This window comes from [Clostridium] polysaccharolyticum (assembly GCF_900111595.1).
Lineage (GTDB): Bacteria > Bacillota > Clostridia > Lachnospirales > Lachnospiraceae > Clostridium_AI > Clostridium_AI polysaccharolyticum.
In genome coordinates, this window is the sequence record NZ_FOHN01000011.1 from 1 (window position 1) to 57,671 (window position 57,671).

General features: G+C 35.6%; 45 protein-coding genes, 1 pseudogene and 1 other annotated feature (1 of these 47 running past the window's edge). Of the genes and pseudogenes, 42 read left to right on the plus strand and 4 right to left on the minus strand.

The features are described 5' to 3' along the window. On the plus strand, positions 1-270 hold a 270-nt coding region (locus tag BMY85_RS08340; protein ID WP_143066351.1), incomplete at its 5' end, for an AMP-binding enzyme. 134 nt (positions 271-404) lie between these two features. Here BMY85_RS08340 and BMY85_RS08345 read toward each other — a convergent pair. Next, positions 405-1,325: a S66 peptidase family protein gene (locus BMY85_RS08345; protein WP_092477822.1), complete on the minus strand. Its 921-nt coding sequence runs from the start codon at positions 1,323-1,325 to the stop codon at positions 405-407. Between the two features lie 149 nt (positions 1,326-1,474). Here BMY85_RS08345 and BMY85_RS08350 point away from each other — a divergent pair, with 149 nt between their 5' ends. The 14 genes from BMY85_RS08350 (at position 1,475) to glyA (ending at position 17,986) form a co-directional block, all read left to right on the plus strand. Further along, on the plus strand, positions 1,475-2,242 hold the full coding sequence (locus tag BMY85_RS08350; protein ID WP_092477823.1) for a class I SAM-dependent DNA methyltransferase: 768 nt from the start codon (positions 1,475-1,477) through the stop codon (positions 2,240-2,242). Between the two features lie 14 nt (positions 2,243-2,256). Next, positions 2,257-3,135 (plus strand): Hsp33 family molecular chaperone HslO, encoded by an 879-nt coding sequence (gene hslO / locus BMY85_RS08355; protein ID WP_092477824.1) that lies wholly within the window; start codon positions 2,257-2,259, stop codon positions 3,133-3,135. A 320-nt stretch (positions 3,136-3,455) separates the two neighbouring features. After that, on the plus strand, positions 3,456-4,349 hold the full coding sequence (locus BMY85_RS08360) for an NAD-dependent epimerase/dehydratase family protein (protein ID WP_092477825.1): 894 nt from the start codon (positions 3,456-3,458) through the stop codon (positions 4,347-4,349). Between the two features lie 33 nt (positions 4,350-4,382). Next, positions 4,383-5,693 carry a B12-binding domain-containing radical SAM protein gene (locus tag BMY85_RS08365; protein WP_177180704.1) on the plus strand — a complete coding sequence of 437 codons (1,311 nt, stop codon included), beginning with the start codon at positions 4,383-4,385 and terminating at the stop codon, positions 5,691-5,693. Next, a complete protein-coding gene (locus tag BMY85_RS08370) occupies positions 5,693-6,871 on the plus strand; it encodes a radical SAM protein (RefSeq protein WP_092477827.1) in 1,179 nt (392 codons plus the stop codon). The genes BMY85_RS08365 and BMY85_RS08370 overlap by 1 nt, the downstream gene beginning before the upstream one ends. Before the next feature lie 29 nt (positions 6,872-6,900). Continuing rightward, complete coding sequence (locus BMY85_RS08375) at positions 6,901-8,262, plus strand: hypothetical protein (protein WP_092477828.1); 1,362 nt, start codon at positions 6,901-6,903, stop codon at positions 8,260-8,262. Between the two features lie 34 nt (positions 8,263-8,296). Further along, the gene (locus BMY85_RS08380) at positions 8,297-9,256 is read left to right on the plus strand and encodes a radical SAM protein (RefSeq protein ID WP_092477829.1); all 960 of its coding nucleotides are present in this window, start codon (positions 8,297-8,299) and stop codon (positions 9,254-9,256) included. Between the two features lie 29 nt (positions 9,257-9,285). Then, positions 9,286-10,227 carry an NADH:flavin oxidoreductase gene (locus tag BMY85_RS08385; RefSeq protein WP_242939709.1) on the plus strand — a complete coding sequence of 314 codons (942 nt, stop codon included), beginning with the start codon at positions 9,286-9,288 and terminating at the stop codon, positions 10,225-10,227. 130 nt (positions 10,228-10,357) lie between these two features. Continuing rightward, positions 10,358-12,754 (plus strand): GH36-type glycosyl hydrolase domain-containing protein, encoded by a 2,397-nt coding sequence (locus BMY85_RS08390; RefSeq protein ID WP_092477831.1) that lies wholly within the window; start codon positions 10,358-10,360, stop codon positions 12,752-12,754. A 122-nt stretch (positions 12,755-12,876) separates the two neighbouring features. Further along, the gene (locus tag BMY85_RS08395; RefSeq protein WP_177180705.1) at positions 12,877-13,923 is read left to right on the plus strand and encodes a DegT/DnrJ/EryC1/StrS family aminotransferase; all 1,047 of its coding nucleotides are present in this window, start codon (positions 12,877-12,879) and stop codon (positions 13,921-13,923) included. Positions 13,924-13,979: 56 nt separating this feature from the next. Beyond that, positions 13,980-15,023: an ABC transporter ATP-binding protein gene (locus BMY85_RS08400; RefSeq protein ID WP_092477833.1), complete on the plus strand. Its 1,044-nt coding sequence runs from the start codon at positions 13,980-13,982 to the stop codon at positions 15,021-15,023. Further along, positions 15,020-15,814, plus strand: coding sequence for an ABC transporter permease (locus BMY85_RS08405; RefSeq protein ID WP_092477834.1), 795 nt, complete (start codon positions 15,020-15,022; stop codon positions 15,812-15,814). The genes BMY85_RS08400 and BMY85_RS08405 overlap by 4 nt, the downstream gene beginning before the upstream one ends. Positions 15,815-15,827: 13 nt before the next feature. Then, positions 15,828-16,637, plus strand: a complete 810-nt coding sequence (locus BMY85_RS08410; RefSeq protein WP_177180706.1) for an ABC transporter permease — start codon at positions 15,828-15,830, stop codon at positions 16,635-16,637. Between the two features lie 110 nt (positions 16,638-16,747). Continuing rightward, complete coding sequence (gene glyA, locus BMY85_RS08415) at positions 16,748-17,986, plus strand: serine hydroxymethyltransferase (RefSeq protein ID WP_092477836.1); 1,239 nt, start codon at positions 16,748-16,750, stop codon at positions 17,984-17,986. A gap of 234 nt (positions 17,987-18,220) precedes the next feature. Here the strand turns inward: glyA and BMY85_RS08420 are convergent, their stop codons facing one another. Then, the gene (locus BMY85_RS08420) at positions 18,221-18,748 is read right to left on the minus strand and encodes a diacylglycerol/lipid kinase family protein (RefSeq protein ID WP_092477837.1); all 528 of its coding nucleotides are present in this window, start codon (positions 18,746-18,748) and stop codon (positions 18,221-18,223) included. A 100-nt stretch (positions 18,749-18,848) separates the two neighbouring features. Between BMY85_RS08420 and BMY85_RS08425 the strand changes: the two genes are divergently transcribed. Continuing rightward, positions 18,849-19,910 carry an acyltransferase family protein gene (locus BMY85_RS08425; RefSeq protein WP_177180707.1) on the plus strand — a complete coding sequence of 354 codons (1,062 nt, stop codon included), beginning with the start codon at positions 18,849-18,851 and terminating at the stop codon, positions 19,908-19,910. 57 nt (positions 19,911-19,967) lie between these two features. On the opposite strand, the gene BMY85_RS08430 is transcribed toward BMY85_RS08425, so the two are convergent. After that, complete coding sequence (locus BMY85_RS08430) at positions 19,968-20,960, minus strand: cysteine peptidase family C39 domain-containing protein (RefSeq protein WP_143066354.1); 993 nt, start codon at positions 20,958-20,960, stop codon at positions 19,968-19,970. A 170-nt stretch (positions 20,961-21,130) separates the two neighbouring features. Here BMY85_RS08430 and BMY85_RS08435 point away from each other — a divergent pair, with 170 nt between their 5' ends. From BMY85_RS08435 to BMY85_RS08465, 7 genes are all read left to right on the plus strand, one after another. Next, entirely contained in the window at positions 21,131-22,015 is an 885-nt protein-coding gene (locus tag BMY85_RS08435) for a DegV family protein (protein ID WP_092477840.1), read from the plus strand. A 20-nt stretch (positions 22,016-22,035) separates the two neighbouring features. Beyond that, entirely contained in the window at positions 22,036-22,671 is a 636-nt protein-coding gene (locus BMY85_RS08440; protein WP_092477841.1) for a lactate utilization protein, read from the plus strand. Positions 22,672-22,734: 63 nt separating this feature from the next. Then, on the plus strand, positions 22,735-23,220 hold the full coding sequence (locus tag BMY85_RS08445) for a TspO/MBR family protein (RefSeq protein WP_207646540.1): 486 nt from the start codon (positions 22,735-22,737) through the stop codon (positions 23,218-23,220). A 54-nt stretch (positions 23,221-23,274) separates the two neighbouring features. After that, complete coding sequence (locus BMY85_RS08450) at positions 23,275-25,446, plus strand: type IA DNA topoisomerase (RefSeq protein WP_092477842.1); 2,172 nt, start codon at positions 23,275-23,277, stop codon at positions 25,444-25,446. A gap of 129 nt (positions 25,447-25,575) precedes the next feature. Then, the gene (locus tag BMY85_RS08455; protein ID WP_330387243.1) at positions 25,576-26,247 is read left to right on the plus strand and encodes an acyltransferase; all 672 of its coding nucleotides are present in this window, start codon (positions 25,576-25,578) and stop codon (positions 26,245-26,247) included. A gap of 315 nt (positions 26,248-26,562) precedes the next feature. Further along, positions 26,563-27,255, plus strand: a complete 693-nt coding sequence (locus BMY85_RS08460; protein WP_092477843.1) for an iron-sulfur cluster assembly scaffold protein — start codon at positions 26,563-26,565, stop codon at positions 27,253-27,255. A 51-nt stretch (positions 27,256-27,306) separates the two neighbouring features. Then, positions 27,307-28,317 carry a GGGtGRT protein gene (locus BMY85_RS08465; protein WP_092477844.1) on the plus strand — a complete coding sequence of 337 codons (1,011 nt, stop codon included), beginning with the start codon at positions 27,307-27,309 and terminating at the stop codon, positions 28,315-28,317. A gap of 414 nt (positions 28,318-28,731) precedes the next feature. Here BMY85_RS08465 and BMY85_RS08470 read toward each other — a convergent pair whose 3' ends face one another. Further along, entirely contained in the window at positions 28,732-29,601 is an 870-nt protein-coding gene (locus BMY85_RS08470) for an AraC family transcriptional regulator (RefSeq protein WP_092477845.1), read from the minus strand. Positions 29,602-29,840: 239 nt separating this feature from the next. On the opposite strand from BMY85_RS08470, the gene BMY85_RS08475 reads away from it, so the two are divergent. The 19 genes and pseudogenes from BMY85_RS08475 to BMY85_RS08565 all read left to right on the plus strand — a co-directional run. Continuing rightward, complete coding sequence (locus BMY85_RS08475) at positions 29,841-31,190, plus strand: MATE family efflux transporter (RefSeq protein ID WP_092477846.1); 1,350 nt, start codon at positions 29,841-29,843, stop codon at positions 31,188-31,190. 626 nt (positions 31,191-31,816) lie between these two features. Then, positions 31,817-32,497 carry a LytR/AlgR family response regulator transcription factor gene (locus tag BMY85_RS08480; RefSeq protein WP_177180708.1) on the plus strand — a complete coding sequence of 227 codons (681 nt, stop codon included), beginning with the start codon at positions 31,817-31,819 and terminating at the stop codon, positions 32,495-32,497. A gap of 444 nt (positions 32,498-32,941) precedes the next feature. Next, the gene (locus tag BMY85_RS08485) at positions 32,942-33,103 is read left to right on the plus strand and encodes a pyruvate kinase (protein WP_092477848.1); all 162 of its coding nucleotides are present in this window, start codon (positions 32,942-32,944) and stop codon (positions 33,101-33,103) included. A 371-nt stretch (positions 33,104-33,474) separates the two neighbouring features. Further along, positions 33,475-34,479, plus strand: a complete 1,005-nt coding sequence (locus tag BMY85_RS08490; protein WP_092477849.1) for a 3-oxoacyl-[acyl-carrier-protein] synthase III C-terminal domain-containing protein — start codon at positions 33,475-33,477, stop codon at positions 34,477-34,479. A 14-nt stretch (positions 34,480-34,493) separates the two neighbouring features. Then, positions 34,494-35,369, plus strand: a complete 876-nt coding sequence (locus tag BMY85_RS08495) for an AAA family ATPase (RefSeq protein ID WP_177180709.1) — start codon at positions 34,494-34,496, stop codon at positions 35,367-35,369. A 199-nt stretch (positions 35,370-35,568) separates the two neighbouring features. Then, a complete protein-coding gene (locus tag BMY85_RS08500) occupies positions 35,569-36,912 on the plus strand; it encodes a hypothetical protein (protein WP_092477851.1) in 1,344 nt (447 codons plus the stop codon). Between the two features lie 169 nt (positions 36,913-37,081). Then, positions 37,082-38,548 (plus strand): alpha-L-fucosidase, encoded by a 1,467-nt coding sequence (locus tag BMY85_RS08505; RefSeq protein ID WP_092477852.1) that lies wholly within the window; start codon positions 37,082-37,084, stop codon positions 38,546-38,548. 11 nt (positions 38,549-38,559) lie between these two features. After that, entirely contained in the window at positions 38,560-40,575 is a 2,016-nt protein-coding gene (locus BMY85_RS08510) for a beta-galactosidase (RefSeq protein ID WP_092477853.1), read from the plus strand. A 99-nt stretch (positions 40,576-40,674) separates the two neighbouring features. Then, entirely contained in the window at positions 40,675-42,369 is a 1,695-nt protein-coding gene (locus BMY85_RS08515) for a sensor histidine kinase (RefSeq protein WP_242939706.1), read from the plus strand. A 131-nt stretch (positions 42,370-42,500) separates the two neighbouring features. Continuing rightward, on the plus strand, positions 42,501-43,946 hold the full coding sequence (locus BMY85_RS08520) for an ABC transporter permease subunit (RefSeq protein ID WP_092477855.1): 1,446 nt from the start codon (positions 42,501-42,503) through the stop codon (positions 43,944-43,946). A 13-nt stretch (positions 43,947-43,959) separates the two neighbouring features. Continuing rightward, entirely contained in the window at positions 43,960-44,910 is a 951-nt protein-coding gene (locus BMY85_RS08525; RefSeq protein WP_092477856.1) for a carbohydrate ABC transporter permease, read from the plus strand. Positions 44,911-44,978: 68 nt separating this feature from the next. After that, positions 44,979-46,724 (plus strand): type 2 periplasmic-binding domain-containing protein, encoded by a 1,746-nt coding sequence (locus tag BMY85_RS08530; RefSeq protein WP_092477857.1) that lies wholly within the window; start codon positions 44,979-44,981, stop codon positions 46,722-46,724. Between the two features lie 251 nt (positions 46,725-46,975). Next, positions 46,976-47,818, plus strand: a pseudogene (locus BMY85_RS08535) (Abi family protein). Between the two features lie 229 nt (positions 47,819-48,047). Further along, positions 48,048-48,285 (plus strand) — a binding site (T-box leader). Positions 48,286-48,478: 193 nt separating this feature from the next. Further along, on the plus strand, positions 48,479-49,702 hold the full coding sequence (gene tyrS, locus BMY85_RS08540) for a tyrosine--tRNA ligase (RefSeq protein WP_092477858.1): 1,224 nt from the start codon (positions 48,479-48,481) through the stop codon (positions 49,700-49,702). A gap of 200 nt (positions 49,703-49,902) precedes the next feature. After that, the gene (locus BMY85_RS08545; protein ID WP_092477859.1) at positions 49,903-51,804 is read left to right on the plus strand and encodes a GGDEF domain-containing protein; all 1,902 of its coding nucleotides are present in this window, start codon (positions 49,903-49,905) and stop codon (positions 51,802-51,804) included. 45 nt (positions 51,805-51,849) lie between these two features. Next, complete coding sequence (locus tag BMY85_RS08550) at positions 51,850-53,763, plus strand: GGDEF domain-containing protein (RefSeq protein ID WP_177180710.1); 1,914 nt, start codon at positions 51,850-51,852, stop codon at positions 53,761-53,763. A gap of 61 nt (positions 53,764-53,824) precedes the next feature. Continuing rightward, positions 53,825-54,370 (plus strand): DUF4253 domain-containing protein, encoded by a 546-nt coding sequence (locus tag BMY85_RS08555; RefSeq protein WP_092477861.1) that lies wholly within the window; start codon positions 53,825-53,827, stop codon positions 54,368-54,370. Between the two features lie 865 nt (positions 54,371-55,235). Next, complete coding sequence (locus BMY85_RS08560; RefSeq protein ID WP_177180711.1) at positions 55,236-56,768, plus strand: methyl-accepting chemotaxis protein; 1,533 nt, start codon at positions 55,236-55,238, stop codon at positions 56,766-56,768. Positions 56,769-56,800: 32 nt separating this feature from the next. Continuing rightward, a protein-coding gene (locus BMY85_RS08565; protein ID WP_092477863.1) for a 3-oxoacyl-[acyl-carrier-protein] synthase III C-terminal domain-containing protein crosses the window boundary here: on the plus strand, positions 56,801-57,671 show its 5' portion. It continues 125 nt past the right edge of the window; the window shows 871 of its 996 coding nt (coding positions 1-871); it begins with the start codon at positions 56,801-56,803; its stop codon lies off the right edge, out of view.

Genomic DNA, 57,671 nt, shown 5'->3' on the forward strand with positions numbered 1-57,671 from the left:
ACCTATGCAATGGTTCATGACGTAGCAGTAGTTGGCGCACCTGATAAAGTGTTAGGTGAGGAAATTGCAGCATTTATCCAAATGAAGCCGGGAGCAAACTATATCAAAGAAGAAGTTATGGAATACATCAGCCAGTGCCTGCCAAAATTCAAAATGCCAAAATACGTATACATGGTAGAAGAATTCCCAATGACAAGCACAGGAAAGATCCTAAAGAGAAAATTAGTAGAAATGCTTAGCGATCAGGAAGCTATGAGCCGCATGGCATAATAGAGATAGAATGTATTAGAAGTTCGTTGATTTGATAAACACATACCAAGTAATAAGATTGAAATGTAAAGTGTGAAAGAAGAGGAAGATACCATGGAGTGGACTTCCTCTTTCTTTTGCCTTATAGCTCCAAATTAATTATGTCGTTCAAAAACTACTCGGTTCGTATAGGTGTTCATGATACAGATTTCTCCAAGAGGAATGGTTCCCATAGGTTTTTCATGGCCAGACTGAAGTCCCCAAAGCACTGGCTTTTCAAAATCTTTAAAAAAGTCGCAGAAGAAATCATATATGGTATAGTCTGGATCGGCTGGATTGGTGCAATTTAAAAAGCTGCCAAGAATTACACCGTTTACTTTTGAGAAGATACCAGCATTTTTTAAGTGATACATCAGCTTATCGCATCGAGGAATGGATTCATCTATGTCCTCTAAGAATAGAATGGAATCAGAAAAATCTGGCTGGTAGAAGGTTCCGATGGAAGGGCTCACAAGTGAGAGGCAGCCACCAAGGATTTGGCCAGTTGCAATACCAGGAACAATTGTTTTATAATAATAGCCTTCTGGATTGTGAAAGATATGAAAGGGAGGCATCTGCAAAGTGCGCTCCAAACTGGAACGGGAGTAATAATCAAAGTGTTCTGTCATATTAGACGAAACCATCGGGCCGTGGAAGGTAACAAGGTTACAAAGAGAATGAAAAGCAAGGTGAAAGGAAGTTATGTCACTATATCCTACAAAAATTTTAGGATTCTGGGCGATTGTATTATAATCTAGCAGTTCCATGATACGGGTACTGCCGTAGCCTCCACGTAGACAGAAAATAGCATGGATAGAGGGGTCAGCAAACATCTGATTGATATCGCTGGCACGGATCTGGTCGCAGCCGGCAAGATAGCCATGAAGATTCCTTTTGGCACTTTCGCCAAGGACAGGCAGGTAACCAAGAGCATCAATGGCATCTATGCATTGAACAAGCTGTTCTCTTTTAACAGGAGAGCTTGGAGCGATTAAACCAATTGTATCACCAATATGAAGAGGTAAAGGAAATTGCATAAAACACCATCCACCGTTTTTTATATATCTATGTAAAGAAAAATATAGATAGAAGTGAAATTTGATTATTCATTCGACAAATGCAATGGCTTATGATAGAATGCTATTCAGAATAAAATTTGAAATTCCAAATAGAAAAGAGGGTTTTCATGGAAGCATATACAGGATTTGCGGAAGTTTATGATTTATTTATGGACAACATACCCTATGAAGAATGGTGCCGTTACCTGACTGGACTGTTAAAGGAATATGGGGTAGAAGATGGTCTTGTTGCAGATCTTGGCTGTGGGACTGGAAATGTAACAGAAATTCTTGCACGTTCTGGTTATGATATGATCGGAATTGATAACGCAGAAGAAATGCTTTCCATTGCTATGGCAAAGAATAAAGAGGATTCTATTCTATACTTATTGCAGGATATGAGGGAATTTGAACTTTATGGAACAATAAAAGCAGCGGTCAGTATCTGTGACAGCATGAATTATATTTTGGAAGAAGACGAATTGGTAAAAGTATTTCGTCTTGTCAATAACTATTTAGAGAAAGATGGCGTATTCATTTTTGATTTAAATACAAAATATAAGTATGAGAAAATTTTGGGTGAAAATACCATTGCAGAAACAAGGGAAAAAAGCAGTTTTATCTGGGAAAATTACTATTACCCGGAAGAAGAGGTAAATGAATACCAGCTGACTCTTTTCATCAAGGATCCAGAAGAAGAAGTATTCCACCGTTATCAGGAGACACATCTTCAAAGAGCGTATTCTGTGGAAAGGATACAGGAGTTATTAGAGAAGGCTGGAATGAGGTTTGTAGCGGCATATGATGCATTTACAAAGGAGCCTCCAAAAGCAGACAGCGAACGTGTATATATCATTGCGAAAGAACAATGGCAGGAAAATAAATTATATGTCTAGAAAGGTGAATGACAATGGGAGATTATATCGTAAGAGCAACAGCAGCCAATAACCAGATTCGTGCATTTGCTGCTACTACAAGAGAATTAGTAGAACATGCAAGAGCAGCTCATAATACAAGCCCGGTGGCAACAGCAGCATTAGGACGTCTGCTTACAGGTGGGGCTATGATGGGAGCTATGCAAAAGGGAGATAAGGATTTATTAACACTTCAGATTAAGTGCAGTGGACCAATTCAGGGATTAACGGTAACAGCAGATTCCCACGGAAATGTAAAGGGATATGTAAATAATCCTGAAGTCATGCTTCCACCAAGTGCACAAGGCAAGCTGGATGTAGGTGCAGCATTAAATCTAGGTGTTTTAAGTGTAATTAAAGATATGGGTTTAAAAGAGCCATATGTAGGCCAGACACATTTAGTATCTGGTGAAATTGCAGAAGATTTGACCAATTACTTTGCAGAAAGTGAACAGGTTCCTTCTGCAGTAGCCCTTGGCGTATTAATGAATAAAGAAAATACAGTAAGACAAGCTGGTGGATTTATTATTCAGCTGATGCCATTTGCAGACGAAGAAGTTATTGATAAACTGGAAGCCAAGATTAATTCTATTACTTCGGTTACCGCTTTACTGGATCGGGATATGACTCCAGAAATGATTCTGGAAGAAGTTCTTGGTGAGTTTGGTGTTGAGATAATGGAGAAGACAGAAACCAGGTTTTTTTGTAACTGTACCAAGGAAAGAGTGGAAAGGGCTATTGTAAGTATTGGCAAGAAGGAAATTCAGGAAATGATTGATGATGGAGAGTCAATTGAGGTGAACTGTCATTTCTGTAACGAGAATTATCATTTTTCAGTGGAAGAACTTAAGGATATTATCAGGAGAAGCAGGTAATAGAAAAAAATTCCACATCTAAATGAATTAAAGATGGATCATAATACAGTATTTATGAGAATGAAAAAAACTGCCATCCGTTGAAAAACGGATGGCAGTTTTTTTATTTATCTTTTTGGTTTGAATATTAAAATGCTAATTATGTCAAAAATTGACGAAGTTAAAATTTCTAAATTATTACTTAATATATAAAAAAATTCTTGTATAATACATAAAAATAAAAAATATGTTTTTATTTGACTCGGCGTCAAGCAAGGTAGTATAATAAAAAATGTACAAACTGTTAATATAATTGCATATAAGAAGGAGAAAACTTAAAGATGAATGTTTTTATTACAGGGGGAACAGGGTTCATTGGTTCATATGTAGTTGATGAGTTAGTAAAACGAGGACATTATGTTACATTACTAGCTAGGAACACAAGCAAGATTGAAGCTTTTTTACAGAATGACAAAATAAGAATCCTAAAGGGAACTTTGGAAGAAGAAAATGTTATCATGGAAGGACTCAAAGGAATGGATGCGTGTATACACATTGCTTTGTGCATGGGAGAAACTCCGACAAAAATGCTCGAAATGGATACTAGATCAGCAGTGTACGTATTTGAGAAGGCAGCTAAGCTAGGAGTAAAGCATATTATCTATACGTCATCTACAGCAGCTATTGGACAGGTTAGAAATCATATGGATGAATTTTCGCATTCAGTTCCAACTGATTTGTATGGTGCGGCGAAAGCAGCAGCAGAAGCATATCTCTTTGCAATAGCTAATTCCAATCAAATTCAATGTAATATCCTGCGTCCTGCATATACGTTTGGAAATCCATTGTTTTCAGATGCTCCTATGGAGCCTGATTCAAGATTCCGAGATATAGTAGCAGCGGCAAAACAAGGAAAGCCTATTGAACTTATAAAGAATGATGGCACGCAATTTATATGGGCGAAAGAGCTTGCAAAACTTTATTTAGCAGTTTTAGAATCTTCTGAAAATAAAAAGATTTATATTGCTGCTGGGAAAGAATACATTACATGGTCAGAGGTGGCCAAGTATGCTATTGAACTTTTGCATTCAAAAAGTGTAATAAAGCTCAAAGACCTTGGGTGGAAGAAAGGAGCATGTATATACGATTCATCAGCTGCATTGCGAGATTTTGGAATTGGTTTTGAATCTAGAGAAAAAGTGAAAGAGCATATTCAATTTATTGCAAATATGTAATATGGTTGTATGAAACAGGAAAGGGTGTATGAAGTGAAAATATTATTATTTAGACCTTATTATGGAATAAGCATAAATGGTGATATGCATGGGGATTTAGGCGTTTGTGAATATATGGCGCATGTTTATCCTGACTTATCTTTAATTTGGGCTGCAACGATTGCACAACAAAATAAAAGTGCAGAACTGGATTTTATTGATGCAAATACAGAGAAGCTAAAACCTAGTGATGCTGAGGCAAGAATGGGAAAATCCTATGATGTTATTATTTTAAAAGCAGCATTGCCGACAATTGAATATGATATAGAATTTGCAAAGCGGTTAAAAAGGAAATATAAAAATGCAAAAGTTGTATTGGGGGGACATGCGGCAAAGCTTTTAAAAAAATGGGTGCAAAATAATGCAACAGAGATTGATGAAATCGCTACAGTGCCAATTGAAGATTATGTACATAAACTTTTGAATCCAGATGCAGAAGCATTACATTTAGATGAATTTCCTGCTCCCGATTATAACTTGACACGTTATCAGAATTTTCTGGATGACTATGGGAATTTAAGAGTTTCGCTGGCTACCAGCAGAGGCTGCAGCTTTCGTTGCAAATATTGCCCTTATGCATCATTTTATGGGAAGCAGATTGAGTTTCGTTCCATTGATCATGTTATGGAAGATATACATAGCATACTGGAAATGGGGACTAACAGAATTGTATTTCGTGATCAGTATTTTACTGCGAAAAGAGAAAGAGTCCAGGAACTTTGTGAAAGAATCATAGAGCAGGATTTAGAGATTTTATGGACTTGTGAGACTAGAATAGAATCTTTAGATGAAGAGCTGGTTGATTTAATGGTTAAGGCAGGGTTAAGAGGAATTTTCTTTGGAATAGAGTCAGCATCGGATGAAATACTTGAAAATATGGGAAGAAAAAATGGTGCGGAAAATCGGACAGTCCAGTTAATTGATTACTTAAATGAAAAAGGGGTACAGACTGGCGGATTCTATATAGTAGGTTTTCCAGAGGATACTTGGGATTCTATTGCGAAAACATTTGAACATTCTATGAAATTAAACACTACATTTGCGAAGTTTTCAATTTATGATCCATGCATGACTTTAAAGGAAGAATTAAGTCCAGATATGTTCAGAAAATTTGAAAACACAATGAAAATACAAGCATGTAAAAACTTGACTCATGACCAGCTTCAGTATGTAGTAAATCAGTTTACCTTAATTCAAAACATTAAATCACAAGGTTTTGAACATGCATACTATCATCATTATAGTCAAAAGGAAAAATATCAGGAGATATATGAACATGCAACACAAGAGGAGGTATTTCAGTGATGCAAAAGGATAAGATTAAGGTTAGAGGGTTTGAAAGCAATAAAGGGACCATCAAATCCGAAAAAAATATGAAAGGGAAATACTGTCTGCAGCCTTTCACCAATGTAGATATACATAGCAATTGTGGAGTACGCTGCTGCAGTGAATCATGGATGCCCGCTTGGATTGGAGAGTTAAAAGATAAAACCATTAAAGATATCTGGAATAGTGAAACGACACAAAAGATCCGAGAAAGCATACTGGATGGTTCTTATTCGTATTGTGACTGGCATCAGTGTCCTTTTTACAGCAATGAAAATTATTATCTGTTTACAAGGGAAGAACTGGAACATCCAGAGAAACTGACTGGAGTACGCAGAGATCGTGTTGAGAAGCATAAGCCATGGATTCAGTACATATTAGATGGTAAGACAAAAGTAGATATTCCACCTGCGAATTATAATCTGGCATATGATGAAACCTGCAATCTGAAATGCCCTAGCTGCAGAAGCCACAGCCGTGTATATGTAGAGGGGGAAGAATATGAGAAAAGATATGAAATTCATAAGAAAGTAATTAACGAACTTATGGATAATGGAATGGATTGTATTGGACGTTTGAATGTTACTGGTTCAGGAGAGCCGTTTATATCTAAAATTTTTTCAGACTTTTTATTCACATTTGATGGAACACAATATCCAAATCTGGATATTAATATCCAGTCAAATGGGGTTCTTTTTACACCAGAAGCATGGGAGAAGATGGAGAAAATACATGGAAATGTAAATGAAGTCATTATTTCCATAGATGCAGCATGTGCAGAAACGTATAGTCAAATCCGAGTAAATGGAGATTATGAACGGCTGCTCTCGAATATTAGATTTTTATCTGGACTTCGTAAGGAAAAAAAGATTAACCGTCTTATGCTAGCTTTCGTAGTACAGAGGAAAAATTATAAAGAAATGGTTGATGCTATAAAAATTGGAAAAGAACTGGGCGTTGATTTATTTATCTTTAACTTGCTTAATAACTGGTGGTCCTGGTCAATTGAGGAATATGAAAGAAATGCCATATGGAAACAATACAATCCTGAATATAAGGAATTTTTAGAAGTGTTACGTGATCCTATCTTCGATGATCCAATGATTGATTTGGGAAATATGATGGAATATAGAAAAGAAGCTATGAAAGCAGATTAATTTCTGGCAGAAAGGAAAGGATGAAAAGCATGAAATTAACCAGAGTTCAGCTGAAAAGGAACAAAAACCAGATTATCATGGCAAATGGAAGTGAACGAAGTGATTATATCCCGATGAAATATATTTTTTCTCAGTTTGAGCGAATTCATGATGGAGTTCAGCTGATGAAGACCTACTATCCAAATGAAAAAAACTGGTCAGATAGTCATAGAATTTCAGAAGTGACTAAAAAGGAAAATGTAGATTATGCATGGGGATATGAATATGAAGATTATCATCCATTTAATATCTGGAGTGAGCATAGCAGTACTTTAAGAGAGATTGAGGAAATCAAGCAATATGGTGCGGATTTACATCTTACTCTTACAATGGATCTTGCTCTTTCAGAAGACGAAATCAGGAAGATTGCGGAATCTTTACGAGGGTATGGAAAAATCTATTTAAGGATTAACCATGAAATGAATGGAACTTGGTTTCGCTATAATACGCAGCATACCTATAAGGAAGCCTGTGATTTCTTTGTAAAATGTCATCATATTATAAAGCAGGTAAGTTCCAATATTTATACGGTATTTAATTTATCAGCGGATGCATTTGTAGTAGATGTGCAGGTAAGGAATGAGCCTCTCCATTTAGATGCTTTAAGAGAGGCACTTCAAGTAGCAGACTACTGGTCTATTGACAAGTATGCCTCTTTAAACTGGGGCTGGCCTTTTGAAATGCCTGATGATGGAGAACACTGGAGACATTGGACAGGTACAGTGGAAAACTGGTGGACCATTATAGAAGAAACATACATTAAAATGATTTGGAACAATGATCTGAAAGCAAAGCCATTGTTTATAAATGAATTTAATTCGGATTCTGACGTAGATGGTGAGAATGGCCAGGCTGAGGTTATTTCAAAAGTCTATAAAAGAATTGCCAGGGGAGAATTTGAGTGGCTGGAAGGAATTGTATTATACCAGTTTAGAGATTATGGTGGACTTGGACTGGAGAAAGGAACTAGAGAAAAGTTCTGTAAACTTCCAGCATTGAGTGCTTATAAGGAAGCAATACAAGAGTTCCCATACTCATTCCAGCAGGAAAAAGATAATTGGGAAAACGCAGATTTTACATTTGTATGGCAAGACATAGATCAGGTATATGGAGTCCGTATTAAGGAAATTCAGGGAAAAGACTGTTTTCAAAATAAATTGGATATGCCAGTATTCCTGACTTGGGAAAATGGAACAGTATGGAAGAGAATTCTTCCAGAAGAATCCGTTTCCTTGCCGCATAAAGAGGAAGTGTATTTATTTGTTCCGCCATATAAAAACAAGAATCATGTATTTCAATATTCGGCAGTAGTACGTAATATAGAAAGTCAATTAGAGAAAATGTTTCAGTAGAAAAAAGTATGGAAACCTGAAGGGAGAAAAAAAGATGAGTGAGTTAGTTGCATTAAAACATGAATTTGAAAGAATTGAAAATATTATTGTAGTTGACTGGGGAGTAAGCAATGTATGTAATTACAGATGTTCCTATTGTCCTCCTGATACGCACAAAGGGGATTGCAAGTTTGTTCCAATTGAAGATATTCTTGCATTTTCTAATCGCGTTGTAGATCATTACAAAAAGAAATTAGGAAAAGAGATTTATTTCTTATATACAGGTGGAGAAGTAACGCTTTACAAAGATTTTATTACACTAATTAAAGCACAGCATGAGGCTGGCAACAAAATTGGAATCAGTTCAAACGGCTCTAGGGAGGTAGAATTCTGGAAGGAAGCAAAACATTATCTTCAGCATGTAAGTTTAAGTTATCATTCTGAATTTACCAATATTGATCATTTTATTGACGTAATCAATGAAATTAAGGATACCTCTTATGTCCACGTAAACATTATGATGCATCCAGATCATTTCCAGCAATGTATTGATGCGGCTTATAGAATTTATGAGGAGACAGACGAGATTACAATTGATTTGCAGGTAATTACAAAAAATTTCCAAGAACCATATGATTATAGTGATGAACAAAGACAAAAGATGCTTGATGTATCAAAAGAATTGAATAGCAAGCTGAAATTGCATCGTGAAAGAATTGGCTATCGTGGTCTTATGAAACTTGTCTATGATGATGGTTCAGAGAGACTTATTAAAGGAGGTGAGGTTATTACAGAAAAACTCCATTCCTGGACAGGCTGGAAGTGCAATGTTGGTTTAGAACTGCTGGTTATTGATATGCAAGGAAATATTAAACGAAGCTGGTGTGGAGATGCACCAGTAATTGGTAATATCAAAGATGAAGTCCTTGAATTTCCAACAGAGCCACATGTATGCAAAAAGGAATGGTGTACAGGTGGTGTAACAGATACGATGGTTACAAAATATAAAAAATAAAAAAGGAAGCAGGTGGTATTGTGCTGGAAATGCCTTGTATGGTAAATGCAATGAAGGTAAAAAACAGGATTGTAATGCCGGCAGTTTATATCGGAAATAAATTTTACCATGAAAAATTTCAGAATTTTTATATATCACGAGCAGCAAAAGATGTAGGAATGATTATTGTCCCAATTCCAACTATGAATGGAGTGGCTGACCTTTGTTGTGAAGAATTTATTCAGACTTCAAAAAGGTTTGTAGCAAAATGCCATCAATACGACTGTAAGCTTATCGCACAGATATTTTCTGGTGTGGGAGAAATGGTCAATGAGTTCACAAAGGAAGAATTGGAACAGATATCCCAAGATTTAATTCTGTCAGCAAAAAAAGTAAAAGAAGCAGGCTATGACGGAATAGAAATTCATGGAGCACATCATGCTCTATTTATGTCATTGCTTTCACCTAAAGCAAATTTAAGGACAGATGAATTTGGCGGGAAATTTGAGAACAGAGTGAAACTTGCACTTAGGACAGTAAAAGGAATACGTGAAGTTATCGGTAAAGAGTATCCACTTATGTTCCGGTTTAGCGGAACGGAATTCTGTGAAGGTGGTGTAGACATAAAAATGTCTATTCGTTATGCAAAATTACTTCAGGAGGAAGGAGTAGACTGCATTGATGTATCCGCAGGAGGAAGCATATGTTCACCTAAGAATTCAGAGTGTCCAGATCAGACAAAAGAAGAAGGGTGTTTTTCAGACATCTTTTCTGCAATTAAAAAAGAAGTAAGTGTTCCAGTAATCGGCTCTGGAAAAATTATTACAAAAAAAACTGCAGATAAAATTTTAGAAGCAGGTGAAGCAGATTTTGTTGGTGTTGGAAGACCTCTTGTAGCAAGTGCAGATTGGGCCAGAAGAATGCTAAAAGGAAATGATGGTGATAAAAGCTGCATAGAAACCTGGTATGAACAGCTGCCAAAATGGAATTAGGCAGCACATAGTAATATTGTACTTTTTACCACAAAAATTATTCAAAATAACACATTGTAATCCTTTAAAAATAGTGTAAACTTAATGTGTATAGTTTAAAAGTATTGCCGAAAAGAAAAGGAGAAGAAACATGAACTACGGTTATTTTGATGATGCAAACAAAGAGTATGTTATAACAAAACCTGATACCCCAGCACCATGGGCGAATTATTTAGGATCACCAGAGTATGGTGCCATTATTTCCAATAATGCTGGTGGATATAGCTTTGTAAAGAGTGGAGCAAATGGAAGAATTTTACGTTATCATTTTAATTCAGATGATACTCCTGGAAGATATATTTATATAAGAGATGATGAAACAAAAGATTACTGGTCAGCATCTTGGCAGCCAGTAGGAAAAGATTTATCTGTATATAAGAGCGAATGCCATCATGGTACAGGCTATACAAACATGAAGGCATCCTATGCGGGCATTGATACAGAAGTTTTATATTATGTTCCTATGAATAAAACATATGAAGTATGGAGCATGAAAATAACCAATGCTTCTGATCGAGTTAGGAAACTGTCTGCATTTGGTTATGCTGAGTTTTCCAATGAAGATAATTACAATCAGGACCAGGTAAATCTGCAGTATACATTGTTTATAACAAGAACCTATTTTAAAGAGAATAAAATCCTGCAGGCTATCAATGAAAACTGTACGGGAAGTCCTGTAAATGGAAGCACAGGAAAAAACAGGTTTTTTGCTCAGACAGGTGCACAAGTAACCTCTTATAATGGAAATAAAGATTCTTTCTTTGGAAAATATCATTCCTATGGCGATCCAAAAGCTGTTATAGATGGAAAATGCAATAATGAGTTAAATTATAATTCTAATAGCTGTGGAGCTTTACATTCTGCAATTGAATTGCAGCCAGGAGAATCCAAAGTGATTACATATCTGTTAGGCAGCAAGAATGAAGCAGAAGCAGACGAAATTATTGCACGTTATCAGTCAGAAGATGCTGTATGCAAAGAGGTACAGGAATTAAAAGATTTCTGGCATGCAAAATTACAGAATCTTGTTGTAAAGACACCAGATGCGGCATTTAACAGCATGATTAATATTTGGAATGCTTACCAATGCTTTATTACCTTTACGTGGTCAAGAGCAGCTTCTTTTGTTTATTGTGGTGAGAGAAATGGTTATGGTTATAGAGATACGGTACAGGATATTCAAGGTATCATTCATTTAGATCCTGAGCAGGCAGCGGATAAGCTCCGTTTTATGTTATCTGCACAGGTAGATAATGGCGGTGGGCTTCCACTTGTTAAATTTGATCATAATCCTGGACACGAAGGTACTCCTGACGATCCGGAATATGTAAAAGAGACAGGACATCCTGCATATCGTGCAGATGATGCATTGTGGTTATTCCCAACAGTTTATAAATATATTAGCGAGACAGGCAATAAATCCTTTTTAGATGAAGTAATTCCATTTTCAAACAAGGGGGAAGCAACTGTATATGAACATTTAAAGAGAGCAATCCAGTTCTCGGAAGACAGGCTTGGCGCACATAAGATGCCAGCAGGGCTTCATGCTGACTGGAATGACTGCTTAAGACTTGGTAAAGCAGGAGAATCTTCTTTTGTTGCAATGCAGCTATATTATGGATTAGTAATCTTAAAAGAATTTGCTACGGAAAAGAATGATACAGAATATGTTAAATATTTATCTGATCTTCAGGATGAGTTAGGCAGTATCATTAACTCAGAATGCTGGGAAGATGACAGATATATTCGTGGATTTACAGAAGCTGGCCAAGTGATCGGATCAAAACAGGATAAAGAGGCAAGCATGTGGTTAAATCCTCAGTCATGGGCAGTTATCAGTGGTGTTGCATCAAAGGAACAAGCTGAGAAAGCCTTAGAAAAAGTACATGAAGAATTAAATACAGCATTTGGTGTACGTGTTATGGCTCCATCTTTTAAACAGCATGCCTTTAAAGGCGCATTGTCGTTATTGTTTAATCCTTCAACAAAAGAGAATGGAAGTGTTTTCTCACAGACGCAGGGATGGATTATTTTGGCAGAATCCTTAATGGGACATGGAAATAGGGCATTTGAATATTTCAAAGAGAGTTCCCCTGCATCACAGAATGACAATGCAGATGTGAGAATCCTTGAACCATATGTACATGGACAATTTACTGAGAGTGCAGAAAGTCCATTTGAAGGACGTGCACATGTTCATTGGTTGACAGGAACAGCTTCTACTGTAATGGTAGGATGTGTAGAAGGTATTTTAGGATTACGTCCAGATCCAGATGGATTATGTATCGCACCAGCGATTCCATCTGAATGGAAAGAAATTACGATGGAAAAAGTATTCCGTGGATGTAAATTAAATATTACTGTTAAAAATGAAAATGGAGCTGAAGGCGGTTACAAAGAATGCTATTTAAATGGTGTTAAATTAGAGAAAAACTATGTTTCAGCTACAGATTTGAAGGATGTAAATGATATTCTTCTAGTTATGTAATTTCTTAAGCAATGGGCAGAGAATACTTCTCTAGGAAGCACTTTCTGTCCTATTGCTTTTTTTATGGAATTATGCTGCATTTCATTTTCTGTTCTGGGCTGAAATTGGAAAGGGAGAGCAGTATGTTTAAAGAAGAAATATTAAAAAGCAATATTATAAATGAAGTAAAAGAAAAGATGAAAGAGTTTTTTGGGGTATCTTATTGTACTATGGTTTCTACTGGTACCGCTGCAATAGAGGTTGCTTTAAAAGCATTAGAACTGCCAAGAGGAAGTAAAGTAATTATTCCAGATATTTCTTTTATTGCGACAGCCACAGCAGTTGCAAATGTAGGGTTAATTCCTGTATATGCGGATTGTACTCAAGATGTCTGGGGAATGCCTTTAAGTGAAGTAGAAAGACTTTATAAGAAATATCCAGATGCAAAAGCGTGTATAGTGGTTCATTTTTCTGGTATTGTGAATCGAGATATTGAACGTATTGCATCATTTTGCAGAAAAGAAAAGATATATTTAATTGAGGATTGTGCACAGGTATTCGGTGCATCTTTTCAGAATAAAAAATGCGGCTTGTTTGGAGATATAGGTACATTTAGTTTCCAGACATCTAAAATAATTACTTGTGGAGAAGGAGGTATGGTTATTGCAGAGGATAAAGAATTAGCAAATAAGATACAGGCTGTTTCAGACTGGGGATTAGATTATCAGGAAAACAGGCTTCTTTCTTTATCTTGTGGCAACAATAGAATAAACCCATTTGCGGCAGCATACTTAGGCGAGCAGCTTAACATGTGTGATGAAATTTTTTTTAATAGAAGAATGATATATGAAGAATTTTCCAAGCTGGCAGAAGAAATGGGTTTTGAAGTACAATTTAGGGCAGAGCAGGACGTATTTTCAGATATGCCATTTTTCTTGTTATTAAAGGTAAAACACAATAGAAAAGGGGTAAATGTATTACATCCAATTAATGAATATCCAATGCATTTATCTAAACTGGTTCCAAGTATTATTCAAATACAATATCCAGATTTACTAGAGGAATACAAAGAGATTATTAAAGAACAGGATTATAGTGGAAGTATAGAAATGGTAAATCAGACAGAATTTCTTCCAATGTATGGTGTTACATTAGATAATATGAAAGAAAGATTTGCTGGTCTTTTATAATGGTTAAGCGTGAAAGATATATCTGAAAAGAGGCTTTCAATGCAGGAGGGAATGAAATGACATTACTTGAAGTAAAGGATTTGACACGTGAATTTAAAATATTGAACCGAAGAGAAGGATTAAAAGGGGCAGTAAAAGATTTATTTTCAAGAGATTATAAAACGTTAACTGCTGTAAACCATGTTAATTTTTCTATTCAAGAAGGAGAAATTGTAGGATTTATTGGATCCAATGGCGCTGGAAAATCCACAACAATTAAAATGATGACTGGACTTATAAAACCGACAAGTGGCAATGTAACGGTAATGGGATATAATCCAATGAAGGACAAAATGGAGTATCTTAAAAAAATTGGTGTTGTATTCGGCCAGAGAACCCAGTTATGGTGGGAACTTCCGGTAATAGAGTCTTTTAAGCTGCTAAAAGATATTTATCAGGTAGATGATAAACATTTTAACGAAATGATAGATATATTTGATGAACTTGCAAATATTAAAGAATTGTATATGACTCCAACTAGGAACTTGTCTTTAGGCCAAAGGATGCTGTGCGATATAGCAGGTGCATTTTTACATAATCCGAAAATTATTTTTCTGGATGAGCCAACCATAGGCCTTGATGTGAATATTAAAGCACGGATGCGCAGTATGATCCGGTACTTAAATCAGACAATGAAGACAACCGTAGTTTTAACCACTCATGATACAGGTGATATTGAGGAACTGGCAGACAGAATTATTCTTATAGACAAAGGAAAAATTCTGTATGATGGAGAAGCGGAAGCATTTCATCATATTTTTGGAGCATACAAGACAATAAAAGTAAAATTGAAGGATACAGATTTAGCAAGTGTTCCACAAGCTGTAGAGCGTATATCCAATGCACTGGCAAATGTGCCAGATGTAAAAGTACAGGAGCAGGAAGCTGGCTGGATACAAGTAGTTGTTAATGATGAGCTGACCAATATTGATGAAGTAATCAAGACAATTCTGGAAGTCTATAAATGTAAAGACTTGATGATTAATGATGTAGAATTAGCTAGTGTACTTCAGCGTGTATATAATGGAGATGTGGATATTAGTGTCCGGAGGAAAAAATGAAAAAGTATTTTACATTAAGTAAAGTTGCTTTTATGGCAACATTGGTGAACCGATTTCACTTATTTGCTATGTTTATTACGAACATAGCATACATTATTATCACTTATTTTTTATGGAAAGCGATATATGCAAGCAATCAGGGGGTAAATTCTGTTATGGAATTTGAAAGTACGTTTGTATATCTTGCACTGTCGTCTTGTATTTATTATGTTTTTCAATCATGGGTGGAATATGATCTTTCAGGGGCAATGATTAATGGAAATGTAGCGGTAGACTTAACAAAACCATATGATTTGCAAAGATACTGGTTTTATAGGATTTTGGGATTTGCTATCTGTAAATTGCTTATGATAGGTGTCCCATCTGTTGTAGTTATAATATGCATGGTCAAAGGGAAATTCTTAGTTGGTCCGCAACTGCTTATAGGGTGTTTTTCGTTAATAATGTCCTATGTGATTAGCTTGAATATGGACTATATTGCTGGACTGGTTTCTTTCTATACCCAGTCAGTGTGGGGGGTATGTTTAGTGAAGGAAACATTAGTCTTGCTTTTATCTGGAATGAGTGTTCCAATTGCTTTTTTTCCTAAGGCTATTGGTGAAGTAGTGAAAATGCTTCCATTTAGTTCAATGTTCAATACGCCAATGACAATTATGCTTTCTAAGTCAATGCCAGCAGGTGAGATAGGAAAATTTCTTGGCATACAGTTCTTTTGGGCGTGTGGGATATATTTCCTTGCTAAGCTGTTTTACAGACATTGCTTAAATCATACGATAATAAATGGTGGGTGATAGGAGGAAAATTATGTTTGGCAAATTTCAAAAGAAGCTGTGTTTTTATTGCAGGTTATATAAAAAAATCATAATTGCATATTTAAAAATCAGGTTAGGATACCGCCTGGATTTTTTAGTAGGTTTTTTTGGGATGCTTATCAAAAGTGCATCAGGAATTATAACCTTAAGCATAATCTTTAGCAATGTTCCTCAGATTGAAGGATGGAGCTATTATCATCTGCTTTTTATGTACGGCCTATCAAGCTTAGTACTAATACCAGTAGAAACTTTTTTTGTAAATGCATGGGCATTACATACGCATATAATACAAGGAACGTTTGTAAAGTACTGTTTAAAGCCGATTAATACAATGTTTTTTTATTTTTCGGAAATTGTTGAAATTAAGTCCCTTCTTCAATTGTTTATATCAATACCGATTTTAATTATATCGGGAAAGAAAATGGGCATTGACTGGTCCTTTCCTTTGATTGGAGCTTATATCCTGTATTTTATCTGTGGATCCATTATTTTGATTTCCATTTATGTAATGGCAGCATCGTTAGGATTTTGGCTGATGAACTCTATGTCCATAATTAATTTTGCAGGACAGGTGATAAATTTTTCGAAGTATCCGATTTCCATATATGGAACATTTTTAAAAGCAGTATTTACTTATATCCTTCCAATTGGATTTGTTTCGTATTATCCAATGATGCTTATGCTTGGAAAGATATCCTATGGAAATGTAGTTCAGGCAATTGTGACAGCAATACTCTTTGGAAGCGTAGGATGCCTGATATGGCACAAAGGAGTAGAACATTATTCGGGGACAGGTTCGTGATAAGGTACATATAAGGCAAAATTCGATTATGCAAATATACATCTTCATATTTCCATATACCATTTATTATGTTATAATAAACTGGACAAAAATGTAACGGAGGTATGAAGATGTTTTCTTTTGATGAAGTTAAGAATTTCGATCCAGATTTGGCTGCAGCCATTGAAAAAGAGATTGGAAGACAAAATAGCCATATTGAGCTGATTGCTTCTGAAAACTTTGTAAGCAAGGCTGTTATGGCAGCGATGGGGAGTCCGCTTACTAATAAATATGCAGAAGGATATCCAGGAAAAAGATATTATGGCGGATGTGAATTTGTTGATATCGCAGAAGATTTAGCAAGAGATAGAGCAATGAAACTGTTTAACTGTACATATGCCAATGTACAGCCACATTCTGGTGCACAGGCTAACTTAGCAGTATTTTTTGCATTAGTAAAACCAGGTGACACTGTTATGGGAATGAACCTTGATCATGGCGGACACTTGACACATGGAAGTCCTGTTAATATTTCAGGAAGTTATTTTAATATTGTGCCTTATGGTGTAAATGACGAAGGTCTTATTGATTATGATGAAGTAGAGCACATTGCAAAAGAATGCAAGCCAAAATTAATTGTTGCAGGTGCCAGTGCTTATGCAAGAAAAATTGACTTTAAGAGATTTCGTGAAATTGCAGATGAAGTTGGTGCATTCTTAATGGTAGACATGGCTCATATTGCAGGGCTTGTAGCTGCAGGCCTTCATGAAAGCCCAATTCCATATGCGCATGTTACAACGACAACTACCCATAAAACACTTCGTGGGCCAAGGGGCGGAATGATTTTATCCAGCAAAGAATTTGCAGAGGAATATAAATTAAATAAATCGGTATTCCCAGGAATCCAAGGTGGGCCTTTAATGCATGTGATTGCTGCGAAAGCAGTATGTTTTAAAGAAGCATTAGATCCAAGCTTCAAAGTTTATGCACAGAATATCATTGATAATGCACAGGCACTTGCGAATGGTCTTATAAACAGAGGATTTAATATTGTATCTGGTGGAACAGACAACCACTTAATGTTAGTAAATCTTGTGAACAAAGGTATTACAGGTAAGGAAGCAGAAAAATTGTTAGATGCTGCGAATATCACTTGTAATAAGAATACCGTTCCAAATGATCCACAGTCACCTTTCGTAACAAGTGGTATCCGTTTAGGAACAGCAGCTGTTACTACAAGAGGCTTTAATACAGCTGATATGGATGTAGTTGCAGATGCAATCGCTATGTTAATCAATGATGTAGAAGCAAACAAAGACAAAGCAATGGCAATGGTTAAGGAATTGACAGATAAACATCCATTGTATTAATTTTCTGATAACAGCGGTATGATTATTATACAGAACACTACTGGGTAACGATTGCCTAGCAGTGTTCTGCTTCCAGAATAAGGAGAACTTTAACCGCTTTTTCTAGTAAATAGGCATGTGTCGGGAAAAGGAAACATAATTTACATAAGGAAAATTTTGGTGAATAGGGTAGTGTATTTTATGATGCAGCGATGGTGAATGTTATATTTGCAGATGATAATGTTATGTGCAAATTTATTTGGGACATGCAAATTGCAATGTACGTGGCAGGATTTCAATTGTAAATTGATTATTATAGATGATTTCCCCATCAAGGGAATAAGCGAAACCTTCTGGTGCAGATACTTCAACTTTTTTTGCTTGTTTATAGATTATAACATCTCGCATATCATTGCGGTCTAAATGTTCTCCATTGGCATATGGGAACAGAATCTTAAAAAAACGGAATATGGAAATCGGTTTAACCAAGCAGACTTCCATTAGCCCATCATCTATCTTGGCACGTGGTGCACAGTGAAAAGAACCTCCAACATATTCTCCGTTGGCGATTGTACTTAAAAGCAGGCGGCCATCAGGATTTATTACCTGACCATCTGCCGTAACAGTGCATTTGTTGTTCCTGCTTTTAAATAATGCCTTTATAATGCCTTTCTTATATGCATTTTTATTACCATGTCCTGTTCTTTTCCGTTCTTCATTAATTTGAATTCCAACAGTGGTGTCAAAACCAAAATCAACTACGTTAAAGCTATAATGTTCCATTACCTTCATTATCAGATTAACATAAATAATTGTAAAATATAACAAAAAGTGTTAAAATATATGAAGTTTATTGATATTAAAAATGACAGGCGGTATTAAAATGAAACAAAGAATAACATCTTTTGATACATTTAGAGCGATTGCGGCTTTTATAATTGTGTTTTTGCATTATCCATTGCTAAATCCATTTACAGATGAGGCGCAAGTACTTGTGCGAATAGCAGTACCATATTTTTTCATGGTATCTGGCTATTTTCATTACAGTACAAAAGAATTAAAGGCAGAGAAAATTTTAAAAGAGCTAAAGAAACTGATTCGTTTAACGATTATAGTCAATATTGTGTACTTGATTCTGCGGCTTTCTGTGAAGTCCTGCTATTGTATACAAAGAGGGCAGGATTTGCACCGTTTATGGTCTAGAGTTTTTTCACAGCTTGCAAGACCAAGATACATCTGGTTTAATTTTGGACTGGCAGGGCATTTATGGTACTTACGTGCAATGATTTTCGTTGTAATCTTATTTGCAATTATGAAAAAATTTAAATTAGAAACTGTGGTGAAATTTAGTATTCCTCTGATTATAATTGCAGATTTGTGTTTGTGTAAGTATTCAAAATGTCTTTATGGATGGCATTACAAAAGAAAAGTGTTAGAACCGCTTGAGAAATTTATTGGTGTCGGCTATTCTTATTTCTTTATGGGGTATTTCTATCATCAGTTTGAGCAGACGGAGCCATTTGAGAAGATGAAAAAAGCGATTACAAAATCACCAGCGATTCCGGCAGCTATGGTATTCGTGGCGGTTATTCTTAATGTTCAGGAGGCAAAATGGCTAGAAAGCCACAAATGGAATGTACAGCCTTACAATTACATTGGCACCCTTTTGCTCATCATTATCATTTTTGTTATTTTGTCTTGTTATAAGACTTTGGGGAGCAGGACAGGAATCCATATAATTGGACAGAAATATTCCGAATATATTTATTTTTACCATGTACTGTGCGGCAAGCTGTTTGCTATTTTTTTAAAGGGAAAAGCAATTTACCCATATTATTTAAAAGTACGTCCTTTTGCTGTTTATTTGACGGTTATGTTTGTAACTATGTTTTTGATATGGTGCAGACGTGTGTTAAAAAAGAAACTGCAGTTACAAAAAATATAAATAAAACTCCTTCTGTAGAAAAATTTTACGGAAGGAGTTTATTTCGCATATAAGGGATTAGGAAAGAATTTGGAATAGGCGAGCAAATAAGTTTTCATCGTAATCTTTTTGTAACAGGCATCTTTCTTTTAAACGAGGAATTAATTTTGGTTTTTTGGTAAAGGAATGTTTTAGAATAGTATTTCGCAAGATTAGGGCATTATTTAGAGACTGACGGGTTAGTTCCATTAGATCCTGATACTGATTCGGGGAAATTATTTTCTGAGAATGAAGGTATTCTAAGCGGATCTGCATTATGGTTTTGTGATCATATAAAATGTGAAAAGGCCTCACATCAATATTTTCGCATTCTAAAAATACATCATGTGCGTACTGATAGTAATCAAGACCAAACAAAGCCTTTCGATTATAATCTGGAGACGAAAATTCAAATTTGTGAAAACTGTCTGTAGAATTTAAAAAATCGCTAATATAAAGTTTTAATAAATTTAGGTTAAGTTCATAATTACAATTTTGATATTTATAAGACCAGATAAAATAGTCAATCCCTTCAATGCTTTTATTGATTTCATCATAAGTTACAGATGTTTGTGTGTATTTGCTGTTTTCGTAAAAATCTGATATGTAAATTACTTTTTTTTCTTTGTCATAACCATAAATAAAAGTTGGATGAATCCGTATGTGGGATTTCTGGTAATAATAAGGAGAGCAGCTTAAGTAAAAATTATCAAGACAGGCTTCTAGGTAGTATTCATGATTTATGTTATATTCAATATAATCTGTTAGTTTTTCAAAATGAGCAGTGGTCTGGTTATTGCGTATTAGACCGTAAAAAGGGCATAATTCATTGGGGCGAATAAAGTTTTCTGTATCAGCATGTTCATAAAAATCCCCAGCTGAATAGTGATTGGGTCTGATAATAAGCTGAATGTAACGGTCGCAGATCCATGGAAGAACTTTATCTTTATGTACCCATAAAAAAGACATAGGATTGGCAATGCCAGGATAAGAAGTGATTGGAGGGTATGCAACTGGTAAGCATTTTTTCATTGATAATATATTTCCTTTCTTTGTAATATAGTAATTATATACATTATACTTAAAAAATACAATTTTCGCAATATTATCCAGAAAGGAATAAATCACTGTCTATACAAGCTTACAAATATTTGTTATAATATTCCCTATGAAAATATTTGACAAAAAAGAAAATAGGAGAAATGAAAGATTTTCAAATATATAGCGATTCTTCTTGTGATTTACCAATAGAACTTATTGAAAAATACAGTCTTTGTATAATCCCATACTATGTAACTTTTGATATGGAAAATTATTTTAAGGAACATGAGGAAATCAGTAACGAAGAGTTTTATCAGAAATTAGCTGCAAAGGTATTTCCGAAAACTTCATTGCCTTCTGTCCAGGATTATATAAATGCATTTCGGAAAGCTATTGAAGCTGGACAAGATGTGCTATGTTTCTGCTTAACATCTAAGTTTAGCGGTTCTTATCAGTCAGCAGTCAATGCCAAGTCCTTATTGGAAGAGGATTATCCAGATGCCAGTATTGTAATAGTGGATTCCATTCAGGCAACAGCAGGACAAGGCCTTGTGGTAATTCAGGCAGCACGCATGAAAGAAGCAGGTTATACACTAGAACAGATTGCAGAAAAAATTGAAATACTGAAAGAAACGGCTAGAATTATGTTTACAGTGGATTCTTTAGAGTATCTGCAAAAGGGTGGAAGAATTGGAAAAGTTACCTCTTTAGCAGGTGCTATGTTAAATCTGAAACCTATGATTGTACTAAAAGAAGCAGAGCTGATGCCATATTCCAATATACGGGGCAGAAAGAAATCTCTGGATAAGACAATTACAATGGCAGAGGAGTACTTTACAGAGAATAATCAGAATTATGAGGATTATGATTTTTGCATGGCAAATGCAACTACTTTAGAAGAAACAAAGCTGGTTCAGGAAAAAGTGGAAGCACTTATAGGAAGAAAACTGGATTTTCCAGTTTTCCAAATTGGTGTTACTATTGGAACTTATACAGGTCCAGGTGCAATAGGGATCTGTTTTGTGAAAAAATTTGACCGATTATAGTAAATGGAAGGTGGATAAGTATGAATCCAAAGAAACAGGCGTATGAGAAGCTTGCGAATACAATAATAGAGAAATTTGAAACACGTGGTATAGAAGGGTATTACTGCGATAATAAAGAAGAAGCTTTAGAAAAGGCGATAAGTCTGATTGAAAAGGGAAGTACTATTACATGGGGCGGTTCTGAAACTTTGAAAGAAATCGGCATGCTGGAAGCTATTCATAATGGAGAATATATTTTGTATGATCGTGCAGAGGCAAAAACAAAAGAAGAAAGCAGGGCCTTTTATGGAAAAGCAGTAACAGCAGATTATTTCCTGATGAGTTCCAATGCGGTGACACAGGATGGGCAGCTTGTAAACATTGATGGAGCTGGAAACCGTCTTTCTTTATTGATTTATGGACCTGAAAACGTAATTGTAGTTGCTGGCATGAACAAAGTAGTAAAAGATGTGGATGAAGGCATTGTCCGTACACAGAATGTGGCATCACCACCAAATACAATACGTTTAAATAAAGACACAGGCTGCAGGGAACTTGGCAAATGCGTGAACTGCCTGAAAGATGACTGTATCTGCTGTCAAGTTGTAATAACTAGAAAATCAAGAGTAAAAAACAGAATCAAAGTAATTTTAGTAGGTGAAGAATTAGGATACTAGGATTCTTAGTTATGAAAACTTTTTCCCTGCATATAATATACAAAGTTATATGCAGGTGAAAGTATGAAAGAAAAATCAAATACCAATTTTCTAATGTCAGTATTTGTTTTAGCACTTCCTATGCTGACAGGGGTTTTAAGCAGTCAAATCAGCGGTATGGGTGGAGGTCAGGCAATGCCATATCCTAACAAGCCGCCTCTTGTTCCGCCAGGTCAGGTTTTCCCAATTGTATGGACAATTTTATATGTGTTAATGGGAATATCGTTTTATCTTGTAGTAAATGCACAGGCTGATAAAAAGAACAAACGGGTTGCAAAGACTATCTTCTATATTCAGCTCTTCTTTAATTTTATCTGGCCAATCGTATTTTTCCGTTTCGTCCAGTGCAAATTAGCATTTATTATTATCTGTCTGTTATTGTTTTTCATTATACTTAACATTATAGCATTTAAAAGAATACATAAAATAGCAGGCTATTTACTAATACCATATTTAATATGGGTGGCATTTGCACTATATCTAAATTTAGGATTTTGCATTTTAAATTAAGTCTGCTATAATGAAACTACTCAATTTTACAAGAAGGAAGTTGAACGTTAATTCATGTCAAAAAAATTAATTATAGCAGAGAAACCCTCTGTAGCAAAAAATATAGCAGAAGCAGTAGGTGCAAAAAGGCGCGGGAATGGATATATAGAAGGGGAAGAGTATATTATTACTTGGGCATTTGGCCATTTGCTGCAGCTTTATGATGCGAAAGATTACGACCCGGCAATGAAGAACTGGAGATTAGAAAATTTCCCATTCATTCCGGGCGAATATAAATATAAAATTAAATCAGATAGCAAGGATAAGTCAAAACCAGATGCTGGTGCACAAAATCAGATTGAGTTAATCAAAAGGCTTATTGCACGAGATGATGTGGAAGGAGTTATTTCTGCCACAGATGATGATCGTGAGGGACAAGTCATCTCTGATGAGATTTTAATGTATCTGGATGTCCACAAAAAAACAGAACGTCTTCTGTTAAATGAATGGACTGCAGATGAGGTGAAAAAGGGATTAAATAATCTCCGTTTAAATAGTGAAATGCAGTCATTACAAGATGCTGGAATCGGCAGACAGCTTGCAGACTGGCTTATCGGAATTAATCTGACCAGCGTGGCAACGGTGAAATACCGGAATGATAACAACATTAAGGTTTTGAATATTGGGCGCGTTCTTTTGCCTACTTTAAAAATTATATACGATCGGGATAAAGAGATTGAAAAATTCAAGTCTTCAAAATACTACAAGTTATTGGCACAGTTTGAAACACAGACAGAGGTGAAAGCAGTATTGGAAGGCTTATACTATGAGGAGGAAAATGAGAAGTTCGATGAGAAGGCTTATCTGGAAGGCTTATGTGAGAAACTGGCTGGCAAAGAAGCGATTATTGAGTCGAAAAAGGTGGAGAAGAAAAAAGACTATCCTCCTTTCTTATTTAACCTTTCTAATCTGCAGGGGGTTGTAACAAGCAAATACAAAGGATGGACTTCAGATAAGGTTCTAAAAGTAGCTCAGTCTCTCTATGAGAAAAAGTTTATCACATACCCAAGAACAGCAAGTATTGCTTTAGATGAAAGTATTCTGGATAAAACCCGTAAAGCATTAGAGACACATAGAAAGCTGTCTCCATTTGCAGAGGAGATTAAGTTCCATACATCGAAGCGTGTATTTGATAGCAAAAAGGTAGAAAGCCACTCGGCAATTATTCCAACTTATGTGATTCCGAAGTCTTTATCAGCTGATGAGAAAATTGTGTATGAAGCCATTCGTAACCGTTTTCTTGCACAGTTCATGCCTGTTGCACAGTCAGAGGAAACAACATTGGAGATAAAAGTACAGTCAGAGGAAATTCCAGGTATTTTTATTGCCAAAGGGAAAGTTCTTTTAGTAGAAGGCTGGAAAAAGGTTGAGAAGGTGGAAACCAAAGAAAATATTCTGCCTCAGGTCCAAGAAAAGCAAGTGCTGGATGTAAAAAGCGGGAATGTGTCAGAGGTTGTACGAAAACCTCCAAAGCCACATACAGAGAAAACACTTTTACGTGTTATGGAGACTTGCGGAAAGAAATTTGAGGGAGAAGACTCTGAAGAGATGATGATGTCCATTTTAAGTGGTTTCAGTATTGGAACCCCAGCCACAAGGGCGGAAACCATAAAGAAATTAAAGGATGCCGGATATATTAAGACCAAGGGAAAAAGCCTTGTGTGTACGGAACTTGGACGTATGATGGTGGAGACATTTCCAGTAAAAGAACTGATTGATTTAGAGTACACGGGACGTCTGGAGAAAACCTTATCAGATATTGAAAAGAAGAAATACACAAAAGCTGATTTTATGCAGCTGATTACGGATTTCGTGAAAAAGTCCGTAGAAGATATCAAAAATGATGGAAAGTTCGGAGCTAGAAGCACTGTGCCAGAAGGGGCAAATGTAGTAGGTATCTGTCCAGAGTGTGGAAGTCCAGTAGTGGAGTCTGAAAAGGCTTTTGGATGCAGTAACTGGCGCAATGGGTGTAAGTATACGATCTGGAAAAATGACAGGTATATCCAGTCATTTGGCAAGAAGGTATCAGAGCAGATGGTAAAAATACTTTTAGAGGGTGGAAGAGTTGGATTTCATGGCTGTGTGAGCAAGAATGGAAATAAGTTTTCGGCATATTTTTATTATAAGAAGGACGAGAATACGGGAAGATATAACTGGAGCATGGAATTTATTGATACGGGAAGGTAATATGTGAAGAAATACTTATAAATAAGTTAAAAATATATTCATGTTTGGCGATTGCGAAAATTTGATACATGATGTAGAATTACTCTATATGCAGGACAATGCAAGATTTTTATAAGGGAGGAAAACATCATGGGAATTTCAGATGTTACCGTCGATAGTTTATTTGATTTGGAACAGACCATTGCAGCAGATTTATTTAAGGGGCAGGCCTATCCGTGGAAGGTATTGCCGCTGATAAAAGATTATATCATGGCACTTGGAAGCCAGCTGTCATTTGATGAATATGAATTGGCTGGAGATAATGTGTGGATTGCGAAAAGTGCAACAGTAGCACCAACAGCAACCATTCAAGGACCGGCGATTATATGTAAAGATGCAGAAATCCGTCACTGTGCATTTATTCGTGGAAATGCAATTGTTGGAGAACATTGTGTAGTTGGGAACTCTACGGAATTAAAGAATGTAATTTTATTTAATTATGTGCAGGTGCCACACTATAACTATGTTGGAGATTCCATTTTGGGATACCGTTCTCATATGGGAGCAGGTTCTATTACTTCCAATGTAAAATCCGATAAAACATTAGTTTCTATTAAATGTGATGGAAAGAATACGCAGACAGGACTTAAAAAGGTGGGAGCATTTTTAGGGGATTATGTAGAGGTAGGATGTAACAGTGTATTAAATCCAGGTACGGTTATTGGACGTAACAGCAATGTATATCCATTATCAAGTGTGCGAGGATGTATTCCTGCCAATAGCATTTATAAGAAAGCTTCGGAAGTAGTAAATAAGAAATAATAGAAGATGTTAATATGGAATAGGCTGAAAAGGCATGAAATCAGAGTTTGTAAAGCAAGAGTTTCATGTCTTTTTGTTTGGATAAAGAAGGAAAGCTGGATTTGCAAAAATGGAAATAAAAATTTTTAAAAAAAGTATAGACTAATTTGTCATTTTATGAGAAAATAATAACCGAGTGTGCAGTCACATCTTTTTCAGTATATGGAATCTATAGACATTCACACAAGTTTGCGTCTGCAAAGGACGCAGAATATAAATGAGCAATATACAATGAACATATTGCGTAGCAAACGTAATATTGAAAGGAGTCTCAACATGATTTATTCACAAGAAGTAGAAAATATGTGCCCAATAGCTCAGGGAGTTAACCATGGAGCTGCTCCAATCCCAGAAGAAGCAAAATGGGTGAAGGCAAAAGACGTAACGGATATTTCCGGTTTAACACACGGCATTGGCTGGTGTGCACCACAACAGGGTACTTGTAAATTAACTCTTAACGTTAAAGAAGGCATCATCCAGGAAGCATTAGTTGAAACAGTTGGATGTTCAGGCATGACTCATTCTGCAGCTATGGCAGCAGAAATCTTGCCAGGAAGAACAATTTTAGAAGCATTAAACACAGACTTAGTTTGTGATGCTATCAATACTGCTATGAGAGAGCTGTTCTTACAGATCGTTTACGGCAGAACACAGTCTGCTTTCTCCGAAGATGGTCTTCCAATTGGTGCTGGTCTTGAAGATTTAGGCAAAGGCCTTAGATCTCAGGTTGGTACAATGTACGGAACATTAAAGAAAGGTCCTCGTTATCTTGAAATGACAGACGGTTATGTAACAGGCATAGCTTTAAATGAAGACAATGAAATCATTGGTTACAAATTTGTAAACTTTGGAAAAATGATGGATTTCATCAAAGCTGGTGATGATGCAAACACAGCATTTGAAAAAGCTCAAGGTCAATATGGCCGTGTTGCTGACGCTGTTAAAATCGTTGACCCAAGAAAAGAATAATTGACATTCATAGAACGATGTTCTTGAAATCATTAAGGAGGATTTTATAAAATGGCTTTATTTGAATCATATGAAAGAAGAATAGATAAAATCAATTCTGTGCTGAATAGTTATGGAATTGCTTCTTTAGAAGAAGCTGAAAAAATTACGAAGGATGCGGGCTTAGATGTTTACAATCAGGTTAAAGGCATTCAGCCAATCTGTTTTGAAAATGCTTGCTGGGCATATACAGCTGGTGCTGCAATTGCAATCAAAAAAGGCTGTAAAAGAGCTGCTGACGCTGCTGCAGCAATTGGTGAAGGCCTTCAGGCTTTCTGTATCCCAGGTTCCGTTGCAGATCAGAGAAAAGTTGGTTTAGGACATGGTAACTTAGGAAAAATGCTTCTTGAAGAAGAAACAGAATGTTTCGCTTTCTTGGCTGGTCATGAATCTTTCGCTGCTGCTGAAGGTGCTATCGGTATCGCTGAAAAAGCTAACAAAGTTCGTCAAAAACCATTACGCGTTATCTTAAACGGTCTTGGAAAAGACGCTGCTCAGATTATTGCTCGTATCAACGGATTTACTTATGTTGAAACTGAAATGGATTATTACACAGGCGAAGTGAAAGAAGTTTTCCGTAAAGCTTATTCTGACGGCCTTCGTGCAAAAGTAAACTGTTATGGTGCAAATGATGTAACAGAAGGTGTTGCTATCATGCACAAAGAAAAAGTTGACGTTTCTATCACAGGTAACTCCACAAACCCAACTCGTTTCCAGCATCCAGTTGCTGGAACATACAAAAAAGAATGTTTGGAGCAAGGCAAGAAATACTTCTCAGTAGCATCTGGTGGTGGTACTGGACGTACACTTCACCCAGATAACATGGCTGCAGGTCCTGCTTCCTATGGTATGACAGATACTATGGGTCGTATGCACTCTGACGCTCAGTTTGCTGGTTCTTCTTCCGTTCCTGCTCACGTAGAGATGATGGGGCTTATCGGTATGGGTAACAACCCTATGGTAGGTGCTACTGTTGCAGTAGCTGTATCCATTGAGGAAGCTGCTAAAGAAGGTAAATTCTAATAAAACCCAGTGTTTATAAGGGCTTTAGGACGTAATTAGGAGTAGTTGAATTAGGGTTAATGCAGGGATTCCTGCATTAGTCCTATGCTATTCCTATAGTTACGTTCTTATAGCAATGCAATGTTTTTCTGCTTATTAATAGCATAACCGATGTTTTGCAGAGTATACATATTTCAAAAGTTATTTAGAAGCTTTGGCTTCTTTTTTTATTTGATGGAAAAGTCCTCTGCGAGTCCTTCCCTATCAAATAAAAAGTGCCCTGAAAAAGAAGGGCAAAGTCTACGTTTTTTCGAGTACATTCCAGTTGCGAGAGTCTGAGGAACTCACACTTTGTTCTGTTTTGCGGTGATGCTTACACCCCTCTTGTTTTGATTTATAGAAATAGCATGATACATTGTTCCTGTATACCTGATTCTACTGATTAGAATACAATTCTTTAAATTCACTTGGAGAATATCCCTCAAACTGCTTAAAGGCACGGTTAAAAGTTGGAATGCTTTTAAATCCAGATTGAAACGCAATTTCTGTTATGCTAAGTGCTGTGTCCGATAACAGCTGCTGGGCGTGGCGGATCCGCTGTATGCTTAGATATTCTGTAAAGGCGAATCCTGTAACCTGTTTAAAAGTCCGAGAAAAATAGTAGGGACTAAAGCCGGCAAAATTAGAAACACTGTCTAAAGTCAAAGCATTCGTACAGTTTTTCGTAATGTAGCTACATGCCCCATGTATTTTCTGAATGGTTTCCGTGTTCAGCAATTTGCTAGACACCAGCATGGACTGGGCATGTACTTCTATATATCGGGAAAATGCAATTAGAAACTGGTAGATGCCAATTAGCATTTCAACACCTTTATACGCATCGCTGGATGCATTCTGTTTTGTAATTTCATCAAATATACCTAGTAGCTCCTGTGCAGTATCTTTGTTTTCCTGAAAAGAAAGCAGATGTTCATGACAGAACAAGTTGTATTTCCCTGAAAATTCAGGCCTGTTGTTAATTAAGGACGGAGAAAACTGAATACCATAGAAACTGTTTCTGGTATTAGGAAGTATTTCATGAAGTTCTCCAGGCCATATGAATAAAATATCTCCTTTATGTAAAGTATAAATATCCTGATTTACATTAACAGATAAGGTAGCATCTTGGTCTGCTTCAAGGGATACATAAATCATTTCAACTTGAGTGTGCCAGTGCATAGGAAACTTAGCTGGAAAATAGTCTGCGGGAATTACCTTTACTGTCTGCAGGATGTCTAAATCTTCGAATGTAGCTTTTTGTGGCAAGATGATCCCTCCTTATAATTTGTTGCATTATAATGTATCTGATTGTCTATTGCACCATTGTAACATATTATTTACGGAATTTATAGGATTCTTTGAGGAACTATTTTATAAATGACACTACCTTACCGCAAAATATGAGAAGTATTAGACAAATAGTAATTAGTAATAAATATAAGAATCGGTATAATGATAATGAAAAGATTAGTAGAGAAAATGAAAGAAGCAAGGAGAGAGTTAAAATGGCAAGAGTCACAGATATGACAAAAGGCAGTACTACCAGACATATTTTATGGTTTGCGTTGCCTTTATTATTGGGAAATCTGTTTCAACAGTTTTACAACTTAGTTGACTCAATTGTGGTAGGAAAGCATGTGGGTGAAAAGGCATTGGCAGCAGTTGGTGCTTGCGGATCGCTAAATTTTCTATTCTTTTCATTAAGTTCAGGACTTAGCATCGGTGTTGGTGTTATAGTAGCACAGTATTTTGGGGCAGGAGAGGAACGGCAGATTAAGAGAAGCATTATAAATGCGATTTATGTTATTGTAGTAACAGCCCTCTTATTTAGTTTCGTGGCATGTATATTTGCACCTCAGATTTTGAGATTGTTATCGACACCAGAGGATGTAATTGGGAATTCCATTGTTTATATGAGAATCACTTGTACAGGTTTGCTGGCAGTGGCGTTATATAATTGTGTTGCATCAGTATTAAGGGCTCTTGGAGACTCTAGAACGCCACTGATTTTTTTAATTATTGCCAGTTTCATTAATGTAGGCTTTGACTTGCTGTTTGTGCTGGTTTTTGAAATGGGAGTAGCTGGAGTGGCATGGGCAACTTTCATTTCCCAAGTTATATCAGCTATTACGGCAATAATTTATGCAGTATTGAGAGTGGAATATTTTCAGATTAAAAGAAGTGAAATTAGTGCAGATGGAAAATTATTGCGAAACATTATTCGAATTGGAGTGCCAATTTCATTACAATCTTCTATGATTGCGATCTCCTGCATTTTCCTGCAGAAAGCAGTAAATGGATTTGGTCCAGCAATCATGGCTGCATTTACGATTACTTCTAGAATCGAGTCGCTTGTGCAGCAGCCATATCAGTCCTTAAGTGCAGCACTTACTACCTATTCGGGACAGAATATGGGAGCAGGAAATATTGAGAGGGTAAAGAAGGGACTAAGAAGTGCGACGGTTATGGCTCTTTTGTTCAGTCTTGCTATGTTGCCAGTTGCCTATATATTTGGAGAACCAATTGCTCATCTATTTGCAAAGGAACCAGAGGTGATTAAGATAGGAGCAAAAGCACTTCGTATTACAAGTATCTGTTATTTCCCGCTAGGCATGATATATGTGCCAAGAGCAGTATTGAATGGAGCTGGAGATGCACAGTTTGCCATGATTAATGGTATAAGTGAAGTTGTCTGCCGTATCTTCTTCTCTACTGTATTAACTAAAATTGCGTTTATCGGTTACTGGGGTGTTTGGGCGACATCTGGAGCAACCTGGACTGTTACAGCCATCGTGTGTATGATGCGTTACTTCCAAGGCGGATGGAAGAAGAAAGGGATAACGCAGAAAGCATAAGCTGTATAGATAACGATAAAAAAGGTGCACCTTGACGTAGACAATGGAGTCTATCTCAGGAGAGGCACTTTTTTTATTTGACAGGAATCCTCTGCGAGTACATTCCAGTCGTGAGAGTCTGAAGAACTGAGACTTTGTTCTTAAAGAAGTTTGAATATAGATTGAAAAAGTTGAATTATAATGGTGTAAAATGTATAATAATAGGTGAGCGTATAAGAAAATGTCAATAAAAATATTAAAATCCAATATGAATAAAGTTGAAAAATCCAGTATGACTTATTAAGAAGTCATATGCTAAGAAATCATTCCTTTATAAGGATATATAGATGAGGGTGAGAATGATGTCTCAGGGAAAGCTGATTTTAACAGTGATTATATATTTGGCTGCCTATGCGATTGATCCAGTTTTATTAACATCAAGTTTTAACTTTTTTTTAAGACCAAGGTCTAAAAGTAAGCAATGTTGTGTAAGGATATGTTTTTGGGGAACATATATTATTATACTGGTGAAACAATTTATATTTTATTTTGTAAATTTTTATGTTGGTCTTGTTTTTGTTCTTATATGTTTTGTTTGGTTGTCCAGTATTATAAGTATATTGTATTCTGATTCGTTTGTTAGGAAAATGTCAATTATTATGACATATTATGTGCTTTCTTTCATAGTTGAAGGAATTTTTTCGATAGTGTTTGTTTCTATAATACTTAGTAATGTAAAAAAGAAAGAAGATGAGGCCATTAAAAGAGCAGAATTATCAGAATCAAAGCTGGAATTTTTAAACTATTCAAGGGAGAAGTTTGAAGAAATAAAAACTATTAGACATGATATGAAAAAACACTATAATACACTTTTGGAGTTAAGCCGGAGAAAAGAATATAACATGGAAATTACATTCTTTTGTTTTTTGCAGAAACCTGTAAATGCGGAAGAATTCAAACAGGTATTTCAGAAAATTATGCTTCAAATGAATGGATTACGAGTTACTAGGATGAATCGGTTAGTTAGCTTAAATAGCAAGTTTTCAGTAAAAGAAAGAGATATTTTCTGTGTTGAAAAAGTTAGCGAAACTAAGAATATAAGAGTCACAACCAGTAGAAGTACATACACTTTCCGTGGAACCATTAAAGAGGTACAAAAAATATTAGGGAATTCTTTTATACGTATAAGCCGTAATGCATTAATTAATGTTCATTATATTTTTCAAATGCAAAATGGGGTAGTAGAACTAAGTAACGATAAAATATTTCCAATTGCACCAAGTAAAGAAAAGGAGATTAAGATGTTCTATTCACAAATTATTAGCTAAGGCTTTAAGAAAGGATTATCAAAAACTTTCTTAGGTATATGAGCAACATAATGGCAGTATTCTCTAGACAGCATGTACATAACAAAGCAGACATCAGGTAGACAGCATGCATATATCAAAGTAGACAGAATACCTACACCTAAGTGGACAGCATAGTTACAGCAAAAGCAACAATAAGCGTCTGATAATTTGTCCCATGTGAAACTCCCCCGTTTGTTCATGGGACATTTTTATGTATAAGGAAAAAATTGCTGAGATCCTGCAGATATGAGAATAAATAAGCAAGGAAAAAACATATTAATATGAATGATAAGAAGATAAGGACTTAGAAATCTGGTATATATCAGAATTTCTAAGTCCTTTGTATTGTAATTGACCCAATAATTATGTTAGGATATTGTATGTGAAATGTTTTAAGCACACGTTCTTTTAAAAAGTGAGTTTATGGGAAAGACAAAAATAATTTGTACATTAGGTCCAGCGACGGATAAAGAGAAAATCCTGGAACAGTTAATTCTAGGAGGGATGAATGGGGCAAGATTTAGCTTTTCTCATGGCACATATAAAGAACAGGAAAAGCGGATGACGTTGTTTGAAGGAATTTGAGAAAAGCGGAATAAATCTGTGGCAATGATTTAGATATCAAAGGACCAGAGATAAGACTTAAAAACTTTAAAGAAGGAAAAGTACGCTTAGACAAAGAGCAGACATTTATAGTAACAGGACGTGAAGGAAAAAGTACCCAAGAGATGTTTTCATATATGAAAACTTATGTCAGGATGTATCACGGGGAAACATATACAGCGGTGTATGACTTGCCAGAATCAGGAACTTGTCAGGGGAGGAAATGTAGTTATAATTACATTAGGAATCCTGATTTGGGATACTCAGTATAACCAGCTTAATGAAAGTACACATTGCAGGCGAGTAAGAAACAGGATAAAAATCAGTTCGTTAGATACGGAAGGGGAAAAAGGATGCAATATAATATCAAAATCAGATGTATGGAGGTTTATCATCCAGAAAAACAATTAGGAAATGAGTTTTATATTAAACACTTTCAAGAACAAGGGAAAGATGTAGCACATTTCTTAAAAGATGTACTTGGCCGGGAAAAACGATATGTTATTGATAATGAAGGAAAAGAGGAAAAAGAACGAGAGAACAGTCTGTCTATGCAGATAGCAGTGGCAAAAAAAATATTAGAAAAGAATAAACTGACGGGAGCGGACATTGATGGCATTATTGTTGCAACGCAGATACCAGAATACCTGGTTCCACCAAATGCACTTTTTGTTCATCGTGCCATTGGAGCAAAGAAAGACAGTTTTGCTTATGACTTAAATGGAAACTGCATCAGTATGACTATGGCATTTGACCAGGCGGCAAAGTATCTGCAGGATGAGAAAATCAATCGCATTTTAATTATTGGCGGAGATTATCTAAATATTGCAGCCAGCAAAAAGGATGAGTGTATTTATGGCCTGTTTGGAGAAATGGCATGTGCTATTGTGGTAGAACAAGGTGATGGAACCAGTCAATTACTAGACAAAGATCATTTTATTAATACAAAATCCCTTGATATTATACATGTTCCAGCATGCGGTATGGCTAGCCTTTTGGGAAAAGAAGGAAAAGAACCTTTAGAAGTCTTAAGTGGAGAGATGGTTTGTGATATTCCAGAAGTTTCAGAGCGAATTAAAGAAATGCTTAAGAGAAATCGGCTTTCGGTTGATGACATTAGTGGATTCTGTTTTTCACAATATGTCTGGAGAAACAATAAAAAGGTGATAGAGAGCTTAGGAATACCAGAAGAGAAATGCCCGTATGTAGGGAATAAGTATGGTTATACAGGCGTAAACAGCCCATTTATTGCTTTATATGAACTGGAAAAAGAACATAAGATTGAACATGGAGATTATTTATTATTTTGGACCATAGGTAACAGCATGCAGCATATATTTTTATTAATAAGATACTAAATGGGGGGATGGATATGATAATAAAAGAAACAACTATCAGTAATTTTCGAGGAATCAGTAATTTAACGCTTGAATTTGAAGGAAAGAGTACTGTACTTTATGGAAAAAAGAATGCAGGAAAAACTTCTATACTAGATGCTATGGATATGCTTACAGAGGATATTGTATACGCAGCTGTAACGGGTGATAAGAAAAAACATATTGTTATGCTAGAGGAAGATGTAAAAGCTCAGGAGCGATTAGCTGAAATTAAGGCAGTATTCAATCTGAAGATGCTGAACCAGGATTTTGAACATTCTTATGTACGGGAAAGAAAAGGAATACGTCAGGAATATTTAAGTACCAATGCAGTTATTTTTTCTACTATGTTTTCAAGATGTTACATAGGAGAAGAAAAACCAGGAAGCAAAGAGTTTGAATTCAATAAAAATGATATGCCTGTTTTTGCATATTATAAGGCAGGACGTCATTTGGGAAAACAGAAAGAAGAGGAAGAGGCAGAGAATAAGAAGCAGGCATTTGATTTTAGCAGTGAAGCAGGGATTGTGTTAGAAGATTGTGAACAATGGCTATTCAGCCGTCCGGAATACGTAGCACTATTTCAGATAAAAGATTTATTAGAACTTTCGGAAGATGAAAAATGCGTGCTTGCAATGGCTGGAGACATTGCGAGAAAACTGTCTATTGCCAACGTGGATAAAGAGAATCCGCTAGATGGAAAGGGAATTGTTTTTATTGATGATATAGAAGCTGGATTAAGAGAAGAATGGAAGGAAAAAATAGTACCTGCCTTAGTGAATGCGTTTCCGAATATCCAGTTCCTAATTACCACAGGAGAAGAAAGTGTGGCAAACAGTGCAGCAAGATGTGCAAGAGTATTGGAAATTTAGAAATAAAAAACTTGAATAACGCAGCAATGCATTTTGATACAAAAAATAGCAAGAATAAGCTGGAGGGAATTGACATAAAAAAAAATCAGGTGTTATAATGACGGAAATTAGATGTTTGTGGTTACTTATTAATTACAGCAGGTATAGAGCTTTCCAGACAGAAAGATGACTGCATGGGATTGGAGGGAACAGGAAGAGGATGAAAAAGGATAGAATAGATGTAGTGGTACTTTCTTTAATTTCATCTCTAATGCTTTCAGGATGTCAGGCTACCGTTAGTAGTTCAGATAAAGTGAAAGTGAACAAACCTTTGGTCACTGATGCTGAGGCAGCGAGAGAAAATGTCAACAAAAAAAATGTTATAACAAAAGGCAAAATCAAAAAATTTGTAAAGGAACATAAAGAAGAATATGAAGATCTCATTTATGGATTAAAGGATAATGAGATACATATCGAAGAAAAAACATTTAAAAACCAGAAACTATATTTCTTTTTATATACAGCGAATGGCAGCTGGGCAACTACCCTGTACCAGATTCGTGAAAAAGACGGGGTAATTGAGGCGCTTTATTATATTTCAGCTGGAGCAGCAGATTATTTTGATTTTGATATTATATCAATATCGCAAGGAGATTTTATAACTGTATATTCTGCGACTCATATGGGCAATGGAAGCCTGGAATTTTTAGAACTAGACAATATTCCAGATAGAAAAGCCGGAGAAGAGCCAGATTATGAACTATATGCGGTGGATAATCATTTTGAAGAATTGGTAAACAAAAACGGGACGATTACATCGAAAACTTTTGAAAATGGTATCCTTACGCCTGTTTATGAAGATATAAACCAAGATGGCAATACAGACATTCAGCTGAAAGGGACTTTACAGGAATATCAGTATAATGAAGAAGCAGATAAAGAGGAATTACAGGATACCAGAAGTATATGTGAGATATATCTTTTCAATCCAAAGGATAAGACTTTTGTATTACAGTCAGAAGAAGATTTGCGGGAGAAAAAGACATTAACTACTGGGGATATAGTGATTAATAATCACGACTTGTTAAATGACTGTCCTTGTACAGAATATAAAGTGCAAGATATTTATCAGTATCAGAATGAACCAGAGAAACTTGTAGAATATAAAGAAGAAAAAGGTGCGTACTGGCATTATCTTGTATATGATGGAATTGTTTATGTGGTAATCAATGATCGGCCTAGACTAGGAAAGAATGCGGCTGATATGGCAGAAAACATTGATTATGTTATAGTAACTAGTGATTTATATTCTTTTTCCATAGGAATTCAAGTTGGCATGAAGGAGACAGAGCTAGCGGAAACAGGGATTGACTTTTTAATAATAAAAAATGGTGATGATTTGGACAGCCAATTGTTAAGTGGAAGAACAGGATATCTTAGAAAACTAAAAGTTTCTTATGATTCGGTCTATTATGCAGAAAGTTCTTATGAAGAAAATGTAGCATTAGCCGTTATTGTAAAAGATGGTAAAGTGGTCCGGATTGCTACAGATAAGTTATATTAACAGTATGAGGTTATAAACATATGAGTAGTTATAAGCTGTCAGCCTGTTTGGGGCTGACAGCTTTTTTCTAGAAATTTCTCGGTATATTCTCTGTTGTTTCACTGGTACAACCTAGTCAGGAACACCGCTATAATAAAAATAACATAAGAAAGAATGGGGGAAGCAGCAGATGAAAGAAAGACTTGAGCAGATAGAGCATGTAATAGAAAAAGGACCGTACAAACCAACGTGGGCATCCTTAACCAGATGGAAGGCACCAGAATGGTTTTGTGAAAAGAAATTTGGAATTTTTATTCATTGGGGAGTATACAGTGTGCCAGCTTATGATAATGAATGGTATTCCAGAAATATGTACATAGAAGGAATGAAGCCTTATGAGTACCACATACATACCTATGGGCCACACAAAGAATTTGGATATAAAGATTTTATTCCTATGTTTAAGGCAGAGAAGTTTCATCCAGAAGAATGGGCTGCGCTTTTCAAAGAAGCAGGGGCCCAGTATGTTTTTCCAGTGGCAGAACATCACGACGGATTTCAGATGTATAAAAGTGATATTTCCAGATGGAATGCATATGAAATGGGACCAAGACGAGATATACTAGGAGAATTAAAAGAGGCATTTGAAAAAGAAGGTCTTGTATTTTGTACATCCTCTCATAGAGCAGAACATTGGTTTTTCATGTCACATGGAAAAAAATTTGACAGTGATATCAAGGAGCCGTTAAAACGTGGTGATTTTTACTGGCCAGCCATGCCAGAAGGAGAACTTCATGACAAACAGAGTAAACCATATCCATCGGAGGAATATTTAAAAGACTGGCTGATTCGCACTTGTGAAATTATCGATCAGTACCAGCCACGTATATTGTATTTTGACTGGTGGATTCAGCATGAAGCATTTAAACCATATTTGTTAAAACTAGCGGCCTATTATTACAACAAAGGAGAAGAATGGGGCTGTAGTGTTGCCATTTGCTATAAACATGATGCCATGATGTTTGGAAGTGCCATAGTGGAAGTGGAGCGTGGCAGCTTTGCAGATGCAAAACCATATGTCTGGCAGACAGATACTGCAGTAGCGAGAAATTCATGGTGTTATACAGATTCCCTTGATTATAAATCCAGCAGGGAAATTATATGGCAATTAATTGATGTAGTCAGCAAAAATGGCAATTTATTATTAAATATTGGACCAAAGGCTGACGGAACCATTCCAGAAGGGGACAGAAAGATTTTAAAAGAGATTGGTGCGTGGCTTAAGATAAATGGGGAAGCAATCTATCATTCTAAGGTGTGGCGAAAGTCAGAAGAAGGACCATCCAAGACCAGAGAAGGTCAGTTTATGGATGGAAAACCGCCAGTATATACAGCACAAGATTTCCGTTTTACGGTTGCCAACGGCTGCATTTATGCATTTGCTATGAAATTTCCAGAGGATGGAAAATTGAAAATCCAGTCACTTGGAAAGTCAGACAATCAGGACATTCCGGAATTTTTTGGACTAATCAAGGATATTTCCATTTTGGGATATGAGGAAAAGCCACAGTATGAAGTAACCAGAGAGGGATTGCATGTTCAAACAAAAAATGTTCAAAGTGAGTATCCTGTTGTATTGAAAATAGAAGTTATTTAGGAGGGAATAAAATGTCAGAGAAGATTTGGAATCACAATAAAATTGCCTACGGAGGAGATTATAATCCAGAACAGTGGAGTGAAGATGTATGGCAGGAAGATATGCGCTTATTTAAACTGGCACACATTGATACGGTTACGTTAAATGTATTTTCTTGGGCAAGTCTGCAGCCAGACGAGGAGACTTATCAGTTTGAAAAGTTAGATAAGATTATGAATATGGTCCGTGAAAATGGGCTGAAAGTATGTCTTGCTACGTCAACTGCTGCACATCCTGCATGGATGGCAAAGAAATATCCAGAAATACTAAGAACAGAGTTCAATGGCATGAAGCGGAAATTTGGAGGCCGTCATAATAGCTGTCCCAATAGTCTGGTATATCAGAAATATGCAACAAGGCTGGCTAGTAAACTAGCAGAACGCTATCAAAGTTATGATAACATTATCGGCTGGCATATATCCAATGAGTTTGGGCAGGAGTGCTATTGTGAAAACTGCGAAAAGGCATTTCGTGTATGGCTGAAAAAACGTTACAAGACCATTGAAGAAGTGAATCGTGTATGGAATACTTCTTTCTGGGGACATACATTTTATGAGTTTGATGAGATAGTACTGCCAAATCTGTTAAGTGAACATTTTGAGGAAGAACGAAGCATGTTTCAGGGAATTTCACTGGACTACAAACGATTCAATTCTGATAGTATGCTGAATTGTTATCGTATGGAATATGATGCAGTTAAAAAGATTACACCACATATTCCTGTGACAACCAATCTTATGGGATTTTACAAACCACTGGACTATCAAAAATGGGCAAAATACATGGACTTTGTTTCTTGGGACAACTATCCGTCTTATAATGATTCCATAGCCCAAAATGCTTTGCATCATGATTTGATACGAGGACTTAAAAGTGGAAAACCATTTATATTAATGGAGCAGACTCCAAGTGTTACAAACTGGCAGTATTACAATGCTTTAAAACGGCCAGGAGTGTTAAGGCTTCAAAGTTATCAGGCAGTAGCACATGGTTCGGATTCTGTTATGTTTTTCCAGATGCGAAGAAGTATAGGTGCTTGTGAAAAATATCATAGTGCAGTGATTGATCACTGTGGCCACGAGAATACCAGAGTGTTCCGGGAAGTAACTCAGATTGGAGAAGAATTAGACAAAATCGGAGATCGCATATTAGGAGCAAGAGAAGAAGCAAAAGTAGCCATTTTATTTGATTGGGAAAACTGGTGGGGAATAGAACTATCTGCTGGACCAAGTGTGGAATTAAAGTACACAGATGAAATCATACGTTATTATACAGCACTTCATGAACAGAATATTGCTACAGATATTATCAGTGTAGATGAGGATTTATCCAGATATCAAGTGGTTATTGCACCAGTTTTATATATGACAAAGGGAAACTATGATGAAAAAATCAGGGAATTTGTAAAGCAGGGAGGAACTTTTGTAACGACATACTTTAGTGGGTATGTGAATGAAAATGACTTAGTAATTACAGGTGGTTATCCAGGAAAACTTCGAGACATTCTGGGAATCTGGGTAGAAGAAATAGATGCTCTTCCACCAGATTTTTGTAATTATTTTGATTTTGATGGAGAAGAACATCAATGTCAGTTGTTGTGTGATTTAATGCATTTAGAAGGAGCAGAAGCATTGGCAGTTTATAAAGAAGATTTTTATGCAGGGATGCCAGTTATTACGAAAAATGTTTTTGGCAAAGGAAACGCTTATTATGTGGGAACTCGATCTGATAAGCAGTTCTATAAGCAATTTATTAAGAAGATATGCAAAGAGTGTGAGATACATCCTGCTGCAATAGTACCAAAAGGTGTAGAAGCAGTAAGCAGAAAAACAGAAGAAAAAGAATATCTGTTTTTACTAAATCATGAAGAAGAAGAGAAAAAAGTAACCCTAGAAAAAGATTGCGTCGAGATTCTTACAGAAACGGAGTATAATAAAGGAGACACTGTTGTCCTAAAGAAACGGGACGTGGTAATACTACAAATGTAAGAGGGGATGTATTTGCTTCGGAAAATAAGAAAATTCATACGAAATATTAAGATACGGGAAAAGATGATATTAATATTTTTCTTTGGAGGAATTCTTCCAATGCTGGTGGTAATTTTGTATAACAATCAGACTACTAAGAAAATATTAATTGAACAGACTATGAAATCAGAAGAAGCAGAATTGTCTTTAATAAAAGATGCCATGTCAGAAAATGTTCGTATTATTTCAGATATATCGAAAAGGCTGTACTTTGACAAAATGATAGAGAAAATTGCATTTACATCATATAAGAATTATGAAGAACTCTTGGCAGACTACAATAATTATACAAAAATTACGGACTGCTTAAATGACTATTACCAGGAGATTGCTTCCATTAAAATTTATCTGGAAAATCATACCATATCCAATACTGCCAATTTTATATACGCAGATTTCATGATTCGTAACGAGGAATGGTATCGGAATACAGTAAAAGCTGGTGGAAATGTGTACTGGTCTTATGTAAATGACAGTCTTACGAAGAAAAAATCATTAAGGCTTTCTCGGGTGCTCTATACAGCAGATATGCAGCAGGTGGGAATATTAGTTATTGTAATGCAGAATAAGCGAACAGAACTGCCCATAGCCAATAGGAAAAGCAAGACATTATTGGCATACAACAATAAAGAAATTGTACATAGCAACTTTAAAAAAGAGAATTATCATGAAATCATTGATATAATCAAAGAACACGATAAAAAACTGTTTTATGGAAAAGTGACATACGAAGGACAGGAATCCTTTTTGGTGATGGTGCGTATGCAGCCGGATTATTCGGAAAACTTTTTTACCCTTGCCAGTATCGGTCCATATGAACAGATTACCAAAAAAGTCAATCAGGCCAGTATGGCTGAAATTCTGCCATTTTTAGTCTGTATTGCAATTGCAGGCTGTCTGATTGCAGCATTTTCTTATCATTTTAGCCGTCAGATTAATCAGTTCCGCAAGACTATGCACGAAGCGGCAAACGGAAATTTCGATACCGTGCTTCATTTAGAAGGAAATGATGAACTAAGCATGTTATATGAAGATCTGAACGTAATGATTGGAGATATGCAGGCTTTGATGCGGGAAGTGGTTGCAGAGCAGGTGCAGAAAGAAAAATTAAATTCCAGGCAGAAAGAAGTGGAATTTAAGATGCTGGCCAGTCAGATTAATCCTCATTTTTTATACAACACATTGGAAACGATTCGGATGAAAGCCATTGTAAACCAGCAGCCGGAAATTGCAGAACTGGCAAAGATGCTTGCAAAAATAATGCGTCGTAACATTCAGGTAGGAGAAAAACTGGTAACATTGGAATCGGAATTAAAACTGGTAGAGTACTACTTGAAAATACAGTATTATCGTTTTGGAGACCGGATTCAATCCAGTATTTTAGTAGATTCAGAAGTGGATACAGAGTCAACAAGAATTATGCCGCTGATTATTCAGCCACTAGTAGAAAATGCATTTGTACATGGATTGGAAGCGGTGGATTCGGAAGGGAAACTTACAATACACGTAAGCTGTAATACGGACATTTTTATTTGTGTGGAAGATAATGGATGCGGCATTTCGGATAAAAAACTTGAGGAAATTATGGAAAGCTTAAATGATTTGGAAACCCTGGACCGAACCCATATTGGAGTCTGTAATGTAAATCAGAGAATAAAGCTTCAATATGGAGAGGATTATGGCTTAACCATAGAAACAGAAGAAGGAAATGGTACAAGGGTGACTTTAAAAATTCCCGTTGTAAATCCCAGCTGAGATGGAAGAATGCTTTGTAAAGAAAGTAGAATCAAATAAATAGGGTAAATTGTATAGATATTTTGGTGTAGTCACTTTTTTCTTTTGTTATTATAATTTTGATATGAGATAAAGGAGAGGAGAGAGAAAAGATGGAGCAGGCAAGGCAAAAAAAATCCATGGACAGATTAGTAGCGGCTGCTAGATTTGCGGCAATATTACTGGCTATATGCTTATTTATACCAGGATTGAATCCATCTAGAATTTCGGGATTAATAGGGAAAAACCTGTCTCTGTTTACGTCAGGGCTATTTTATAAACAGTTAATTGCCAATTTTGGACGATGCCTGAAAAAAGGCTGGGTATTGGAGTCTACTTTACGATTGCTTTTTGTATCAAGCATGATAGCAATAGTGGGAATTATTCTGGTAATAGCAGGAGGATGTATGTCTCTTGGAGAACGGAAATTTAAGAAACTAGGAGCGTATTTTACCTTGATTGGTTCTGCTATAACTGGATTTAGTTTTGTTGGAATCTACGTTGCATATAAACAGGTATCCAATACACAGAATCTGAAAAAAGTAGCACCAGTGTTACCAGATGGTTTTATTATTCTATTAGTGTTAGTAGTTATGATGTTTTTGCTTTCTGTATTAGAATGTATCTTTCTTCCGAAACCAGATAAAGAAGATATGTATGAAATGCAGCCAAGATTTCAGTTATTTTTAATGCTGCTGCCTTTTGTTGCACTAAGTTTTGTATTTAGTTACCTTCCTTTATCCGGATGGAGGTTTGCATTTTTTGATTATAAGGCAGGAGATACTTTAACCATGGATAAATTTGTTGGGTTTAAGTGGTTTGCTTATTTATTCAGAAATGCGGCAACAAGGCGTGATATTATTCATGTAATCCGTAATACATTAGCCATGAGCTTTATTAATATAGCAATGCTTTGGGTTCCAATGGCATTTGCCATCTTTTTAACAGAGATTAAAAGTAACCGTTTTAGACGTTTTGTACAGATATTTACCACAATACCGAACTTTATAAGCTGGGTACTGGTTTATGCAGTAGCTTTCGCAATTTTTTCGACAGATGGTTTTTTAAGCACTACTTTAGTAGATGCAGGAATCATGTCAGAGGGAAAGAACTTTTTGTTAGGAGGAGGCCATGTATGGCTTAAAATGTTCGCATGGGGTACATGGAAAGGCCTTGGATGGAATGCTATCATTTACATAGCAGCCATATCAGGAATCGATCAGCAGCTTTATGAGGCGGCAACAGTAGACGGAGCTGGACGGTTCCAAAGAATGTGGAGCATTACAGTTCCTAGTTTAATTCCTACCTTCTGTGTGCTTTTGCTGTTAGCAGTAGCGGGTATTTTAAATAATGGATTAGAGCAGTATCTTGTTTTTGAAAATGCAGACAATTCACAGTTTATTCAGGTGCTGGATTTATACGTGTATAAATTAGGTATTGGAAAAGGAATAATTCCATTGTCAACGGTAATTGGCATGGCAAAATCTATCATAAGTGTAATTCTGTTGTTTGTAGCCAATAAGATATCCAAGATGATTCGTGGTGAGAGTATTGTATAAGGAGGAAAAGCATATGGAGGCAGCAGAAACGAAGAAGAAAAAATATAAGCCTAAGAAAAGGCAGTTTCGCCTGACGACAGGAGATTGCGTATTTAATATTATCAATTATACAGTATTCTTTATATTCACAATAATATGCATTTTCCCATTCTGGTATTTGTTTATCAATACAATTAGTGATAATCAGTTAGTCAGAGTAGGTGCTATTAAATTTATTCCTCAAGGAATTCATTTTAAGAATTATATGGCATTAAAAAATGTAGGAGATTTAGGAAAATCCTTAATTGTGTCTTTATCCAGAACCGTCATTGGTACTGCGTTAATGGTTATGGCTTCTGCACTGACAGGATATCTGGTTACACAGAAAGAAATGTGGAAGAGAAGTTTCTGGTATCGTTTTATTGTAATTACCATGTATTTTAATGCAGGTCTGATTCCGTGGTTCTTGACAATGAGTATGCTGGGACTGACTAATAATTTTATGGCTTATATCATTCCAAGTATTGTACAGCCATATAACATTATTCTGGTAAAAACGTACATAGAATCTATTCCAAATGAGTTAGAGGAAAGTGCAAAAATAGATGGTGCTGGTTATTTTACCATATTTAGAAAAATCATTTGGCCTCTTTGTAAGCCGATTCTTGCGACCATTGCAATCTTTGGAGCAGTAGGCCATTGGAATTCCTTTACGGATTCTTTGATGCTGATGCCGAATGCACCACATTTACAGACCATTCAGCATAAACTATACATTTACCTGCAGCAAAGTTCTAATCTTGCAGCTATTATGAAGTCCAGCAGTGGTGGAGCGATTTCATCAGGCATGCAGGCAGAACTGCTTAATGCAAAAACAATTAAGTATACCATTTCAACAGTCACAATTATACCAATCGTAATGGTATATCCATTTATGCAGAAATATTTTGAAAAAGGTATTATGTTAGGTGCAGTAAAAGGATGATTTATTTTTCCTTATGCAATAAGGATGGATAAATAGAGTAATTAATTTATAGGAAAGAGGGAGAAGGCATGAGAAAAAAATTTCTTGCTATTTTGTTATCCTGCTCTATGGTGTTTACATTATCCGCATGTGGAAATAGTACAAAGAATACAGTAACAGATGATGTGAAGACCACTCAAGATGCAGATGCAGCAGACTTGGATGATATTATTCCAGATGAAACCGTTACTTTGGATGTGTTCACACAGCTGGCAAACTACTCAGGAGAGCAAATTGGATGGTTTGCACAAGTGATGAAAGAAAAATTCAATGTAAAATTAAATATCATTCCAGATCCGGCAGATGAAGGTGTCTTTGCTACTCGTATGGAATCAGGAAATCTTGGTGACATCGTTATTTTCGGTGGAGACATGGACAAATACAATCAGGCAGTGGAAAAAGGAATGCTTTTTGACTGGAATGAGGAAGATTTATTAGATAACTATGGTTCTTATATGAAAGACCATATGAAAGAAGCATTACAGCAAAATGCAGATATCTCTGGTGGAACAACTTATGGTTTTGGTTATGATGTTGGAACCAATCCAGATGATTTAAAAGGTTTTGATTATCACCCAGACATTCGTTATGACTTATATAAAGAAATCGGAAGTCCAAAGATCGCTGTATTGGAAGACTACATTGATGTATTAGAGAAAATGCAGAAAGCTTGTCCAAAATCTGATTCTGGAAAACAGACATATGGTGTATCCTTATTCCCTGACTGGGATGGAGATATGGTTATGTTCGTAAAAGCAACTGCTGCTTTATACGGATGGGAAGAATTTGGTTTTGGTTTATACAATGTAAATACACAGGAATATCAGGATTGTTTAAGGGATGGCAGTGAATATTTAAGATGCCTGAAGTTCTATAACCAGTTATATCAAAAAGGTTTATTAGATCCAGACTCTTCTACTCAGACTTATGATAATGTAATCGAAGATTATACAGATGGTTCTGCATTCTTTAACTTATTTGCATGGATGGGTGCAAACTCTTACAATACACAAGAACATTTAACAGATGGAAAAGCAATGCTTGCAGTACCAGCAGAAGATTCTGCACCATTGGTAAATGGATGTAACATTTACGGTGGTAACCGTATCTGGACAATTGGTGCCAATACAGAATATCCAGAATTATGTATGGCAATTCTTAACTGGCTTTGTACTCCAGAAGGTACTATGGTAATGGAATATGGTCCACAGGGTATAACTTGGGATTACAATGCAGATGGAAAAATTGAATTTACTGAATTGGGTAAAAAAACAAATAAAGATCAAAATACAGAAATGACAGATGGTTACTCTGGTACATTTAAAGATGGCCGTGCCCAGATGAATAACACCACATGGGCATTAGATGCAGAAAATCCAGATTCCAACGGTGAAACATATAACGATGAAAAATGGGAAAGTGAATTAAATGCGGATGTATCCGAGATTCAGCAGACATGGCGTGATGACATGGGTGCTCCAAATGCGAATGAGTTTTTTGCTAATAGAAATTATTCTTTAATCCTTGGTACTACTTATATTGCCAGTACAAAGGATGACGAATTACAGGTTATCTGGAATCAGGTTGCTACCTGCATTAAGGAAAATTCATGGAAGGCCATTTATGCAAAAAATGATGCTGAATTTGACAAGATCGTAAAAACAATGCAGAGCAAAGCGAAAGAATATGGCTATGATCAGTGTGTTGAATACCAGAAGAAAGAAGCAGAAGCAAGAAAAGCAGCAGAAGATGCAGTTAAGGCTTTAAAAAAATAATTAATTTTCGATAGTCTCATATTATCCTATATATCGGCGGGTGCTTACGGGTGCCCGTCTTTTTTGTTTTGTAGAAAAGTTCTCGGTCTAATAGAATAAAACTGTTGCTCAGACCAAAGGACTTCTAAAAGAAACAATGTTGAGTTGAGATTAAGAATACGGTATAATAGATCTTAACTAAAAGGAATGGGTTGTTGTATTATGTTAATTAATGGGAGAGAGCTATGGGGTATGAAAAAACAGATGCGCTGATGCGTCATTTGCGTGACAGTGGGATCGCGATAGGAGGTTCAGAGCAGAAAAGGCAATTAATTAATACAGGATATTTTCATGGGTACAAAGGTTATCGTTTTTTTGGAAATAATCAGAGGCGGTTGCCGTTTACTTCGTATAATGAAGTTTATGCCACGATACAATATGATTCTGATTTGAAAGCTTTATTGTATGGAAAAATGATGTATATTGAGACTGCCGTTAAAAATATTGCATTAGAGAGTATATTGGTAAATGCTGATTCAGAATCTATTCAGTCTAGTCTTGCAAATGCTTACAAAAAGAATAATTTAAAGATAACACATTTTTATAACAGTGTGGGCTATTCCGATGTTCCGATTTGAGCTTTGTTTGAAATAATGACAATGGGTGATCTGGGATATCTATTATCTTGTCTTACATATGATGTTAGAGATGATATTTCAAGACGTTTATGTCTAAATGTATCTTGCGATACAGGTAGGCAATTGATTTATAAGTACATTTATACTTTAAAAGATCTGCGTAATGCCATTGCGCATAATGCAGTGATATTTGATACTAGATTTCGGAATATTGAACCTACTAAAGCGATGAAACAATGCTTGAAACTAGAGATTGGGTTACCATATGTAAACTTTAAAACCATAGGGGATTATATAATACTTATGTGCTATTATATGAAATTATTATGTGTATCAAAAATAGAAACGGAAGCTTTTATTCGTGAATTTGAAGAATTAACTGATTATTATCGTCAAGCTGTTAGTTCTAATGTTGCTGCAATAGTGATACATTCAGATTTGAAAAAGAGGATGAGTATTTTAAAAAAATATATATAAAACTTGCATATTTTCATTGTTTGATGTATAATATAAATACTAATTGGGGTATGTATTTGAGGATGCATACTTAAGAGAGTCGAAGCGTGGTTCGGCTCTTTTTCGATCATTATGATTTTTTTGTTTTACATAGAAAGAGCGAAGTTCTTCAGGAATAGTGAAAACACTTTATAAAAAAATTACCCCTTTCCATTTTGCTTGTAATGGTTTATAATAACACTTAGGAATTAGGAAAGCAAAGAAGGGAACAAGTAAGATTCGAGAGCGTTTCTTAGAGAATAGCCGGCTGGTGCAAGGCTTGAAACATTTGATTCTGAATACATCCTGGAGCTGCTGCCTGAACACTTTCGTAAGTAGGGTAAGCTGGGAACGCCCAATACAGCGTGCGAGTGTGATTGCACTCAGTGAGGAAAATTTCGTGAGGAATTTTTATAACCAGAGGTGGTACCGCATATTATGCCCTTTGTATCTTGTTTGAGATACAGAGGGTTTTTTTGATTTCTAGAAAATTGCACTTCGCTACATTTTTTAGAAATTAAAAAGCTCTACCACATTCATCACAACGCTCCATATCATGCAAACTTGATTCTGATAGAAGTTTTAAGTTCATTTTGGATACAAGGCTGCGTTACAAAGACGCACACGAAAGGAGAAAGCAATATGACAATTTATGACGAGTTAGTAGCCCGTGGCTTAATCGCACAGGTAACAGATGAAAAAGAAATCAAAGAATTAGTAAACACAGGAAAAGCAACCTTCTATATTGGATTTGATCCTACGGCAGATTCTTTACACGTAGGACATTTCATGGCACTTTGCCTTATGAAACGTTTACAGATGGCTGGGAACAAACCAGTTGTGTTAATCGGTGGTGGTACCGGTTACATTGGTGACCCATCTGGCAGAACGGACCTTCGCAGCATGATGACACCAGAAATGATTCAGCATAACTGTGACTGTTTCAAAAAACAAATGGAACGTTTTATTGAATTTGGTGATGATAAAGCAATCATGGTAAATAATGCAGACTGGCTATTGAAATTAAATTACATTGATGTACTTCGTGAGGTAGGACCATGCTTTTCCGTAAATAATATGCTTCGTGCAGAATGCTACAAACAGAGAATGGAAAAAGGATTATCCTTTTTAGAATTTAACTACATGATTATGCAGTCCTATGACTTTTATCATTTATTCAGGCACTATGGCTGTAACATGCAGTTCGGTGGTGACGACCAATGGTCAAACATGTTAGGTGGTACGGAGTTAATCCGTAAGAAATTAGGTAAAGATGCTTATGCAATGACAATTACGCTTCTTACAAACTCAGAAGGCAAGAAAATGGGTAAAACAGCTAGTGGTGCAGTATGGCTAGATCCAAATAAAACATCTCCATTTGAATTCTTCCAGTACTGGAGAAATGTTGGAGACAGCGATGTATTAAGATGTATCCGTATGCTTACATTCCTTCCGTTAGAGCAAATTGAAGAAATGGATAGCTGGGAAGGAAGCCAGTTAAACCAGGCAAAAGAAATTCTTGCTTATGAGCTGACAAAATTAGTCCATGGAGAAGAAGAAGCAGAAAAAGCAAAAACAGCTTCTCATGCTTTATTTGCAGGTGGTGCAGATGATTCCAATATGCCTACAACAGAAATCAGTGCAGAACAGCTTACAGATGGAGCAATTGGCATTATGGACCTGATGATGGTCTGCAAACTGGTTCCTTCTAAGAGTGAAGCAAGACGTCTTATCCAGCAAGGCGGGGTATTTGTAAATGATAACAAAGTAGAAGCAATTGATTTTAAAGTAACGGAAGAAATGTTAAAAGAAAATGTAAAAATCAGAAAAGGAAAGAAAAAATTCCATAAAGCAGTAATGCAATAAAGTTCTCTTTGTAAAATTGCAGTCCAGGCAGTTTCAGTGAAACTGTCTGGATTTATTAGCTTAGTGAAAAACAACAATAAAATTTGCCTAAAATGTAATAAAGCAATAGTTTTAAGTGACGTTTGCTGCATTTTGTGCTATAATATTAAAAAATAGTGCAGTTCATATAGGGATATGAAAAGAAATGCGGGGGACGTTCGATGAAGAAAGGTTTAACGACGGCTCAGTTAGAAGTAGCTGCTATATTGGCTATGCTCTGTGAGCATTTATCTTGGATAACTTTCAACTTTTATACTCCTCAGGCACACTTCATGCGAATAGTTGGAAAATTAGCAATACCGATTATCTGTTACTTATCTGTCAGCTTTTATGAAAAGGCAAAAAACATAACAAAATACATACTTTGTTTACTTCTATTTTGGGGCTTATCTATTTATCCATATCACATATTTTATACAGCAAAGATTACAGGAAAGCAGAATATTATATTTGATGTGCTATTAGGCTTTTTGGTAATGGCTATACTAGATTCACTAAAACTGAAGAAGATATGGAAAGTCATACTGATAGCAGCCATTCTGATTTTATCCATCTGTTTTAGTAATAATCCACTGATATTTATTTTATTTATGGCTGATTTCCGTCACAGTCATTCCTATAACAGAATGGTCAGGACCATTATAAAAATAGCAGCAGCAGCAGTCTTATTTACATTAATTTCCCAAAGTATCTGTCAATCTGCAGGGGCATATGTTTCGAGGGAAGCATGGAAAGAATCTGTAAATTATATAGGATTTCTGCTGGCCATACCATTATTAAAGAAATGTCAATTAAGGAAAAAAGAAGAGGTTGTGAAAGGATATTTCTTAATCGTTTATCCGATACAATTCTTGCTCTTAAAGAATTTTGTACATATCACATCAGGAAATTTTTATCGGATTTATCTGTATATCCATTTACTTGGTATCCTGATTGTACTGCGATTGGGGTATAGTACATTGAAAGCGAAGCTTTCGCATGTTCAGACTGCTAATATAGTCATGCTTAGTTTTGCATTGCTTTTCATGTTAGGGTATTATTTTCAACTGACAGCTTTTAGCCTGCAAGTTATGATTGCGGCAGTAAAAATAGAAATGACAGGACTTACTGGCATGATAATTGGGTTTACGTGGTTTATGAATGAGTTCTGTAATAATCCGATCAGTAATTTTGTGTACATAGTAGAAGGAATGGTAACAAGTGCCTGTATTTATGCTATCTACACATTGGGACAGAATAAGCTGTTTTATAAGGCCGTTGGCGTGAAGCATTTTAAAGAGCATTCTATTATTGTCTCAGTAAGAGGGCCTGTATGGATTTTGTTTTTCGCTTATATGGCAATGATTATGCTGCTAACGCTTTTCATGTGCCTTTATAAAATGAAGCATAGTGATGGAATAGAGCGAAGACAAAGTGTAACCTTGTTAATAGCGGAGGGAGCAGGTTTTGTTCTGCTGATGCTTAGAATTATATTACGGAATGAAGAATATGATGTGGGAACTTTTGCGGTGTTTTCTTTTGTGCTTTTATTTTCCTTTTCCATATGTCAGAATGATTATTTGGATAATATCCAGACAGAGAGGGAAAGAGATCCGCTGACGGGATTATGTAATCGTGGTTATTTTATAGAACAGGTGCAAAAGAAACTGGAAAAAAAAATAAAAGGAACTATGTTTATGATAGACATGGATAATTTCAAAATGGTCAATGACAATTATGGACATGGAACAGGAGACAAGGTGCTCATTGCTCTTGCAGATTCTTTAAAACAAGTTATGGGATCTGACAATTTTGTATCTAGGATAGGAGGAGATGAATTCTGTATCTTTATACATAGCCATATTGATGAAAATGAAATGAAAAAAATTACAGAACGGTTAGAAGTTAAATTCCATAAGAACTTAGAGCAGCGTAATCTGAATCTGCTTTCCACTTTGTCCGTAGGAATTGCAAGATATGATGGAAAAGGAAAGATTTCTTTTGAAGAGTTATATGAAAATGCAGATAAGGCATTATATCTAGCAAAAAATAGTGGAAAAAGCCAATACAAATTTTATGCTTAGCGTAAAAATAAGATAAAATGAGAAATGGTGGTGAGAGTATTTCTTATGTTAAAAAAACTAAAACTGCATCAGCTGGTTGTAATTGTTATTATTGCTATTATATGTGATAACATTGGCTGTAAAGTGTTTGGGGAGAATTTAATTGCAGGGCAGGTACTTCAATTTATAGGTGGAATGGCATTGCCTATGATCTTATACATTTTAGCAGAGTCGTTTATGCAGACAAATAATGAAAGAAATTTTATACTTCAGGTGTTTGGTACATGGATTCTTTCTATATATCCATATGATATGTTTATGGGAGCTGAATTTGCGAGAAAGCAGAATCTGCTTTATGATATTTTGCTTGCTTCAGTTGTTTTAGTAATTGAAAAAGCAAGAAAAGAGGAAAGGCTTAAATTAATAATTGCAATCATTCTGCATTTTCTGCTTTGCCTAATAGCAATGAAAAGCAGCAGAAATTCCATTATTCCATTACTGTATATCTTTCTGTATTATGGAAAAATGAACGGTTATAGAAAAGATAAAAAGGAAAAAATAGATTTTACTTTTTGGCAAGTAATACTTGTCATGGGAAATTTTCTGTTTAGAGTAGCTATAGATTTGAAGTATCACAATAACTGGGTGTGCAACTGGTATCTTCTTGGTAATCTTCTGGCAATTCCTATTATTTATTTTTATGAAAAAAACCACATATTAATTCGAGATAAACTGCAGTCTATTTTATACTCGTATCCCTTTATTTTTATTGGATTATGTATAGTATTTCACTGTCCATGCTATGATTATAATGAATATTATTTAACTCTTAGCACAATTACAACTATTATGCTGATTGTGTTTGGCTGCATGTCTTTAACAAATAGAACTTCTAAAGCACAGCTTGCAAATATTATGCTGATTATCACATCTATATTTTTTATGAGCGGCCTATATCTCCAATTGACAACTGGAGATATAAGAGTTGTATATTTGTCACAGAAAATCCAGTACTGCGGAATAATTGGAATGCTTATTTCGTTTACGAAATTAATTGATGCATTTTATTATGCAAAGTTTCCAAAGTGGCTTTACTATCTAGAATATACGATTTCTACATTAGTCATTCTTAGTTTGTTTTCTGTAGAACAAAACAATTTTTTTTATCGTTCACTTGTATTAAGAAAAACAGAAGGAATAGTATGTGTATTTGAAACACCAGGTATTTTATGTATTATATTTTACTTATACGTTGCATTTCTTTTTTTGTATATAGCTTATTTTTGTATTAAGAAAATAAAGTCTTGTGAAAAGAATGACAGGATACAATGTATTAATATTTTAGCAGGGGCCTCTATGCCAAGTATATGTATGTTCATTAAAGCAACAGGGCTTACAAGGGGCTATGATCTTATGACATTTGGAATATTAGGAGTTATTTTTTTCTTTTCACTGGCACTTGTAAAAGATGATTCATTAGACAGAATACTAACAGAGGCAGAAAAAGATCCATTAACAGGTGTAAGTAACAGGGGCTTTTTTATAGATGTGGTTAGTGGATGGCTGCAGAAAAGAAAAAAAGGTTCTCTGGTGATGCTTGATTTAGATGATTTTAAGGATGTAAATGATAATTTTGGACATGGAGTCGGGGATAAGGTTTTATCTACGCTCGGAGAGTCTATTACACAAGTAATTGCACAGACAAATTTTACAGCCAGATTTGGAGGAGACGAATTCTGTATTTTTCTTATTAATCAGGTATCGAAAAAAGAAATAGCGGTTATTATGGAACAGTTAAATGAAGCATTTCAGAATAATATCCGGTTTTTGAAACTGGATATAAAAACGGATTTATCAATTGGAATTGCAGTAAATAATGGAAAAACAAGAATTTCTTTTGAAGAATTATATGAAAATGCAGATAAGGCGTTATATTTAGCAAAAAACAGTGGAAAAGGCCAATACAAGTTTTATAAATAAATTCTGTCATAGGATAAAAGAAATGGCATATAGATATAATAATGTTATTAGAGGGAAAAATATGAGGTTTTTTTGCAAAAGGTCAGATGGTTTTCAAGAAGAAACCCGTGTTTTTTTAGCGGCTCTGCAATGTGAGTGTATGGTTTTTACGGAAAAAAATAAGATTGAAGAAATTCGGGAGATATATGACAAATTAACTGGACTAGGAAAAGCAGAAGGGTTCATACCTGTCTTCATCATCCCTAGTTTTGAACTGCTTAGCAGACGTTTGGGTGAAAATAAGGTTGGGGCGGTTCTCAAAAGAGAAGGCGAGCTTTCTGTAATGCGAGAAAGAGGAAGAAGACAATATAAAGAAGTAATATTAGCTAAAATACCAGTCAAGCACCCATGGGAAGTATTTAGCTGTTTGCGTATGAATGGATGGAGTACGGTAAAAGCTCAGGAGAGTGTAATTAATTTATCAAGAAAATGGTATCTGTGTGAGGGAGCAGTTCCAGCAGTTATCCAGGATGGATGTGTGGAGTATAGGCTGCAGGAAATCAGGGAACAAGCCAATGAAAATCTTTACATACTAAAAAGAACGGCGTATAATGATAAAATATTTTGAAGTTATTACATGAAATGTAGCAATTTTTACATCAAGATGTTGAACCAGAAAAAATGATGTAGAATACATTCAAAAGAAAGTTTTCATTTCTGTTATAGGCAATCGCTTATAATGCTATATTTTCTGATTATTATTCATATGTACATTTACGAAGAAGTTATGCATTTTGTGCAAAGTGCATAACTTTTTTTGTCGCTATTTCAGGAGTGCTCCTATGAAGAGAAAAAAATGACAGAGAAAGTAGAATAAATTATAAGGAAAATCGAGTTTATTTTCAATACAGGGTAAGAAGACTTATTTATGAGAAAATATGTGCTATAATCTATTTAAATCAAAGGAACCAACCAATTGATATTATAGTTGATGTAAATTAGAAAATTTCATAAATTGAATTCTTATTCCTCCAAAACAGGGAACTGCAGCCATCAGTTCCCTGTTTTATTGTGGAACAAATAAGTGACATTTTGACATGTAACAGAGAGAATTATATTTTATGATTGAAATATATAAAAAATTGGTGTAAGATAGAAAGAGGTTTATATATACTTTTATTATCACATCTTAAGTTCAGTAGTGTTAGACATATTAGTTAGTAAAAATTTAAAAATATAACTAAAGAAGACATCTTAAAAATCAATTATACGTCAAGCTAGTAATTCAAACTTAATTCAAAACGTGCATAAAATAAAATTCATAATAATAGTCAAGAAATATAAGGCAAGAAACAGGGAATTATATGGAGTCAGAAGGGGGAGGATTCTTATATAAGTTAGCAGAAATGCAGAAAAACCGTTATGGGGGAGTGGCATGACACAAGCGATAACTGCTTGTTGCATACAATTAAAAAATGAGGGAGGCATATTTTATGAAACAAATAAGTGCGATCGATGCATATATGGCACAAGTTTACAAATGGATTATGATAATTTTAATAGTATCTGTATCAGCAGGTGGCGGGGACTTTCTTGTTATGAAGCTGTTAGGATACTATAAGCATATAAGCTGGCCATCGTTAATTATATACGGCATGACAATAGTTGCTTATATCATTGTAGGAACAAGGTTAATGAAAACTGCTTTAAAAGATGGTCTTATTCAGCCTAAAATGATGCTTTATGGTAAAGTGTACATAACAGTTTTGCTTTTCGTTCAGTTTAATTTTATTATGTACTTAATTCCTTCTAGGGAATTCTGGGCATTTGCATTTTATTTTGCTTTAGTTCAGGCATTCTTTTTAGATACAAAATTGTGCCGTATTGTAATAGGCGGATTAACTCTTTCTGTAGTGATAGGGTGTTTTGTAAAACCTGATACTATGTTACCTGTAAGAGATGGTATTTTTGTACCGGATTTATTGATTCGTTTTTTCATAATGGTGTTGTCTTTTATGGGAGTTTATCTGTTTACCGTTTTTGCAGGCAAGTATTTAGCGGATGCGAAACGTGATGAGCTTGAAAAGAATAATAATATTACGAATCAGATATTATCGAAGGCATCCAGTGTTTCTGAACGTCTTGCACAGACAAGCAGCATGGTTTTGGAAAATGTAGAGTCAGAAAGTGCGGCTACAGAGGAATTATCCTCTATTAGCGAAGAGTTACTGGAAATGAGCCGGAACATTATTGAACATAATAATGAAAGTACCAATAACCTGCATTTATTAAAAGAATGTAGTGAAAATGTTTCCGATAAAGTAAAGAAGAGTACCAAGATTTCTGATGAACTGGTAAATATCTCAAGGGATAATGAACAGGATTTGAATAATCTGCTTACGGTAAGTGATGAAGTGGTTTCCTCTAACAAGGACACGATGGAGGCAATTGAAAGACTGCTTAATGGAACTAGAAAAATTGGAAGTACCGTAAATATTATTGATGAGATTGCAACATCAACCAACCTGTTAGCATTAAATGCTTCAATTGAAGCAGCTAGAGCTGGAGAAGCCGGAAGGGGATTTGCTGTCGTTGCCAATGAAATTGGAAACTTGGCTAGAAACACCCAGGCATCATTAAAAGAAATTAATGATGTAGTAAAGTTACTGGAATCAGAAGCTAGTGTAGTTACGGATTCAATTGAACTGAATTCGGATAAATTAAGCTATCAGTATGAAACACTAGAGAAGACCGTAGATAAAGTTAAAAATATGATGAAGTTATTGTCCTCTTCGTTGAGTGCAATTAAAGAAGTAGATGCTTTGAATGAAGAACAGGTAAATTTAATTGCAACGACTTTTACATATAATGAAAATATTTCAAGACAGATTGAAGTGGAAAATGAACAGTTTACGAACATCGTTGGTGTTGTACAGAATAACACACAGGAGATTGCTGAATTGAACGGACAGGTAGATGGCTTGAATCAAATCGTGAAGGAACTAGAAGAACTGCTTAGGAGGTAGGTATAAGAAAAAATTGGAGGCGAAGGTAATTAATGAATAGTAATGTGCAGATTAAGCAGATTGCAGTTTATCACCCTGAGAAAATCTTAGATAATGAATATTATTATGAGCATTACAAGAAACAAGGCAAAGACGTAAAGAAACTATTTGAGGATGTGTATGGCAGGGACAAACGATATGTCATTAATGAAAATGCTGAAAAGAAAGAAAATACGTTAACCATGCAAATTGAGGCTGCAAAACGTGTCTTGAAGAAGGCATGTTTGCAGGGAGAAGACATTGACATGATTGTATCAGCTTCTCAGATACCGGAACATGTAGTACCAGCATGTGCAGTAATTATTCATCGTGAAATAGAAGGAAAAATGGATTCTATCTGTTATGACTTTAATGCAAACTGCATTAGTATGGTACTGGCATTGGAAAATGTTTACCGGTATATGGATAACAACCCTAAAGTCAACCGAGTGCTTCTTGTAGGAGGAGAGTATACAACACAGGTTCATAATCCGATGAATGAATATGGATACGGTCTGTTTGGAGATGCAGCATGTGCTATAATCCTAGAAAAAACAGATCGGAAATGTGGACTTGCTGATTGTGATTTCTTTATTAATGACAAATATTATGACAAAATGATATTTCCGCATTGTGGTATGTCAAAAATATATGAATCAACCAAAGAAGCAATTCTTTCTACAATGGAACCAGTCAGCTGTGATCTGGATGAAGTGGAAAGAAAGCTGAAAGGAATCTTAAGAAGAAGCAATTTGGAAGTTCAAGATGTTAAGATGTTCTGTTTCTCTCAGTATCTAATAAGAAATATTCAAACTTTAAAAGAAGATTTGGGAATAAAGGATGAACAGTGTATTTATGTTGGTGATGAATACGGATATACAGGTG

Excerpts from the sequence above, each read along its gene's own strand:
- BMY85_RS08560 (WP_177180711.1), top strand. The coding sequence starts at position 55,236 with ATGAAACAAATAAGTGCGATCGATGCATATATGGCACAAGTTTACAAA.
- BMY85_RS08480 (WP_177180708.1), top strand. The coding sequence starts at position 31,817 with ATGTCAATTATTATGACATATTATGTGCTTTCTTTCATAGTTGAAGGA.
- BMY85_RS08380 (WP_092477829.1), top strand. The coding sequence starts at position 8,297 with ATGAGTGAGTTAGTTGCATTAAAACATGAATTTGAAAGAATTGAAAAT.
- BMY85_RS08440 (WP_092477841.1), top strand. The coding sequence starts at position 22,036 with ATGAATCCAAAGAAACAGGCGTATGAGAAGCTTGCGAATACAATAATA.
- BMY85_RS08375 (WP_092477828.1), top strand. The coding sequence starts at position 6,901 with ATGAAATTAACCAGAGTTCAGCTGAAAAGGAACAAAAACCAGATTATC.
- BMY85_RS08485 (WP_092477848.1), top strand. The coding sequence starts at position 32,942 with ATGGGAAAGACAAAAATAATTTGTACATTAGGTCCAGCGACGGATAAA.
- BMY85_RS08520 (WP_092477855.1), top strand. The coding sequence starts at position 42,501 with ATGGAGCAGGCAAGGCAAAAAAAATCCATGGACAGATTAGTAGCGGCT.
- BMY85_RS08475 (WP_092477846.1), top strand. The coding sequence starts at position 29,841 with ATGGCAAGAGTCACAGATATGACAAAAGGCAGTACTACCAGACATATT.
- BMY85_RS08510 (WP_092477853.1), top strand. The coding sequence starts at position 38,560 with ATGTCAGAGAAGATTTGGAATCACAATAAAATTGCCTACGGAGGAGAT.
- BMY85_RS08500 (WP_092477851.1), top strand. The coding sequence starts at position 35,569 with ATGAAAAAGGATAGAATAGATGTAGTGGTACTTTCTTTAATTTCATCT.
- BMY85_RS08430 (WP_143066354.1), bottom strand. The coding sequence starts at position 20,960 with ATGAAAAAATGCTTACCAGTTGCATACCCTCCAATCACTTCTTATCCT.
- BMY85_RS08530 (WP_092477857.1), top strand. The coding sequence starts at position 44,979 with ATGAGAAAAAAATTTCTTGCTATTTTGTTATCCTGCTCTATGGTGTTT.
- hslO (WP_092477824.1), top strand. The coding sequence starts at position 2,257 with ATGGGAGATTATATCGTAAGAGCAACAGCAGCCAATAACCAGATTCGT.
- BMY85_RS08420 (WP_092477837.1), bottom strand. The coding sequence starts at position 18,748 with ATGGAACATTATAGCTTTAACGTAGTTGATTTTGGTTTTGACACCACT.
- BMY85_RS08410 (WP_177180706.1), top strand. The coding sequence starts at position 15,828 with ATGTTTGGCAAATTTCAAAAGAAGCTGTGTTTTTATTGCAGGTTATAT.
- BMY85_RS08445 (WP_207646540.1), top strand. The coding sequence starts at position 22,735 with ATGAAAGAAAAATCAAATACCAATTTTCTAATGTCAGTATTTGTTTTA.
- BMY85_RS08490 (WP_092477849.1), top strand. The coding sequence starts at position 33,475 with ATGCAATATAATATCAAAATCAGATGTATGGAGGTTTATCATCCAGAA.
- BMY85_RS08550 (WP_177180710.1), top strand. The coding sequence starts at position 51,850 with ATGTTAAAAAAACTAAAACTGCATCAGCTGGTTGTAATTGTTATTATT.
- BMY85_RS08350 (WP_092477823.1), top strand. The coding sequence starts at position 1,475 with ATGGAAGCATATACAGGATTTGCGGAAGTTTATGATTTATTTATGGAC.
- BMY85_RS08465 (WP_092477844.1), top strand. The coding sequence starts at position 27,307 with ATGGCTTTATTTGAATCATATGAAAGAAGAATAGATAAAATCAATTCT.
- BMY85_RS08345 (WP_092477822.1), bottom strand. The coding sequence starts at position 1,325 with ATGCAATTTCCTTTACCTCTTCATATTGGTGATACAATTGGTTTAATC.
- BMY85_RS08425 (WP_177180707.1), top strand. The coding sequence starts at position 18,849 with ATGAAACAAAGAATAACATCTTTTGATACATTTAGAGCGATTGCGGCT.
- BMY85_RS08515 (WP_242939706.1), top strand. The coding sequence starts at position 40,675 with ATGCTGGTGGTAATTTTGTATAACAATCAGACTACTAAGAAAATATTA.
- BMY85_RS08460 (WP_092477843.1), top strand. The coding sequence starts at position 26,563 with ATGATTTATTCACAAGAAGTAGAAAATATGTGCCCAATAGCTCAGGGA.
- BMY85_RS08455 (WP_330387243.1), top strand. The coding sequence starts at position 25,576 with ATGGGAATTTCAGATGTTACCGTCGATAGTTTATTTGATTTGGAACAG.
- BMY85_RS08405 (WP_092477834.1), top strand. The coding sequence starts at position 15,020 with ATGAAAAAGTATTTTACATTAAGTAAAGTTGCTTTTATGGCAACATTG.
- BMY85_RS08370 (WP_092477827.1), top strand. The coding sequence starts at position 5,693 with ATGCAAAAGGATAAGATTAAGGTTAGAGGGTTTGAAAGCAATAAAGGG.
- BMY85_RS08555 (WP_092477861.1), top strand. The coding sequence starts at position 53,825 with ATGAGGTTTTTTTGCAAAAGGTCAGATGGTTTTCAAGAAGAAACCCGT.
- BMY85_RS08450 (WP_092477842.1), top strand. The coding sequence starts at position 23,275 with ATGTCAAAAAAATTAATTATAGCAGAGAAACCCTCTGTAGCAAAAAAT.
- glyA (WP_092477836.1), top strand. The coding sequence starts at position 16,748 with ATGTTTTCTTTTGATGAAGTTAAGAATTTCGATCCAGATTTGGCTGCA.
- BMY85_RS08545 (WP_092477859.1), top strand. The coding sequence starts at position 49,903 with ATGAAGAAAGGTTTAACGACGGCTCAGTTAGAAGTAGCTGCTATATTG.
- BMY85_RS08390 (WP_092477831.1), top strand. The coding sequence starts at position 10,358 with ATGAACTACGGTTATTTTGATGATGCAAACAAAGAGTATGTTATAACA.
- BMY85_RS08400 (WP_092477833.1), top strand. The coding sequence starts at position 13,980 with ATGACATTACTTGAAGTAAAGGATTTGACACGTGAATTTAAAATATTG.
- BMY85_RS08505 (WP_092477852.1), top strand. The coding sequence starts at position 37,082 with ATGAAAGAAAGACTTGAGCAGATAGAGCATGTAATAGAAAAAGGACCG.
- BMY85_RS08385 (WP_242939709.1), top strand. The coding sequence starts at position 9,286 with ATGCCTTGTATGGTAAATGCAATGAAGGTAAAAAACAGGATTGTAATG.
- BMY85_RS08395 (WP_177180705.1), top strand. The coding sequence starts at position 12,877 with ATGTTTAAAGAAGAAATATTAAAAAGCAATATTATAAATGAAGTAAAA.
- BMY85_RS08495 (WP_177180709.1), top strand. The coding sequence starts at position 34,494 with ATGATAATAAAAGAAACAACTATCAGTAATTTTCGAGGAATCAGTAAT.
- BMY85_RS08435 (WP_092477840.1), top strand. The coding sequence starts at position 21,131 with ATGAAAGATTTTCAAATATATAGCGATTCTTCTTGTGATTTACCAATA.
- BMY85_RS08360 (WP_092477825.1), top strand. The coding sequence starts at position 3,456 with ATGAATGTTTTTATTACAGGGGGAACAGGGTTCATTGGTTCATATGTA.
- BMY85_RS08525 (WP_092477856.1), top strand. The coding sequence starts at position 43,960 with ATGGAGGCAGCAGAAACGAAGAAGAAAAAATATAAGCCTAAGAAAAGG.
- tyrS (WP_092477858.1), top strand. The coding sequence starts at position 48,479 with ATGACAATTTATGACGAGTTAGTAGCCCGTGGCTTAATCGCACAGGTA.